The organism is Polaromonas sp. (genome assembly GCF_012927485.1).
In the GTDB taxonomy this organism is placed as follows: domain Bacteria; phylum Pseudomonadota; class Gammaproteobacteria; order Burkholderiales; family Burkholderiaceae_C; genus Polaromonas.
Window position 1 is genome coordinate 1 of record NZ_JABBPC010000003.1, and the last position, 57671, is coordinate 57671.

General features: G+C 55.9%; 50 protein-coding genes, 1 tRNA gene and 1 pseudogene (1 of these 52 running past the window's edge). 17 read left to right on the plus strand and 35 right to left on the minus strand.

What is annotated here, in order from left to right:
- Positions 1-191: 191 nt before the first annotated feature.
- From HHJ16_RS00150 to HHJ16_RS00165, 4 genes are read left to right on the plus strand one after another with little or no spacing between them, the layout of a single operon-like run.
- On the plus strand, positions 192-725 hold the full coding sequence (locus HHJ16_RS00150) for a type II secretion system protein (protein WP_293639690.1): 534 nt from the start codon (positions 192-194) through the stop codon (positions 723-725).
- Positions 726-729: 4 nt separating this feature from the next.
- The gene (locus HHJ16_RS00155) at positions 730-1116 is read left to right on the plus strand and encodes a type II secretion system protein (RefSeq protein ID WP_293639691.1); all 387 of its coding nucleotides are present in this window, start codon (positions 730-732) and stop codon (positions 1114-1116) included.
- A complete protein-coding gene (locus tag HHJ16_RS00160) occupies positions 1094-1672 on the plus strand; it encodes a type II secretion system protein (RefSeq protein ID WP_293639692.1) in 579 nt (192 codons plus the stop codon). The genes HHJ16_RS00155 and HHJ16_RS00160 overlap by 23 nt, the downstream gene beginning before the upstream one ends.
- Before the next feature lie 14 nt (positions 1673-1686).
- Complete coding sequence (locus HHJ16_RS00165) at positions 1687-2442, plus strand: response regulator transcription factor (protein ID WP_293639693.1); 756 nt, start codon at positions 1687-1689, stop codon at positions 2440-2442.
- Here the strand turns inward: HHJ16_RS00165 and HHJ16_RS00170 are convergent.
- The 17 genes from HHJ16_RS00170 to ppsA all read right to left on the minus strand — a co-directional run bounded on the left by HHJ16_RS00170 (position 2432) and on the right by ppsA (position 23361).
- On the minus strand, positions 2432-3631 hold the full coding sequence (locus HHJ16_RS00170; protein ID WP_293639694.1) for a histidine kinase: 1200 nt from the start codon (positions 3629-3631) through the stop codon (positions 2432-2434). The two genes, HHJ16_RS00165 and HHJ16_RS00170, sit on opposite strands and share 11 nt — an antisense overlap.
- Positions 3632-3756: 125 nt before the next feature.
- On the minus strand, positions 3757-4410 hold the full coding sequence (locus HHJ16_RS00175) for an SCO family protein (protein WP_293639695.1): 654 nt from the start codon (positions 4408-4410) through the stop codon (positions 3757-3759).
- A gap of 37 nt (positions 4411-4447) precedes the next feature.
- Positions 4448-5056 (minus strand): lytic transglycosylase domain-containing protein, encoded by a 609-nt coding sequence (locus tag HHJ16_RS00180; protein ID WP_293639696.1) that lies wholly within the window; start codon positions 5054-5056, stop codon positions 4448-4450.
- Positions 5057-5388: 332 nt separating this feature from the next.
- On the minus strand, positions 5389-6030 hold the full coding sequence (locus HHJ16_RS00185; RefSeq protein WP_293639697.1) for a glutathione S-transferase: 642 nt from the start codon (positions 6028-6030) through the stop codon (positions 5389-5391).
- 193 nt (positions 6031-6223) lie between these two features.
- Positions 6224-6580: an NAD(P)H-dependent oxidoreductase gene (locus HHJ16_RS00190; RefSeq protein ID WP_293639698.1), complete on the minus strand. Its 357-nt coding sequence runs from the start codon at positions 6578-6580 to the stop codon at positions 6224-6226.
- Between the two features lie 260 nt (positions 6581-6840).
- On the minus strand, positions 6841-8442 hold the full coding sequence (locus HHJ16_RS00195) for a methyl-accepting chemotaxis protein (RefSeq protein ID WP_293639700.1): 1602 nt from the start codon (positions 8440-8442) through the stop codon (positions 6841-6843).
- An 849-nt stretch (positions 8443-9291) separates the two neighbouring features.
- Positions 9292-10758: a cobyric acid synthase gene (locus HHJ16_RS00200; RefSeq protein ID WP_293639702.1), complete on the minus strand. Its 1467-nt coding sequence runs from the start codon at positions 10756-10758 to the stop codon at positions 9292-9294.
- Entirely contained in the window at positions 10755-11780 is a 1026-nt protein-coding gene (locus HHJ16_RS00205; protein ID WP_293639704.1) for an aminotransferase class I/II-fold pyridoxal phosphate-dependent enzyme, read from the minus strand. The genes HHJ16_RS00200 and HHJ16_RS00205 overlap by 4 nt, the downstream gene beginning before the upstream one ends.
- Positions 11777-12787, minus strand: a complete 1011-nt coding sequence (gene cbiB / locus HHJ16_RS00210) for an adenosylcobinamide-phosphate synthase CbiB (RefSeq protein WP_293639833.1) — start codon at positions 12785-12787, stop codon at positions 11777-11779. The genes HHJ16_RS00205 and cbiB overlap by 4 nt, the downstream gene beginning before the upstream one ends.
- Before the next feature lie 248 nt (positions 12788-13035).
- On the minus strand, positions 13036-14580 hold the full coding sequence (gene ntrC, locus HHJ16_RS00215; protein ID WP_293639706.1) for a nitrogen regulation protein NR(I): 1545 nt from the start codon (positions 14578-14580) through the stop codon (positions 13036-13038).
- 58 nt (positions 14581-14638) lie between these two features.
- The gene (glnL, locus tag HHJ16_RS00220; RefSeq protein ID WP_293639708.1) at positions 14639-15754 is read right to left on the minus strand and encodes a nitrogen regulation protein NR(II); all 1116 of its coding nucleotides are present in this window, start codon (positions 15752-15754) and stop codon (positions 14639-14641) included.
- 48 nt (positions 15755-15802) lie between these two features.
- The gene (locus tag HHJ16_RS00225; RefSeq protein WP_293639709.1) at positions 15803-16315 is read right to left on the minus strand and encodes a hypothetical protein; all 513 of its coding nucleotides are present in this window, start codon (positions 16313-16315) and stop codon (positions 15803-15805) included.
- Positions 16316-16457: 142 nt separating this feature from the next.
- The gene (gene glnA, locus HHJ16_RS00230) at positions 16458-17873 is read right to left on the minus strand and encodes a type I glutamate--ammonia ligase (protein ID WP_293639710.1); all 1416 of its coding nucleotides are present in this window, start codon (positions 17871-17873) and stop codon (positions 16458-16460) included.
- 219 nt (positions 17874-18092) lie between these two features.
- Positions 18093-18893 carry a molybdopterin-binding protein gene (locus HHJ16_RS00235; RefSeq protein WP_293639711.1) on the minus strand — a complete coding sequence of 267 codons (801 nt, stop codon included), beginning with the start codon at positions 18891-18893 and terminating at the stop codon, positions 18093-18095.
- A gap of 18 nt (positions 18894-18911) precedes the next feature.
- Positions 18912-19850, minus strand: a complete 939-nt coding sequence (locus HHJ16_RS00240) for an EI24 domain-containing protein (RefSeq protein ID WP_293639712.1) — start codon at positions 19848-19850, stop codon at positions 18912-18914.
- A 122-nt stretch (positions 19851-19972) separates the two neighbouring features.
- A complete protein-coding gene (locus tag HHJ16_RS00245; protein WP_293639834.1) occupies positions 19973-20698 on the minus strand; it encodes a 16S rRNA pseudouridine(516) synthase in 726 nt (241 codons plus the stop codon).
- Between the two features lie 263 nt (positions 20699-20961).
- Entirely contained in the window at positions 20962-23361 is a 2400-nt protein-coding gene (gene ppsA / locus HHJ16_RS00250; protein WP_293639713.1) for a phosphoenolpyruvate synthase, read from the minus strand.
- 179 nt (positions 23362-23540) lie between these two features.
- Here ppsA and HHJ16_RS00255 point away from each other — a divergent pair, with 179 nt between their 5' ends.
- From HHJ16_RS00255 to HHJ16_RS00265, 3 genes are all read left to right on the plus strand, one after another.
- Positions 23541-24362 carry a pyruvate, water dikinase regulatory protein gene (locus tag HHJ16_RS00255; protein ID WP_293639714.1) on the plus strand — a complete coding sequence of 274 codons (822 nt, stop codon included), beginning with the start codon at positions 23541-23543 and terminating at the stop codon, positions 24360-24362.
- 487 nt (positions 24363-24849) lie between these two features.
- Positions 24850-25224 (plus strand): RNA-binding protein, encoded by a 375-nt coding sequence (locus HHJ16_RS00260; protein ID WP_293639715.1) that lies wholly within the window; start codon positions 24850-24852, stop codon positions 25222-25224.
- Between the two features lie 111 nt (positions 25225-25335).
- Positions 25336-25644 (plus strand): hypothetical protein, encoded by a 309-nt coding sequence (locus HHJ16_RS00265; protein ID WP_293639716.1) that lies wholly within the window; start codon positions 25336-25338, stop codon positions 25642-25644.
- Between the two features lie 211 nt (positions 25645-25855).
- On the opposite strand, the gene istB is transcribed toward HHJ16_RS00265, so the two are convergent.
- Together istB and istA are read right to left on the minus strand one after the other, a co-directional pair.
- Entirely contained in the window at positions 25856-26683 is an 828-nt protein-coding gene (istB, locus tag HHJ16_RS00270) for an IS21-like element helper ATPase IstB (RefSeq protein ID WP_293639718.1), read from the minus strand.
- A complete protein-coding gene (gene istA, locus HHJ16_RS00275; protein ID WP_293639720.1) occupies positions 26680-28173 on the minus strand; it encodes an IS21 family transposase in 1494 nt (497 codons plus the stop codon). The genes istB and istA overlap by 4 nt, the downstream gene beginning before the upstream one ends.
- A 554-nt stretch (positions 28174-28727) precedes the next feature.
- On the opposite strand from istA, the gene HHJ16_RS00280 reads away from it, so the two are divergent.
- Entirely contained in the window at positions 28728-29411 is a 684-nt protein-coding gene (locus tag HHJ16_RS00280; protein ID WP_293639722.1) for a hypothetical protein, read from the plus strand.
- Positions 29412-30197: 786 nt separating this feature from the next.
- The gene (locus HHJ16_RS00285) at positions 30198-31625 is read left to right on the plus strand and encodes a site-specific integrase (protein ID WP_293639723.1); all 1428 of its coding nucleotides are present in this window, start codon (positions 30198-30200) and stop codon (positions 31623-31625) included.
- A 93-nt stretch (positions 31626-31718) separates the two neighbouring features.
- Here HHJ16_RS00285 and HHJ16_RS00290 read toward each other — a convergent pair whose 3' ends face one another.
- From HHJ16_RS00290 to HHJ16_RS00305, 4 genes are read right to left on the minus strand one after another with little or no spacing between them, the layout of a single operon-like run.
- Positions 31719-32339 (minus strand): hypothetical protein, encoded by a 621-nt coding sequence (locus HHJ16_RS00290; protein WP_293639725.1) that lies wholly within the window; start codon positions 32337-32339, stop codon positions 31719-31721.
- Positions 32336-36199 carry a DEAD/DEAH box helicase family protein gene (locus HHJ16_RS00295; protein ID WP_293639727.1) on the minus strand — a complete coding sequence of 1288 codons (3864 nt, stop codon included), beginning with the start codon at positions 36197-36199 and terminating at the stop codon, positions 32336-32338. Before HHJ16_RS00295 ends, HHJ16_RS00290 begins: the two co-directional genes overlap by 4 nt.
- A 14-nt stretch (positions 36200-36213) precedes the next feature.
- Positions 36214-38976 (minus strand): N-6 DNA methylase, encoded by a 2763-nt coding sequence (locus tag HHJ16_RS00300; protein ID WP_293639729.1) that lies wholly within the window; start codon positions 38974-38976, stop codon positions 36214-36216.
- Complete coding sequence (locus HHJ16_RS00305; RefSeq protein WP_293639731.1) at positions 38973-39173, minus strand: hypothetical protein; 201 nt, start codon at positions 39171-39173, stop codon at positions 38973-38975. Before HHJ16_RS00305 ends, HHJ16_RS00300 begins: the two co-directional genes overlap by 4 nt.
- Before the next feature lie 115 nt (positions 39174-39288).
- Between HHJ16_RS00305 and HHJ16_RS00310 the strand changes: the two genes are divergently transcribed.
- The 8 genes from HHJ16_RS00310 (at position 39289) to HHJ16_RS00345 (ending at position 46438) form a co-directional block, all read left to right on the plus strand.
- Positions 39289-40545, plus strand: a complete 1257-nt coding sequence (locus HHJ16_RS00310; RefSeq protein WP_293639733.1) for a hypothetical protein — start codon at positions 39289-39291, stop codon at positions 40543-40545.
- Positions 40542-41330: a hypothetical protein gene (locus tag HHJ16_RS00315; RefSeq protein ID WP_293639735.1), complete on the plus strand. Its 789-nt coding sequence runs from the start codon at positions 40542-40544 to the stop codon at positions 41328-41330. Before HHJ16_RS00310 ends, HHJ16_RS00315 begins: the two co-directional genes overlap by 4 nt.
- Before the next feature lie 199 nt (positions 41331-41529).
- Entirely contained in the window at positions 41530-41787 is a 258-nt protein-coding gene (locus HHJ16_RS00320; protein ID WP_293639737.1) for an AlpA family phage regulatory protein, read from the plus strand.
- 97 nt (positions 41788-41884) lie between these two features.
- Positions 41885-42706 (plus strand): toprim domain-containing protein, encoded by an 822-nt coding sequence (locus HHJ16_RS00325; protein ID WP_293639739.1) that lies wholly within the window; start codon positions 41885-41887, stop codon positions 42704-42706.
- On the plus strand, positions 42703-44331 hold the full coding sequence (locus HHJ16_RS00330; protein ID WP_293639741.1) for a YfjI family protein: 1629 nt from the start codon (positions 42703-42705) through the stop codon (positions 44329-44331). The genes HHJ16_RS00325 and HHJ16_RS00330 overlap by 4 nt, the downstream gene beginning before the upstream one ends.
- Positions 44328-44915 carry a hypothetical protein gene (locus HHJ16_RS00335; RefSeq protein WP_293639743.1) on the plus strand — a complete coding sequence of 196 codons (588 nt, stop codon included), beginning with the start codon at positions 44328-44330 and terminating at the stop codon, positions 44913-44915. The genes HHJ16_RS00330 and HHJ16_RS00335 overlap by 4 nt, the downstream gene beginning before the upstream one ends.
- Entirely contained in the window at positions 44896-45693 is a 798-nt protein-coding gene (locus HHJ16_RS00340) for a hypothetical protein (RefSeq protein ID WP_293639744.1), read from the plus strand. Before HHJ16_RS00335 ends, HHJ16_RS00340 begins: the two co-directional genes overlap by 20 nt.
- Before the next feature lie 139 nt (positions 45694-45832).
- Complete coding sequence (locus HHJ16_RS00345) at positions 45833-46438, plus strand: hypothetical protein (protein ID WP_293639745.1); 606 nt, start codon at positions 45833-45835, stop codon at positions 46436-46438.
- Between the two features lie 267 nt (positions 46439-46705).
- Here HHJ16_RS00345 and HHJ16_RS00350 read toward each other — a convergent pair.
- From HHJ16_RS00350 to HHJ16_RS00410, 12 genes and pseudogenes are all read right to left on the minus strand, one after another.
- A tRNA-Pro gene (locus HHJ16_RS00350) sits at positions 46706-46782 on the minus strand.
- A 36-nt stretch (positions 46783-46818) separates the two neighbouring features.
- Complete coding sequence (locus tag HHJ16_RS00355; RefSeq protein WP_293639747.1) at positions 46819-47298, minus strand: MerR family transcriptional regulator; 480 nt, start codon at positions 47296-47298, stop codon at positions 46819-46821.
- A gap of 165 nt (positions 47299-47463) precedes the next feature.
- Positions 47464-47799, minus strand: a complete 336-nt coding sequence (locus HHJ16_RS00360) for an integration host factor subunit alpha (RefSeq protein WP_293639749.1) — start codon at positions 47797-47799, stop codon at positions 47464-47466.
- A gap of 40 nt (positions 47800-47839) precedes the next feature.
- Entirely contained in the window at positions 47840-50269 is a 2430-nt protein-coding gene (gene pheT, locus HHJ16_RS00365; RefSeq protein WP_293639750.1) for a phenylalanine--tRNA ligase subunit beta, read from the minus strand.
- Between the two features lie 24 nt (positions 50270-50293).
- Positions 50294-51358, minus strand: coding sequence for a phenylalanine--tRNA ligase subunit alpha (gene pheS, locus HHJ16_RS00370; RefSeq protein ID WP_293639751.1), 1065 nt, complete (start codon positions 51356-51358; stop codon positions 50294-50296).
- Positions 51355-51489, minus strand: a complete 135-nt coding sequence (locus HHJ16_RS00375; RefSeq protein WP_293639752.1) for a hypothetical protein — start codon at positions 51487-51489, stop codon at positions 51355-51357. The genes pheS and HHJ16_RS00375 overlap by 4 nt, the downstream gene beginning before the upstream one ends.
- A 37-nt stretch (positions 51490-51526) precedes the next feature.
- Entirely contained in the window at positions 51527-51886 is a 360-nt protein-coding gene (gene rplT / locus HHJ16_RS00380) for a 50S ribosomal protein L20 (RefSeq protein WP_293639753.1), read from the minus strand.
- Between the two features lie 25 nt (positions 51887-51911).
- A complete protein-coding gene (gene rpmI, locus HHJ16_RS00385) occupies positions 51912-52115 on the minus strand; it encodes a 50S ribosomal protein L35 (protein ID WP_293639755.1) in 204 nt (67 codons plus the stop codon).
- A 236-nt stretch (positions 52116-52351) separates the two neighbouring features.
- The gene (gene infC, locus HHJ16_RS00390) at positions 52352-52960 is read right to left on the minus strand and encodes a translation initiation factor IF-3 (RefSeq protein ID WP_293639835.1); all 609 of its coding nucleotides are present in this window, start codon (positions 52958-52960) and stop codon (positions 52352-52354) included.
- Positions 52961-53047: 87 nt separating this feature from the next.
- Positions 53048-54955, minus strand: coding sequence for a threonine--tRNA ligase (thrS, locus tag HHJ16_RS00395; RefSeq protein ID WP_293639757.1), 1908 nt, complete (start codon positions 54953-54955; stop codon positions 53048-53050).
- Between the two features lie 361 nt (positions 54956-55316).
- Positions 55317-56389, minus strand: a pseudogene (locus tag HHJ16_RS00400) (serine hydrolase domain-containing protein).
- Between the two features lie 98 nt (positions 56390-56487).
- Positions 56488-57671, minus strand: partial view of a M48 family metalloprotease gene (locus HHJ16_RS00410; RefSeq protein ID WP_293639763.1) — the 3' portion only. Its footprint extends 10 nt past the window's final position; only the last 1184 of its 1194 coding nucleotides appear in the window; its start codon lies off the right edge, out of view; it ends in the stop codon at positions 56488-56490.

The window sequence follows — 57671 nt, forward strand, 5'->3', positions numbered from 1 at the left end:
CCGACAGGTGCAATCCCCGGTGCCGGGGCTATCGTCAGCCCTGCGATTCCAGTAGCTCCCACGACGCCTCCGGGCGCGAGCGCAGCACCAGACTCCGCCGCATCCGGCAATATCTTCTCGCCGCCTATTGAGACCACGCCGGCAAGCCCGTATCAGCCGCCAATGGGAATGCCGGCTGTAAGGAGCGGCCCGTGACACTGACTGATGCGCTTCAATCCGGTACCCATCAGACCACGAACAACTGTGTACTGCACACTAAACCGAATGGCTTCACGCTGATCGAGTTGCTGGTTACGCTGACGCTCTTAAGCATCATCGCGTTAACGGCAATGCCATTGGCTGAAATCGCAAGCGTTCGAGTGAAGGAATACGAACTGCGCCAAGCCCTGCGTCAAATACGAACGGCATTGGATCAGTACAAAGCGGCCTCCGATGCCGGCTTGATTCCCAAGGCGGTTGGGGAATCGGGTTATCCGCCTTCGCTCGACCTCTTGACAGCGCCGATCACAAGTACCAAGGAAGCCGTGAATTTGCCGCTTATTTTTATGCGCAGCCTGCCCAGGGATCCATTCAATATCGACCCTACACTCGCTGCGGCCAGCACTTGGTCACCGCGCAGTTACGTCAGTCCGGTTGACGACCCCCAACCTGGCAGCGATGTTTTTGACATTCACTCGCAGTCCCCCAAAACGGGACTAAACGGCCTCCGATATGACCACTGGTAACGCTATGCAAAAAAATGGACGGTTGTCAGTTGCGGGTTTTACGCTGATTGAACTTGTTGTGGTCATTAGCATCATTGGCCTGCTGCTGAGCTTGGCGGCACCGCGTTACTTTGCCAGTATTGAACGCGGGAAAGAATCCGTACAGCAGCAAAATATTTACTCCTTGCGCGACGCGATTGACAAATTTTTCGGCGACAACGGGCGCTATCCAGAGACTTTGGAGGAACTAGTTTCAAAGCGTTATTTGCGAGCAATGCCAGTAGATCCATTTACGCAGCAGACCGACTGGATCGCAGTACCACCGCCAGACGAAACAATGACCGGGGTGTACGACATCAAGAGCGCCATGAATAAAGAGGAAGACCGCGATGTGGGCAAAAAGTCGCCGTAACGACGGATTTATCTTCCAATCGCACAAGGAACAAGGGGTAATGCTCTTGGGGTTGCTGATTTTCCTGGCTATTCTTGGGGTGGTTATGACAAAAACTGCCGAAGTTTGGTCAACCAGACTAGCGCGCGAACGAGAACAAGACCTGTTATTTGTTGGAGAGCAATATAGGGCGGCTATTGAACGGTATTACTACGCGACGCCAGGGCCGACTAAAGCGTTGCCACTTACCCTTGAGGATCTCGTAAAAGATGACCGCTTTCCTCAACCTCAGCACCATCTGCGCCAGCTCTATCTGGATCCCGTTCGAGGGGACGACACTTGGGGCGTGCTGCGACAAGGCTCAAGAATTACTGGTGTGTACAGTTTATCGGATCAAGTACCTCTGAAAAAAGCGGGTTTTGCTCCAAAATACGCCGAATTTTCTGCTGCACAGAGTTACAGGGGATGGCTGTTTATATTTCACCCACCGGCCGCCAAGATCGCAGGAAGCGCACTTCGTGCGGCGAATAAGAAACTGCCTAACCAGGCTGGCCCGTCGACTCTCAGGACACCATAGAAGGGTAAAGAATAATGAAACACCGCATCATGATTGTTGAAGATCACAACCTTTTGCGCGCGGGTCTGCGTTCGATGATCTCCGCCGTAGCTGACTTTGAGGTGGTTGCCGAAGCCCGAGATGGCAAGGAGGCCCTGCGCACAGCCATCGCTTTGGTCCCCGACTTGATCATGATGGATCTTTCAATGCCCAGCATGAATGGCATCGAAGCAACGATGCAAATCAAACGGCGCAGCCCTGGAATTCGCATTATTGCGTTAACGGTTTACAAGTCCCAGGAGTATGTTCGGGAAGCGTTGAAAGCTGGCGTCGACGGTTACGTTTTAAAGGACGCGACTTATGACGAACTGATTGTTGCGATACGCAGCGTTTTGAATGGTAAAAAGTTTTTGAGTCCTGACGTTTCGGGACAGGTCGTCAACAGCTACCTGAACGGGGACTCTACCGACAAACCCCAAACACCTTGGAATAAGCTCACCTCCCGGGAACGCTCTATCGTGAAACTGGTGGCGGAAGGACGCACCAATCGCTCCGCCGCTGAGTTTTTAAACGTCAGTCAAAAAACTATTGAGAAACACCGGGCCAGCCTGATGCACAAACTGGGACTGAAAAGCGCCACGGAACTGGTGCTGTTGGCGTTGGAACAAGGCTGGGTGGAGCGTGAACACATGAGCGGCTACGTCGACCTGAATTTCCCGGTAAGTGGCGTTGCTGAAGACGGTTTTGACCATACGCTGCTCGGTTCGAACAACGGTACGCCTACTGCGTAAGGTCCAGGCCCCGCGACTGACTGTGTTTGCGAAATTGATCAAAATTTCCCAGCGACCCCGGGTCTGTCCACTGGAAATCGTCGTTGTCAGATCCCCACGCCGCACTAACGGCGGTTCCTGATCCCTCGTGTGACCGGATACGGAAGACGCCATGCGACGCCTCGACACGTTCGCGCATGCTGTTGATACCGACACCCAAAAGACAGCTAGCGCCCAAGAGTAATCGTTCTGCATCAAAGCCCACTCCGTTATCGACCACGCCCGCCAAGAACCCGCCGTTATGAACCCGCACATAAATGAATACGCTGGTAGCCTGGGCATGCTTGGCGACGTTATTCATCGCCTCTTGAATCAATCGAAACATTGGGGTTTTGAACGAAACCGGAATATTTTCTTCTTTTATCTTTTCGTCCAGCGTGACACTGATGCCAGTGTGCGCTGCCTCGAATTGCCGGCAAAACCACTGCAGCGTTGGGAGTAGTCCGAGGTCATCCAACATGCTGGGCCGTAATTCCGTTGAAATTCGCCTCACCTCACCTACCGCGCCGCGCAGTTGAACGACCACCTCTTTCAAAATACTCTTGGACTCGTCAGTTTTTTCAGCATCAAGGCGGATCAATGCATCTTCTACCTGAAACTTCAGCGCGGTTAGCACTTGGCCCAAACCATCATGCAGGTCGGCGGCAATTTTCTTGCGCTCGGCTTCCTGGGTAAGTAGCAAAAAATTCGAGAGATAGTCCTGAATTGAGCCGGATCGAGCGAAGGCTTGATACAAAGCAGAACGCTGCTTTTCTGGCACCACAATGATCATGGCGCGTGCGGCACCCGACTGATCAAGGTCCAGAGGATGTACCAACATCGAAACCCGCTGTCTTTGGCCTCGGGTGTCAATCAGAAAGTCGTCCAGGGGGCGTGCTCCGAGCGCGCCCGGTTGTACCCTCATACGATCAATCAAGTCCAGTCCCGCCTGCACAAGCACATCAGCCAGCTGCAGGTCCAGAACGTCGGACTGAGTCGCATGCAGCATTCTCAGTCCCTGCTGATTGACGAAGGTGACCTTTCCGTCGCGGTCGCATATCAGGGTAGCGACCTTGAGCAAGTCAGTTAGCGCAGTGAACCGACCGCCAGCAATTTGCGCCTGAGCCTGGATATTTTTGATGGTACAAACAATTAAGTCTAGTTCGGTCATGGTGCAACCCAAATCTGCGTTACTCGCTGAATAATGACTGTGTAACACATCCCCTGAGAAAGGAGGGACGGAGCGCGTATTCGGTTTTCGAGCAGCCGCGATTAGCGATTGGAATCCCGGGTGCCCTACCCACCCGAAACGCTCTGAGTCAGATTTAGATACTCGCTCATTACTTGCTTCGCAGTGGGAAATCCCTCCAGCCGTACCCAAGAGTTGCCGTTACCCTGATTAAGAAAAATAAGTGGAGCGTGGTCCATTTTGTCGCCGCGAAACGCCTGAAAAGCTTTTTGCACGGCCACACTGGCCTGGGAGGTACCGGTGTAATACTGCCAACCTTCCCTGGCGGCAAATTTTTGACGGTATTCGCGCAAACGTGCAGGCGTGTCGTATTCTGGGTCAATAGAAACTGACACGATACGAACTTTGTCAGCATCCTTACCCAACATTTCCTGCGTTTGAGAAAGCACCTGGCTGGTCATGGGGCACACCGTTGTGCAACTGGTGTAAATAAACGCCAGGATCACGGGTTTGCCACCGTCCAGTTCACTGGCCAAATCTACTTGGGCACCATCTTGTCGGGTCAAAGTCACTTGCGGTATCAAGTAATTTCCAACACTACGTTTGACACCCGCATCCGACACGGCGATGTGATGATGAGAGTGCTGATCATGCTCACCTGCTTCAGCAGCCCTCAGCGATCCGGTGGTTCCCCACAAAGAAAGCAATGCGACAACCGCTACAACTGCACCTGCACTGCCGCTCGTCCCTGGATGTTTCATCAGATACTCCTCTCTTTTTTGGTAGTGGTTGCCTGCATTAGCCAAGTCCGGCCGCCTGTCGGTAGCGCTCAAGGACTTTAGGCACATATTTTTGAGTCTCTTCGTAAGGTGGAATCTTGTGCCCGGCTTTGACCACAGCCCCCTCTCCCGCGTTGTAGGCGGCAACCGCTAGCTCCATGTTTTGGTTGAAGTAATCCATCAGCCAGCGCAGATAGCGGCTACCTGCCAAAATATTATCGCGTGGGTCGAGCGAATTGATGCTGCCGAACCGCTTGGCGGTGGCGGGCATGAGCTGCATCAAGCCTTGCGCGCCTTTAATCGACAGCGCACGCGGGTTGTAGTTGGATTCTGTCTTGATGACCGCGTGAATCAACTCTGCAGGCAGCCTGGATGCCGCGCTGGCTTCAAGAATAAAAGACTGAAACGCCTCGGGTGACGCAGCTGCCCGGCGAGTCGGCAGGGTCTGAGTGAGTGATGCGGTGATGACCGGCGCACTGACAATTAGGGTTCGGGCCTCATCGGACACGATGTTTGAGAGAACAACAGCGCCGCTGTTAGATATACCACCAAAAATTTGCGCAACTGCAGGCTGCCCGGGCCCTAGCGTACCCCCCAGGACGATTGCCAATAGCGCAAGCTTTGTCATTTTTACCTCGGTTTTTAACGTCTTCCTTGACCACTGAACCCATAGTAGAGAGGCCGAACAATCAGCCAAATGGGTAGTCGCCCTACCTTCGCGCGGGGATGGGTCCGTCATTCAAGCCAACCGGCCAATCACTCACGCAAAGGCGAGCCAGCGAGTTGATACGCGTGAGGCTGACGCTGCTCTGGGTCGCCTCGGGGGCGTCAGCGCAAGACCGTGGGGGCGGAATCGTCAGGAGCCAGGACCGTGCGCAATAAGCAGCGCAACAGCTTCGAGTTCTAGCCGAATGCTGCTGGGCAGCATCTGCTATTTCTGTAATAGCAGACCCTAAGTGCCTATTTTTTTTGTTGCGCCGCTTTGCGGTCGGCGGCCACTTTTTGGGCCGAAGGACGCTCGCCGATAAATTTGACGTAGGTCTTATAATCCACATCCCCGGCTGTAAGCAGGTCTTCTCCCAGCACCGCCTTAGTGGCCATGGCCACCAGCGGCAAGCTGACGAAAGCAGCGCAGTCGGCTTGGGTAAAGGTGTCGCCCGCGACGAAAGGCGAGAACTTTGCGAGCCGCCTGAAGGCGGCGATGTTCTTTTCGAGCTGCTTGCGAACGCGGGCCTGACTGGACTCACTCACGGTTCCGCCAAAGAAGGCCTGCGGATACAGGTCGCGTGCGACCAGTTCCAGGTGCAGATCAATAAAGGTAATCAACTCGCGTACCTTGGCTGCGGCAAACGCGCCAGCCGGCAGTAGCGGCGGCTGCGGATACGCCGTCTCGATGTATTCCATGATCGCCTGACTCTCGCACAACGCGCCCTCCGGCGTGCGGATATAAGGAATCTTGGCCAACGGCGACGCCGCCAGTACCGCCTCATTTTTACTCATGATGGGGACCAGCTCTTCCGTGAAAGCCACGCCTTTTTCAAGCAGCGCGAGCTTGACTTTGTTGTAATAGTTGGAAATTGGGGAGCCGCAGAGGGTAAGCATGATAAGAGTCTCCTGATGTTGGCCTGCCAGTTTACGCGGCGCGAGCCCGAGGCGGTGCAACGACTGCGACAACGCCGACTAGCGGGCTAAGGCGGCTTGCCCGACAGCCTGCGTTTGAACAACAGCCAAGCCAGCAACGCACTGCGGGGACCGGCTGCCAGCAACCTGAAGACCAGCGCCAGCACGGTGAGGTTTACGCGGTAGGCGCGAGACCGGCTGCTAATGCGCTCGGCCGCATCGCCAGGCGCCGATCTTTTGCTGAAACCTTTCCGCTGACGTGATCCGGCCTTGCTGCAGTTGCCCGCCAGGTGGAATAGACCACTACCAGATGCTCCGCCCAGAGGATCAGGTCGCGCGCTTTGCTGAGATCGTCTTCAAGGGCCTGATCGCCTGGCGATTCTGTACGGACGTGAGGATCGAACTCAAGTGTCGCGAGAGCCAGTTGGCGCACGTCGGCGCCAATTTTTCGAGCCCCTTCCCCAAAGGCCAAAGCGAGCGCACCGGACAAGCTCGCGGTTCTGGGATGCCCGAGAACGATGAGCAGATTCATGATTTTCTGGTTCAGGATGCCGAACGCTTTGGTAGCTTCTGTTTAACGGGGCCAACGCCAGGTTGCAGGCAAGAACTGTCGCTACAGCCGAATGTCAGAGCCCAATCAAAGTCTAGCGAAGCATATTGCCCATGTTCAGGGCTGGCTTTGCGGTGTCGCTATTTTATGGTTTTCATCGCCCGTAGACGCCGCATTGAGCGTTCACTGAACTCGCCCTGAAAAACCAACCGACACCAAGAGCCAGCGGGTTCCCCTAAAGCTCAGGTTCCCAATTCGGGCGTCAAGCGCCTCCGCGCCGGCTGCTTCAAACGCGGGCTGGCGATCGCCCGACCGGGGTCTGCTCCGGCTTGTGCCGGCAGCACAAAGCGGCTTATGAGCGCAGCCAGTTCAAGAGCTTGCCCGCGCAGGCTCTCGGACGCAGAGGCTGACTGTTCCACCAAGACCGAGTTTTGCCGGGTCATGTGGTCAAGCCGCGAGACCGCGGAGTTGATCTGGGCAATGTCGCGGGTTTGGGCCTCGGTGGCGCCTGTCACCTCGCTAATGGTGTGCGCCACCGTCTGGATGGCCTCCACGATGTGGGTCATCGTCTGGCCCGCATGGTCCACCAGATGGGCGCCGGTTTTCACCCCTTGCACCGATGCATGAATCAGCGACTTGATTTCCCGGGCGGCCTTGCCAGACAAGGTGGCCAAACTCCGCACTTCGGCGGCCACCACTGAAAAAGAGCGCCCATGTTCACCCGCGCGAGCTGCCTCCACGGCCGCATTCAGCGCCAGAATATTGGTTTGAAAGGCAATGCCGTCAATCACGTTAATGATGTCCTCAATGCGACGGGAAGACTGGTGGATCTCCTGCATGGTGCTCACTATCTGAGTGACCGCCGTGCCGCCCTGAACCGCCAGAATGGCCGCCGCCGAGGCCATTTCTTCGGCCCGGTGGGCCGCCTCGGCCGAGTTCCGAACGGCCTGCGTGATCTGCTCGAGTGAAGCGGCAGTCTGTTGCAGACTGGCGGCCGCCTCCTCGGTCCGGATCGAGAGGTCAGCGTTGCCACTGGCGATATCGGTCGATGCACTGCTAATGCTTTGGGTCGAGCCGCGCACCTGCCGCACCAACGTGCGGAGCGCGCCCTGCATCACGCCCAGCGAGGTAAGCAATTGGCCGGCTTCGTCGCGCCCGTGTCCTTCGATGTCGTGACGCAAGTCCAGTCTCGCCACGCGATCGGCAGTATCACTCGCCAGGCGGATGGGTTGCGTGATGGTACGTACCAGCCACAGTGAAAGCACCGTGCCTAAAATCAGCGCCGCGACGCTGAACACGATGAGTGCGATGCGCGCTCTGACGCTCCACAGTGCAATCTGGCTGGCAGCGGCATCAATAGCCCGGCGCTGGGACTCGGCTAAGGCCGCGACGCCGGCCAGCAACGCAGTGGATGAAGGCAGGAAACGCTCCGAATACACCTTTCGGATGTGTTCAGTCAATCCGGTGTCGTGCGCTACCACGAGCTCGGATCGGGCGATCGAGAAATCCTTGTCAGCAGCGCTTATTGTCTTTAGCAAGGCTTGTTCCTGGGGGGTCTGCATACGTTTCGCCAGAAGCCTCATAAGTGTGTCGTAGCGCTGCTGCGTGGCCATGATATCGGCCGCAAGGATTTCTCCCACCTCGGGCTCGGCGCTAAGGGCCATTGCCTTGTAAGTCACCGCGTTGATTTGCTGGTACCGGAAGGCATCGGCCACCAGCCTTTCCGTCGTCATGCTTTGTTCCACCATTTGGCTGGTTGCGCCATCCACACGGTACAACGACCAAAGCCCAATGGCTGAGCCGACGAGGGTCAGCAGAAGAATAGTGAAAAAGGTGGCAAGCATGCGCCTGCCAAGTGTGTTGTGAGGCTTGAAGGTTGATTCTTGCATAGGGGTGTCAAGCGCAATGTCGCGGTTCAGAACCCCTGTGCGAAATTCGGTTCATCGGCAATGAAGGGGATCGGCGAGCGACTGCCTGCGGCTTTATTGGACAGGCTTTCTGTGACGACATGATGTCAGCGCGGTCAAAACTAGTAGGCACAAGGCGGTTTGTCACCACGTTACGGGCTCACGCCTTGCCATGTTGACCGCCATTGGGCAAAGGATCCGCTGCGTCTGGAGGTGTCACGTCAACTCTTTGCCTTGGTTTGGACAAGCTCGTTTGCCAAGCGCCCGCAACTGTTCTCATAATCGCCTATGAATTCGAAACAAGCTGTTCCCTGCACCAGAAGCTATTGCCTGCCAACAGGCTTCCTTTTTGCCGCCCTGCTTTCTGTCTTGGGCGCTGCACAGGCGGCCGGGCCTCCTGCTCCTCGCGCCTCCGAAGCACCTGCCCGATCTACTCAGCATCCCCTTGTAGGAAGCTGGACCTGGAGGCTGCCGGGTAAGTCTTGCGCAGAAACCTACCAATTTCGGCCCGACGGTACCCGGACAGGATCCAGCGGCGAAGAAGTGACGCAAGGGAATTATGAGGTCTCGCCGGTACCGAGCCTCCTGGGTTTTTACCGGCTTGTGGAAACCCTCAGTGAAAGCAATGGCAAAAAAGATTGCTCGGGCGATTTGCATGAGGCGTCGGCTGATGGGGCAACCCGCTATATTCAGCTCAGCCCCAAAGGAGACCAGTTCATTATTTGCAAAGCCGAGTCGCTCAAAGCCTGTTTTGGACCTTTGAAACGGGTGCCCGGATAGCGCGGGTCACTCTGCGCGAATGAGCGACTGCAAAAAACCCGGCTGAAAATGAAGGGCGATGTAATCCGCCAACCCGTCAAACACCGAATCCAGTGTGGGCGTGGCGGCGCCAAACAGGGCCTGCAATACGCGAGGGTCTTCAAATAGTCCATGCAAATACAGGCCCAGCACATTACCCGCTGCGTTTTGCCAGGCCAGGCCTTCCGGCATCACCGGGTAGGCAATATCCCCTGCTGCAGCCATGGCGGAATGAGGTGCTGTTTGGCCGTGGTGAATTTCATAGCCTGGCACTTCAACACCTGACAGGCCAGCCCAGCACCCTCTCAGCGCCGTAAACGTGACTCGCCGGTGCTGCACCGTTTTGGCTCCTTCAAACACCGTCACCACAGGCAGCAGCCCCAGGCCGGGGCCATTGCCGTCTATACCGTGGGGGTCAATCAAGGCTTCACCCAGCATTTGCAGTCCGCCGCAAATGCCCAATACCGGCCCTCCCCTGCGGGCGTGGGTCGCGATGGCCTGATCCAAGCCCTGCGCGCGCAGCCAGGACAAGTCGGCGCTGGTGTGTTTGGAACCGGGCAGGATGATCCAGTCCGCGTCCGCCAACTCGGCCGGGCTGCGTACCCACTTCAGACGCACGCCCCGCACGTTTTTTAAAGGCTGGAATTCATCCAGGTTGCTGATGCGCGGATAGGCCACGACGGCGACGAGTTTGGTCACCGCACCCGTTGCAAAGCCAGGGGTGGTGCTGCGATCGTCAAAAACACCGTCTTCTTCAGGCAGACCATGCCGCCACCACATCGGCAGCGTGGCAACGGTGGGCACCCCGGTCAGGTCTTGCAGCATTTGCGGGCCAGGGGCGAGCAAGCTGGCGTCGCCACGGAACTTGTTGAGGACAAAGCCTCTGAGCAGCTTTCGCTCGGATTCGGTCAGCAATGCCCAGGTGCCGTAGAGATGGGCAAACGCGCCGCCTCGGTCAATGTCGGTCACCAGCAGGCAGGCGGCGTTGGCGTGCTGCGCCACCCGCATGTTGACGATGTCGCTCGATGCGAGGTTGATCTCCGCTGGCGAGCCAGCGCCTTCGATGACCACTACGTCGTTCTCTTGCAACAGCGCATCCAGCGCTTGCGCCACCACGGGCCAGACCGCCGCACTGCGGCTGCGCCATTCCATGCGCGAGAGTTCCGCGTTCACCTGCCCCATCAAGACAACCTGGCTTTGCGTATCCTTCTCGGGTTTGAGGAGCAGCGGGTTCATGCGGATGTCCGGTACGGCGCGCGCAGCCAACGCCTGAAAATACTGGGCACTACCGATTTCTCCGCCTGCGACGACACGGGCGTTATTGCTCATGTTCTGCGCCTTGAAGGGCGCGACTTTCAAGCCCTGGCCTGCGTAAAAACGGCACAGTGCGGTGCTGAGCCAGCTTTTTCCCGCGCCACTCGTCGTGCCTAAAACCATGACACTTTTTGCACTCATGGCGTTTTCCTGATGACGTGTTGGCAGGCTTGCGCTAGCGCATCTTGCCCGGCGGGTGCTTGCACGCTGACTCGCACGTAGCCAGGCAAACCGAACGAGGCCGTGTCGCGCAGCTTGATCCCCTGCGAGCGCAGTGCGGCCAAAGCTTGCTGCAACGTCATGGCCGCGGACAGTAGCGGACGAACGCAAAAAAAGTTGGCGTGACTCGGCACGCAAGTCCAGCCCATGGATTCACACAGAGCAATTTGACGTGCCTTCCAGTCGCGCAAGGTGTGCCGGCTGTCTGCCAGCCAAGTTTGCACGTTGCTGCGAGTCCATGCCTGCAGCATCGCCACACCATGGGCGCCGACGGGCCACGAAGGACACAGCTGCTCCAGCGCTTCAACGGCTTCCTCCGCCTCCAAGGGCGCGATTACATAGGCCGCACGCACGCCGGTCAGACCCAGCGCCTTGTTGGGCGTCCAGAGCTGCCAGACGGTGTGCAGTTGCGCGTCGGTAAGCGCCAGTGCGCCGCTAAGCCGCAAGGGCTCGTAGGCGCGGTCAAGCACGACCACGGCATTGGCCTCAATTCCATCAACCAGCTCGCCCAAACCCGGCTGCGCAGCGCCGAGCGGGCTGGAGGGTTCGCACGCCCAGCGCAGTGCTGCTGTCTCAGCACCGGTCACTACCGCCAGACCGTAGGCGCGGGCGGCTTGCGCGTAATCACCATAGCTGTGCGGCGGCAAGCAGATGGTTCGGCCGGCCTGCCGCGCAACCAGCGCTGTGATGCGAAATATAAACTCGCTGGCACTGGCCGCCAGCAGAACGCGCTGAACAGTCACGTCGTGGAATTTAGCGAGCTGCTGCCGCAAAGCGGTGTAAGCCGGATCCGGGTACTGGCTGGCATCGGCTTGCCGAACGGCTAGCAGCGCTGCCGGGCAAGGCCCACAGGCGTTGCTGTTGGTCGAGAAGTCGACGAGCGGAACGCCTTGATGATCGGGCCCACCGTGAGCGCGCAGGTAGATTGGTCTTTCCGCGCTCATAAGGCCACTTCCAGCGCAACTAAAACAATGCTTAATAGCGCCGCTATAACAAGGACTACAAGCGTTTTGAATGCATATTTTTGGGCTAAAAAGGTGTCTGAGGCCTGAGGTCGTCGGCCCGCTGGATTCAGCGTGTACACACCGGGCTTTCCCAGGCGAACGCCTAGCATCAAAGCCATGGTCGCCATTGGCCAGCCGCTGTTAGGTGACGGTGTTTTGCGGGCTTCACTGCACAGGGCTTTAAGAGGCAATTTGTGCTCCCCCGGCACGACCAGCATCAACATCAAGGCGGTCAGTCGCGCTGGCACCCACGACAGCACATCATCAGCCCAAGCGGCCCATTTGCCGGCCCATTCCCAGTACTGCCCCCGGTGCACACCACGGTAGCCCCACATGGCATCCGCCGTGTTGGCAAAACGGTAAACGGCGGCGCCCGGTAGTCCGAACAAAACAAACCAAAAAATGGGTGCAACCACCGAGTCGTTCAGGTTTTCAGCCAGCGATTCAATCGCGCTCTCGCGCACTTCGCTTTCGCTCAGCTGCGAGGTGTCGCGGCTGACCAGCCACGACAGGCGCTCACGTCCCGCTTGTAACGATTGATCAAGCGCTGACTCGACCGCGCCTACCTCGTCGCGCAGCATGCGCCAGGACAGCATGGACTTGAGCAGCCAGCCCATCAGTATGATTAGCGGCACGGCCATCAGCGCATGGGTTAGCCTGCTCTTCGACCCCAACATCGCACTGACGCCCACCATCTGCTGGAAAGCTAAGGACTGCAAGCCCCACGCCATCGCGCCGACCACCACGGTACCCAGCCACCACGCAAAAGCACCCAGCAGAAACGCAAAGGCAGGTGAGCAGCGCACAGTGAGTCCGCCACACCTTTCGAGGTAGCGCCCGATCCAGACCACCGGATGAACCGAATTGGGCGGCTCGCCCCAGCGCCCGTCGATCCACATCGCCAGTAGCAACACAGCGATCAACATCAGCGCCAGGCAACCGGCCATGCCGGCGCGACTCAGGAAGGGGTGAAAGTCGTCCCAGGTCGCCAGCACGTCAGGCATCCGAACGTGCGACGCAGCCATTCATCAGCGACCGGTGCCACTCACAAGACAGTCGCCGGCCGGCACAATCCGGTGCGCATTTCATTGGGGCAAGTTCATTCGCGGGTTTCTGATTTCATGAACACTCTTTAGATAGATTTTAAAGGGGTGTTGCACTTCACTTTTTAGGCTGCCCAGCCCCTCCGCAGGGTCTACTCTAAATTGAGCTCCTGAATCTTGCGCGTAATGGTGTTGCGCCCTATACCCAACTTTTGAGCCGCCTCAATGCGGCGACCGCGTGTGCTGACCAGGGCGGTCTGAATTAACTTCGATTCGAAACGGCGCGTCAAAACCTCCCACACATCGCTGCGCCCGGAGGACAGCAGGGCCATGGCCTCGGCCTCCAATCCGCTTTCCCAGCTTTCATCGTTGTGTCCGTTTTCCACAAGCTCGACCAAAGACCGAGGGTGCGACTCGGGGGCCGCAGGCTCGGGCATATAAGTGGCAGAGACCGCTGCAGGAGGATCGCTTTTCTCCGGTTTGGCGACCGCTATTTTTTCCGCCAGCGCCAAGGCCGGTGCCACCACTGGCAGAGCGCTCAGCACTTCAGGCGGGAGATCTTTGGGTTCAATCACTTGTGCGGGAGCCATGACAGTAAGCCAGTGGCAGATGTTTTCAAGCTGGCGCACATTGCCTGGAAAACCGAAGCTACTCAACTGCTGCAAGGCCGCATCTGAAATGCGCTTGGGATCCACACCCAATTGCTTGGCGCCTTGTTGCAGGAAGTGTCGTGTCAACATGAAGACATCTTCGCGCCGCTCTCGCAAGGCGGGCAAGCGCAGGCGAATCACATTGAGGCGGTGAAACAGGTCTTCCCGAAAACCTCCGTCCTTCACGCGCTGCTCCAGGTCCTGATGCGTGGCTGCAATCACGCGCACATTCGCTTTGACAGCGGTGTGGCCGCCCACGCGATAAAAGTGCCCATCGCTCAGAACGCGCAACAGCCGCGTCTGCAGGTCATAAGGCATGTCGCCAATCTCGTCTAGAAACAGCGTGCCACCGTCGGCTTGCTCAAAACGACCGCGCCGCATTGTCTGAGCGCCGGTGAAGGCCCCGCGCTCATGACCGAACAGCTCGCTTTCCAACAGATCCTTCGGGATGGCTGCGGTGTTGATGGCGATGAACGGCCCATTGGCGCGTGGCGAATGCTTGTGCAGCGCGCGTGCCACCAATTCTTTACCCGAGCCCGATTCCCCCGTGATCATCACGGTCACCATGCTCTGGCTCAAGCGGCCAATGGCTCGAAATACATCCTGCATGGCGGGCGCCTGGCCCAGCATTTCCGGGGCCGCCGCCATCCGCTCTTCTGCAACTTCCTCCCGCTGGCTTTCCTCGACCGCACGGCGAATGAGCTCAACGGCTTTGAGCAGATCGAACGGCTTTGGCAGGTATTCGAACGCACCGCCTTGAAAGGCGGAGACGGCGCTGTCAAGATCCGAGAACGCCGTCATGATGATGACCGGCAAACCAGGAAGTTTTATCTTGATTTTTTCGAGCAAATCCAGGCCAGAGCCTCCGGGCATGCGGATGTCGCTGACGAGAATTTGTGGCCCGTCATCCTCTGTCGCAACTTCCAGGGCCGCCAGAACTTCACGGGGATTGGTAAAACTGCGCGTGGGCAAGCCTTCGCGAAGCAAAGCCTTTTCCAGCACAAACCGGATCGACTGGTCATCGTCAACAATCCAGATCGGTTTCATATTTATTATCCCTTTGGTACTACCCGTTATCAGTGAAATGAAAGACCCCCACGACACATCAAGGCAGCGGTATGAGAAGCTTGAAGTCGGTACGTCCCGGCACGCTGTCGCACTCAATCAAACCGTGGTGTTGCTGAACAAAGGTTTGCGCCAGTGTGAGCCCCAGCCCCGAACCGCCCTCTCGCCCTGATACCAGGGGATAGAAGATCCGGTCTTTGATGGAGTCCGGCACGCCCGGTCCATTGTCAACAACATGCAATTCCAATGCCAGGCGATAGCGCTGCTTGCCAAAAGTCACTTGGCGGGCGATTCGGGTCTTGAAGGTGATCTGCGCATCGCCTGCCGAAATGCGCTCTGCCAGCGCCTGAGCCGCGTTGTGGGCGATGTTCAGCACGGCCTGGATCAGCTGCTCGCGGTCGCCGCGAAAATCGGGGATCGAGGTGTCATAGTCCCGCATCACCCGCAGTCCCTTGGGAAACTCCGCCAGGATAAGAGAACGAACCCGTTCACTTACTTCGTGGATATTCACGTCACCCACCAAGTGCGGGCGGCGATGCGGTGCGAGCAAACGGTCTACCAGAGTTTGCAGCCGGTCGGCCTCGTGGATGATGACCTGTGTGTACTCGGTCAGATCCTTGTCGATTTCCATTTGCAACAGTTGCGCTGCACCACGAATGCCCCCCAATGGGTTTTTAATTTCGTGCGCCAGATTGCGAATCAGTTCTTTATTAGCTTGTGCCTGGTCGAACAGGCGTTCCTCGCGGTCTTGTTTAGCCTGCTGCTCAAGGGGCAGCAACTCCACGATCGCTTCGCCCGCCGTGTCGGTTTGCGCGACCACCACGTGCACGGGCAGCGGCTCGCGATTTAATCGCCTTAGCCACGCGTCATAACGCAGCGCTGCAAACTCATTGCTGCTGGCGCCTTCCAGCGCATTTTGCAGAATCAGCGGTTCGGTAAAACAGTCTGGAAGCTGTGAGCCTTCTATGGTGCGACGGGACAGGCCAAGAGCGTCTTCAAGCGCCGCATTGGCAAACACGACGCATCCGTTGGTACGGACGACCGCTACCAGCGTAGCCAAAAGATCAAACGATTGAAAGCGCGGTGGCCCCGAAACCGTGGCAGAAGATAAAGCGGCGTGAAGGGGTGGGTTGGCAGGCTTGTTCAAGCCATCCATTTTGTCTTAAAAGGCGCGGCAGCTGCGCCAAAGGCCGATTTGCAAGGCCTAATGCGCGGTGGGCAGACGGGAAATCTCTCGTTTGATGCCGGCAATGTCGCTTTGGTTGCGTACGATGCCGTCTTTAAGTTCAGCCACGCGATCCAAGTAGCGCTGGTAGTTACGCCCTTCGATCCCTTGCTTTTCGGGCTCGCCGTTGTTGTATTCCTTTTGCTGCTCCACCAGCTTCGCCTCGGCCTTCTTGAGTTCTTCTTCGAGAATGCCGCGCGTGTCGCTATCGCGGGAACGCTGCTCAGCGCTGCCCTCACTGCGCTGCCCGCTCGAAGCAGTCGCTGCGGCCACGCGCGCGGGGCCTTTTGACAAGGGCATTCCTTGCACCACAGTGACATTGCCGCCGGACACCGGCTTGCAGTTGCGGGTTTGGGCGTCCTTGACATTATTGATGTATTCGGGGGCACCTGCGCCGGGTACAACGCAACGGTAAATCTGCTGCGCCCAAGTGGCACTCGCGGTAACGGCCAGCAGCAAGGACACGGTAGACAAGAACAAGGCGTGTTTCATACGAAATTTCCGGTGCCCAGGAAGGCAAGATCAGCTGTTAAGTATGCGACAAAGTGACAAAAATACAAAGCCGACAAAGCCATAATCTTCAAAGCAATAAAAAAGGACGGCGAATGCCGTCCTTTTAACCACAGACTGAAAATTACAGAGAGTAGTACATCTCAAATTCGATCGGATGGGTTGCTTGACGCAAACGCGTTACTTCACCCATCTTCAGTTCTATGTAAGCGTCCAGCATGCTGTCGGTGAACACGCCACCTTTGGTCAGAAAGCCTCGGCCCGCATCCAGTGCGTCCAGCGCCTGGTCCAGGCTGTGGCACACGGTGGGCACTTTTGCATCTTCCTCGGGCGGCAGATGGTATAGATCTTTGGTGGCGGCTTCGCCAGGATGAATCTTGTTTTCCACGCCGTCCAGGCCTGCCATCATCAAAGCGGCGAAGCCGAGGTAGGGGTTCATCAGAGGATCGGGGAAACGTGCTTCGATGCGGCGACCCTTGGGGTTTGCCACATAAGGAATGCGAATTGAAGCCGAACGATTTTTGGCCGAGTAAGCCAGTTTGACCGGTGCTTCGTAGCCGGGAACCAATCGCTTGTAGCTGTTGGTGCCGGGGTTGGTGATCGCGTTCAGGGCACGAGCGTGCTTGATAATGCCGCCCACATAATACAAGGCGAAATCAGACAGGCCTGCATAGCCGTCGCCGGCAAACAGGTTTTTACCGTCTTTCCAGATGGACTGATGCACGTGCATGCCGGAACCGTTGTCGCCAACGATGGGCTTGGGCATGAATGTAGCCGTTTTTCCGTACGCGTTCGCGACGTTTTGCACGACGTATTTCATCACCTGCGTCCAGTCGGCGCGCTCCACCAGCGTGCTGAACTTGGTACCAATTTCATTCTGGCCCGCACCCGCCACTTCGTGGTGGAACACCTCGACGGGAATCCCCAGCGATTCGAGTATCAGGGACATTTCAGCCCGCATGTCTTGCGTGCTGTCCACAGGCGGCACCGGGAAGTAACCCCCCTTGACGGTGGGACGATGGCCGCGATTGCCGCCTTCGAGTTTTTTACCCGAATTCCAGGGCGCTTCGTATTCTTCAATTTTGAAGAAGGTACCCGACATGTCGGTGTTCCAGCGCACGTCGTCAAAAATGAAAAATTCAGGCTCGGGTCCAAAGAAAGCCGTATCACCCAAACCGGAGGCCTTGAGGTACGCTTCAGCGCGCTTGGCGATCGAGCGTGGATCGCGGTCATAGGCCTTGCCGTCGCTAGGTTCGACCACGTCGCAGCTCATGAACAGCGTCGTTTCTTCAAAGAAAGGATCGATGTTCGCCGTGTTGGCGTCAGGCATGAGTTGCATGTCAGAAGCTTCAATACCCTTCCATCCAGCAACCGATGAGCCGTCAAATGCGTGGCCCGAGGTGAACTTGTCTTCGTCAAAGTGGGACACTGGCACAGTCACGTGCTGCTCTTTACCCCGGGTGTCGGTGAATCGGAAGTCAACGAATTTAACTTCGTTTTCCTTGACCATTTTCATGACGTCTGCGACGGTCTTTGCCATCAAAATCTCCTGTTGCTGAATGGGTGGTTGAAAAAATTGTTTTCGGACCTGCTGAACGCACGTTTTGTGCCAAAGCCAATGGCTATCCAGTATTTTCCTAAACCGTCGATTGTGCCGCCATCTGGGGACGGTTCAGGGCTTCTCTTGATTAAAATCCAAAAGAGGGTCTTTATGCACCACAAAGGTGCTTTCTGTTCATGCACTTTTATGATGCAAAAACTATCGCACCAATTCAGGCCCTAGTTTCAGGTCAAACTTGTGCAGCCCCGCTAGCAAGGCCGGATAGGCCTGGTCGACAGCATCAGGCGGACCTTTCACACCCAGTTCAATATGGCGTCCATGCTCGGGGTGATCCACACTGGGTAAACTGAAAACTTTGATCCCGGTATGCGCGGCTTCAACAGCGAGCATCAGCGGTGTCAGGGTGGCCTCCATAGCCCCCATCACGATGACCGATTTCTCGATCCAGGCAGCGGTCTTGAACAGATGCGGGTAGTGCGTGTCGAGCACCCATTCGATCATGGGCCAAGCCATGACCGGAAACCCCGGCACAAAGTGAATCGTGCCACAACTAAAGCCAGGAATTCCGTTAAACGGGTTGGGAATGATTTGCGCCCCTGCCGGAAAGACGCCCATGTTCAGCCTGTGAATGTTGTCTGCCCGATTCGGCTCGTAAACGATTCCATGCTCCTTGGCCAGATTCTGCATGCGCAGCCGAATCATGGCTTCGGCTTCAGGGTGCAGGGCAAGATCTGCCCCTAAAGCCCTAGCCGCACACTGCCGAGTGTGGTCGTCCGGCGTAGCCCCAATGCCGCCGGTGGAAAACACCACATCACCGGACGCAAAAGCACGCTTTAAGGTAGCGGTAATTCGCTCAGGGGAGTCGCCCACGTAGTGGGCATACTCAAGCTGCAGACCACGCACCTTGAGCAACTCGATGACTTTGGGGAGATGCTTGTCAGCACGTTTACCTGACAGGATTTCATCGCCAATGATGACAAGTCCAAAATGTGTGGTCATGAAAGGAAGGTCTTGAAGTTATGACAGGAGATCGGACTGGACGCCGAGCGGCCTAAAGCTGGGCGAGAGTTCCGTAGGCGCCTCGGGAAGCTGTTTGTTTGCCCCTGATTCAGGCGCTAGAACCGCCTGCGGATCAAGCGCGGAAACCGGCGCGAGTGCATTGTTTTTCTTGCGGAGTTGCTCCAAGGCTGCCAGCGTGTAATGGGTAAACCAGAGCGACGAAAACACAAAAACCAACGTGTAGATCCAGATGGCCAATGGCACCAGAATAGGCGCCATGGCCACAAACATCGCGCCTGAAGCCCAAAGCAAACTTGGCGCAGCACCCAGGTAACCGCTGATCACGCCAATCCCTAACAACGGCGCCCGGTTCTCCCTGAAAATCTGGTGTCGCTCCTCGCTGCTCGCGTGCTCCACCAGCGAGTCATACGACATCACGCGGTAGGTCAGCCAGCCCCAGATCAATGGGGGCAAAATCAAAATCAGCGGCGGAATCAGCCACAGTGGAATCGACACCAGCAACGCAATTATTGCCAGTGCGGTAGATCCGAGTGACCAGAACAGGCTAGCCAGCATCGAGCCGCCTTTTCTGCGCTCCAACTGAGGGAAGCGCCGTTCAGCCACCAAAGCCACCATGGCCGGCGTCATGAACATCGCCACAAACAGCAGCGTGGTAATCACGATCACGGGAATTGCCAAAAACAGCAGCAGCACAGGGGCGAGAACGAGGCGAAGACTGGTCAGCCCCAGTCCGTCCAGCCAATGAACCATCGCGTTGACCAATTCGTAACTCTCAAGGTTGCTCCGCACCGCCGTGAGCGCACTTTCCCAAAAGAAATAACCCAAGCCAAGCGAAAGTATCCCCATGATGACAACCGGCAGCACGGACAGGGCGATGACGCGGGGATGCAGGCAGTACATGGCAGCGCGCCAGAAGGAATCAAGAAGCTTACTCATAAAGGAAGGATACCGCGATTGGCCAGGTGGTGGCTGTGGCTCGGGCTTGAAGTGAAATTGATTGGTCCCGTCGGGATACGCAAGCCGTCTTCGACTTCTATCCGATTGAGGTCCTGCCTGAGTCAGGGCGCGGCGGCAATGCTGGCCAGATCCTGCGTCGTCAGCCAGCGCCAGGCCCCGGGTTTCAAATCATCCGGCAATGGCAAGTTGCCAATACGCGAGCGGTGCAGGCCCTCCACCCGGTTGCCCACTGCGGCAATCATGCGTTTGACCTGGTGGTACTTGCCCTCTGTCAGCGTCAGGCTCAACTGCAAATCGCCCATTTTTTCACAGGTGGCAGCCCGAACTGGCTTGGGGTCGTCGTCCAGGACTACGCCAGCCAGCAATTTCTGAATCTGTTTTTCGTCCACCGCGTGTTTGAGTGTCACCTCATAAACCTTGGGCACATGGTGTCTGGGTGAACTCATGCGGTGAATAAACTTGCCGTCGTCCGACAGCAGCAGCAAGCCGGTCGTGTCCTGGTCCAGCCGCCCTACCGCTTGTACGCCAGCCGCCGCACCACCGCCGCGCTGCCGAACCGCGGCGGGCAACAAGGTGTAGATACTGGGGTAGCTGCTGGGCTTTTGGGAACACTCGTAGCCTGCGGGCTTGTGAAGCATCAAATATGCCTTTTCATGATATTCCCAAGCCACGCCTTGCACAGTAAAGTGCAGGTCTTTTGCTTCGAATTCCATCGCTGAATCCGTACAAGTGGCTCCCGCAACGGCCACAAAACCTTGTTGAATCAGCCCGGCACAAATACGGCGCGTACCAAAGCCCTGAGAGAAAAGAATTTCCTGCAATTGCATGATGACCATGGCGCTATTGTCGCCCAGCGGCCTCGCTGCTCCTCCTGTCCGAGGACGCCAGATCGGACAGCCCTCGAGCGGCTGCAACGAACTGTTGTTGCAGCCCTCAAACGGGGGGACCACTTTTGCAAAGGACGAAAACGGCTCACTACTTCGTACCCCCACCGATTATGCAGACCACCCCTAGGACCGCACGACCGCCAAAACAAGATTCAAGCGAACATCGGAGTTTTGCTCAGTTGGCGGGCAAGCGCCTGACAAACTCAGTTGGCCAGATGCTTCCAGGTATCAATCACCGTATCCGGGTTAAGCGAAATTGAACCAATGCCCTGCTCTTTCAGCCACAGGGCCAAGTCGGGATGGTCGCTCGGGCCTTGGCCGCAGATGCCAATATATTTGCCTTGCCGCTTGCAGGCCGAAATGGCTAGGCTGAGCAGCGCTTTTACAGCGGGATCGCGCTCGTCAAAGTCTTTGGCGAGAATCTCCAAACCCGAATCGCGGTCCAGGCCGAGTGTGAGTTGGGTCAGATCGTTCGAGCCAATGGAAAAACCGTCGAAGTACTCCAGAAACTGATCGGCCAGTAACGCATTACTCGGCACTTCGCACATCATGATGACGCGCAAGCCCTGCTCACCCCGTTTGAGGCCGTGCTGGGCTAGCAGTTCCGTCACGGCCTTGGCCTGGCCGAGTGTTCGCACAAACGGCACCATGACCTCCACGTTGGTCAGACCCATGTCATTGCGCACGCGCTTAAGCGCCTCACACTCCATGGCAAAAGCTTCCCGAAAATCGGTGCTGATGTAGCGCGCCGCGCCGCGAAAGCCCAGCATTGGGTTTTCTTCTTCGGGCTCATAGCGGGAACCCCCAATCAGCTTGCGGTACTCGTTGGACTTGAAGTCCGACAAACGAACAATCACCGACTTAGGCCAGAACGCCGCTCCTATGGTGGCAATGCCTTCGGCAACCTTGTCGACATAAAACGCGCGGGGTGAGGCATGGCCGCGCGCCACACTTTCCACCGCTTTTTTCAAATCGCTGTCGATGTTCGGGTAATCCAGGATCGCCTTGGGATGCACGCCGATATTGTTGTTGATGATGAACTCAAGCCGCGCCAAGCCAACACCCTGGTTGGGCATCTGGCAAAAGTCAAAGGCCAACTGAGGGTTACCCACATTCATCATGATCTTGATGTCGATGGGCGGCATCTGACCGCGCTTCACTTCGGTGACTTCGGTTTCCAGCAAGCCGTCGTAAATGTTGCCGGTATCCCCTTCCGCACAACTCACGGTTACCAGCATGCCGGTTTTAAGCATTTCCGTTGCGTCGCCGCACCCGACCACCGCAGGAATACCGAGCTCACGCGCGATGATTGCCGCGTGGCAAGTGCGGCCACCGCGGTTGGTTACGATGGCGCTCGCACGCTTCATCACCGGCTCCCAGTTCGGGTCGGTCATGTCGGTCACCAGTACGTCGCCCGGCTGAACTTGATCCATCTGGCTGATATCGTGCACGATTCGGACTGGGCCGGTTCCGATCTTTTGGCCGATAGCCCGGCCCACGGCCAGCACGGTGCCAGTACCCTTGAGTTTGTAGCGCTGCTCTGCCTTGCCTTTGGCTTGACTTTTTACGGTTTCAGGGCGTGCCTGCAAAATATAAAGCTCTCCGTCAATGCCGTCCTTACCCCATTCCACGTCCATGGCGCGACCGTAATGGCCTTCGATAATCAGTGCGTAACGGGCGAGTTGTTCCACATCTTCATCGGACAGAGAGTAGCGGTTGCGCAACTCAATCGGCACATCGGTAGTCTTGACGAGCTTGCCGCTGATTTTTTTTTCTTCCGCCGTAGTGAACTCCATCTGCAGCAGCTTGGAGCCGAGATTGCGACGAATCACGGCGCGATTGCCCGCCTTCAACATAGGCTTGTGCACATAAAATTCGTCTGGGTTCACAGCGCCCTGAACGACTGTTTCGCCCAAGCCGTAGCTTGAGGTAATAAAGACCACGTCTTCAAAACCGCTTTCGGTGTCGATAGTGAATATCACCCCCGCCGCACCCAAATCGCTGCGCACCATGCGCTGTACGCCGGCCGACAAGGCCACATCGGCATGGGCAAAGCCCTTGTGCACGCGATAGCTGATGGCGCGGTCGTTGTAAAGCGAGGCGAACACTTCTTTCATCTTGTGCAGCACGTCTTGAATGCCGACCACGTTCAAAAAGGTTTCTTGCTGGCCAGCAAACGAGGCGTCGGGCAGGTCTTCGGCGGTGGCAGACGAGCGGACCGCAAAGCTGGCTTGCGCATTGCCGGCGCTTAGCAAAGCAAAGCTCCTGCTCACGGCCTGTTCGAATTCCGGCGGAAAGGGCTGGGCTTCAACGAGAGCCCGGATCTTGGCTCCCGCTTCAGCAAGTGCTCGCACGTCGTCGGTGTTGAGCGCATCCAGCAGCGCATTGATTTTTTTGTCCAGCCCGTCGTAAGCCAGAAATACGCGAAAGGCGTGTGCTGTAGTGGCAAATCCAGTCGGGACTCGCACGCCCTCAGGCCCGGTCGGCAATTGCGAGATCATCTCACCGAGACTGGCGTTCTTGCCACCCACGGCCTCGACATCGGTCATTCTCAAGTTTTCAAACGGTACGACCAGGGCGGTCGCCTCAAACAAGTTGGACATAGAAATACTCCGGGAGGTTTAAAAACTGGGGTATTGGCCGTGCGCGGCGTGCAACCTGATTGTTGTTTTAGGGGGTTGAAGCGGGGCAAGGCATGACAATCTGGATAATTCCTACGATTGTAGGGGCCAGTTGCCGGATGTGCCCCTACCCCACCTTTCACTTGCCTGGACGGCCCACCATGTCTGATCGCACCGTATATTTCATCTCCGACGGCACCGGAATTACCGCCGAAACCTTTGGCAACGCCATCCTGGCTCAATTCGAGCTAAAACCGCGTCACGTCCGCCTGCCATTCATAGACAGCGTGGATAAAGCGCACCAGGCTATTCGGCAAATCAATCACACAGGAGAACTAGAAGGCAAGCGGCCCATCGTATTTACGACGCTGGTGAATATGGATATTCTGGCGGTTATCAAAACCCACTGCAATGGCATGCTTCTGGACATGTTCGGCATATTTGTGGCGCCGCTGGAAAATGAACTTGGAATCAAATCAAACCACCGCGTGGGCCGCTTTTCGGACGCCTCCAAAAGCAAGGAATATGACGACAGGATTGAGGCGATCAATTTTTCGCTGGCCCATGACGATGGCCAGAGCAACCGGGATCTGCAAGGCTCAGACGTCATTCTGGTCGGCGTCAGCCGCAGCGGCAAAACGCCGACCTCGCTGTATCTGGCCATGCAGTATGGCCTTAAGGCCTCTAACTACCCGCTAATTCCCGAAGACTTTGACCGCCGCCAGTTGCCACCCGCGCTGGTGTCACACCGTAAAAAAATCTTCGGCCTGACGATTTCGCCAGAACGCTTGAGCCAGATCCGCAACGAACGTCGACCAAACTCCGTTTACGCAAGCCTGGACAACTGTCGCACCGAAATTCATGAGGCGGAAGCCATGATGCGTCGGGAAGGCATACGCTGGCTTTCCACCACCACCAAGTCGATCGAAGAGATTGCCACGACCATCCTGCAGGAGATCAGACCAGAGCGGCTGGAATACTGATAGGTGGTGTCGCGTTAGCGCCTGATGAACCTGCTCCGTGCGGGGGCGAAGCCGGCCCCTGGGACTGGACGGACTTGCCTGTTTGCGCCAAACCCGAAATGACCCGTTTGCATGGCACATGCTGCTATTGCACTGACCACGATATTGCCTTGAAGAGTGCTGTCCAATGAAATCTGCAAGAGAATTACGCTGATTCATTTGACGATCGGCGCGACGAGTCGATTTACCATGGCGCCAATAGCAAAAGAAGTCTAAAGCGGGCCAAACTCCATAATTTTGCATAACTTGTTACACCCGGTTTGCTCATTGTCGACAAGAAATGTAATTGCCCCGCGTTTCTTGACGCATAATCCAGGGGGTGCGAGTTTGAAAACACTCGCACAGGTTAGGTGATCGGTCAGTTTCGCGCGCTACGGCGGTACTTCTTGGGTTTGTTGTGCTTTCGGGACTCCATCGCTTTTGTTTTATGTGTTTTTGAGGAGTCCTTATGGGCAATAAACTTTACGTCGGCAACCTACCTTACACGGTACGTGACGAAGATCTGCAACAGTCTTTTGGCGAATTCGGCGCCATCACCAGCGCAAAAGTCATGATGGAACGCGACACGGGTCGCTCCAAAGGTTTTGGATTTGTCGAAATGGGCAGTGATGCCGAGGCGCAAGCCGCAATTGCCGGCATGAACGGCCAGTCTCTCGGCGGCCGTAGTATTACTGTGAACGAAGCTCGTCCTATGGAGGCACGTCCTCCCCGTACCGGCGGCTTTGGCGGCGGAGACCGTTCTGGTGGTGGCGGCTACGGCGGCGGCGGCGATCGTTCCGGCGGTGGTGGCTATGGCGGCGGCGGCGGTCGCGGCGGTTACTAAGCCCTGCAAACCCAGTCAACGGCAGAGATGTCGTTGCAAACCAGCTGTCTCAGTCTTGCGCTGAGCAAAGCAAAAAAAGCTTCGAAACTTCGGTTCTGAGGCTTTTTTAGTTTGAAGGAACAAGATTGCAGTATGAAAATTGGTTTGTGGAAGGCAAAACGCACGCAAGGAGGTGCAGGTCGCGCGCCAGCAGTTTTGCAGCAATACACCACCATTAGCTATCGACACATCAGACGCTGGAAACATGAATTTGCCGTTTCTGGGTCGCTGCTGATCGCAATGGGCCTTAAAGCAGTGAGCTGGCGCGACGCATTGCAGGCCTTGGCGATAGTTCCATTTAATGCGGCAATCCGAACTTGGTTATTGCCAACCAAGACGTTGCAGCCCTCGCTGGCCTGCGGGGGGGGCTGCAGTCATTGAAATCATCGCCACATGGCCAAACATCGGCTTGCAGAGTTCGGTGGCTGGTTTGGAAGAACCAGTTCGGAAATCTTTACTGCCGCTGTCAGCCTGAAGCGGTCTTTGCCCATACTTCACCGCGAAAGCAAGTCGTGTATGGTCGATGTCAACTATCCTGACCGCTCAGCGATAACTATCCTGGCCGGTGGAAGCGGGGAATGAATTTGGTTGCTTACGTTGTTGAACGGGCCTTTCTTGCCGGGGAAACCTGCACCGCCTGCGCTGCGCGGCGGCGGTAGCTCTCCACGTTCATCTCCAGAATGGTTGAGTGATGCACCAGGCGATCTACGGCAGCCAGGGTCATCGCCGGCTCCACGAACACCTCGCCCCACTGTGAGAACGGTGTATTGGCTGTAATCGCCAAACTCTTTCGCTCATAGCGCTCTGATATCAGCTCGAACAGAACGGAAGTCTCCGCCTGGTCACGCCGCACGTAACTGAGGTCATCAAGAATCAGCAAGTCAAACCGGTCCAGTTTGGCCAGTTCCTGCGGCAGGCGTAAATCACGCCGTGCCGCCTGCAGACGTTGCACCAGGTCTGAACAACGGGTGAACAGAACGCGCCGACCGGCATCAATCAAGGCATGTCCCAAGGCGCTGACCAAATGGCTTTTACCAACCCCCGGTGGTCCAAACAACAATACGTTGGCACCTCGGTCAATCCATTCGGTGCCCTGCGTCAGGGCCATGACCTGCGCCTTGGACACGCTGGGCACGGCCGAGAAGTCAAAGCTGGATAGCCGTTTGTCCGGGCTCAAGTTGGACTCATTGCGGTGGCGGTCAGTCCGGCGGGCCTCGCGCTCATTGATTTCATGCTCCAACAAGGCCTCCAGCAACCGGTGTCCAGGCCAGCCCTCGATGTCGGACCGCGCGCACAGCTCGCCAGCCAACCGTTTGATGGTGGGTAGCCTCAAATCCGTGAGCATCATCCCCAGACGGGCCGACGTGGTGGCGGCGGCGGTAGTTGTCGCCGGTGGCTTTGTAATTGACGCCGCGGTCATAGTGCCACCTCAAACAGCTCGTCATAAGAGGCCAACGTGGGCAGCGTCACGAGTACCTGCGGCACATCTGCCTTGGGTGGTGCCAGCAACTGGCTCAAGGCGCTGAGGTCTGGCAATTGGTCCAGCTCAATCAACTGCTCCAGCTCTTGGGCCAGCTGGGCTTCATGTCCATCAGCCGCTAAGACCAGCAGGCCCACCATTGTTTTACAGGCCTCGCGCTCGGGCCTTTGAGCAGACAGTCGCTCCCACGTTTGACGGTATATCGCGCGGGGGAATGCCGCATCGCGCAGCACCCAACGGGCAAATGCACCGGGCTTGCGTTTTAACGCCCCCACCAAATGCCGGTAATCAATGGAGCGCCCAACGCGCTGACCCGGCGCAGGTCTGGCCCTTGGCAGGCTCACCACGCATTGACCACCCAGCCAGCCTTCAACGTGCTGCGCATACAGGCGCACCATCAACCGGTGGCCCATCAGTTGGCTCGGTACGCTGTAGAGCACACCCTTGATGGTGAAGACGGCGTATTTACTGACCCGTGCAGGAATCTCCTCAAACTCAGCGGTACGACGCATCGGCAAGGCCTTGAGCATGGCGCGCTCGGTGACCAGAAACTTGGCCGCACGTGTATTCATGCGCTGCACGATGGTGTCGACAAATGTTTCGTAATCACGGCGCACATCAAAGCTGCGACTGCCGCGCAGACGCAAGGCCTGGTCCAGTGCCGTTTTCAGAGAGTTGTTGCGTGACTCGATAGAGCCGTTCTCGTTCGATTGGCCGGGATTGCAGCGTGTGGCACGCAGCCCGTAGTGACCACACAGGTCTGCGTACCGCTTGGTCAACTCCTCCTGCTCGGTCAAGTTGTTGAAGGCGGCCGACAGACTATCAGTACGGTGTTCCTCGGGAACGCCGCCCAAGGCCCACAGTGCAGCTTGCAAACCGGTGGACAGCGCCATGAAGCTCTCGCCGGAGTCGATGACCGTGACATGGCGCCAACCAGAATAGGCCAGTGCAAATTGGTACAAGCGGTGAGGAAACACCACGCCGGCAATCGCCACGCTCAATTCATCAGCCACGGTGAAGTCCGAGATACCTTGGCGTCCTGGCGGGTGCTCCTGCGCAAAGTAGACCTCCCGCTCAACGCCAAACTTGGCCCGCCACAGGCGCATGCGGCGCTGCAGGGTCCTCAGCACGCTGTTGTCCCACTGGCCGGGATAGCGGCGCTGGAGTTCTTCGAGCAAGGTGACGGCGTTGAGTTGGGCATCGGTTTGCAGCAGAGGAATGACCTCGCTATCCCAGACCGCACTCAGCGGGTCTTCTCGGGTACGCCAGCGCCGCTCAGGACGCTGTGAGGGCAGGCTTTGCGCGTCTTCTATACGTCGGGCGCTTCTCTCACTTATTCCGGTTTTGGCGGCAGACGCTACTTGACTGAGCTTGTTGCGGTGTTGCTTGTACTTGTGCACTTGGTGGTCCGTGATTCTCTTGCCGGGCATACCGTTTACCTTCGATTTATGTTCGAAGGTTCAACGTTAGCCCCGCCTCCCGGACCCGCCCGGCGTAGGCCTCTAACCGGCCAACATAGTTGTCGTTAACCGGCCACGGTAATTGTCGTCAACCACGCAGCGCGCAGTTCCGCAGTTCCGCAGCGCGCAGTTCCGCAGCGCGCAGTTCCGCAGTTCCGCAGTTCCGCAGTTCCGCAGTTCCGCAGTTCCGCAGGGCCAAGCTTAGGTGTTACTCTTGCAGCGATACCTCAACGTTTATAGCCTCAGTGTCATGGGTCTACGAAATTACACCAACTTATTTCGGCAGTTTGCGCATGCGCGCGAGAGAAGTGTAGGGAGTGATATCGAAAAAACCGCATCTCGGTCAGTTTTGCTGTTGAGGGGGAAACTTGCAATGTTCACCAATGTCATTGTTACTTTAGGTTCGATCAAAGCCCTAAGAAATTACTTTCAGCTCTCGATTCCTGTGCGGATTGCTATCGTACTTTGCGTCATCTCGGTCCGGTTCGGAGTCTATTTGCTATGGCCTAGGCGAAAACACATTAATGGAAAAAATGAACAAGAAGGAGCGTCTACGCGAGCTCGGTCTACTCAGGCAAACTAGTTGTTTTGAAGGCTTCAATAATCTCGCCGCCTACCACATGGGGGCCTACGAGTGCGAACATGTGTCACCCTATACGAAAAGCGCAGGGAATGTAAATTCCCTAATAGTTTTTGTGCTTCAAGACTGGGCATCCCATGAATCACTTTCACGCGATATGGATTTGGAAGTTGCCCAACATGGCTACACGCTGTCACAACCAACAAATGTGAACCTAATTGATTTTCTCAGTAGGCACTTTGGACTGATTCTCAGTGAAGTCTACGTGACCAACTTGTTCCCGTTTATAAAAAGTGGGGGTGACTCTGCAAACATTCCGATGCGATATTTAAGGCAGGCAGCTAGGGTGTTTGGCATCGCTCAAATTGAAATCATCCGTCCCGCCATGGTAGTTAGTTTTGGGCTTCAGGTGTTCAATGCCCTAAGGTCAGAATTTGGACATCGGCAAGTAGCCAATCTGAAGACTGGCATAAACAACCCATTCCGGACTGAATTCACAGAATACAGATGTCAGTCACATCCTGGCGCCCTTGGGAAGATCAACCGAAATCACCGTGGCTCAGTCGAAGAAGATTGGGCTGCAATGGCAGGTGCTTTTAGGAACCTTGCGGCATCCGAAGGGCCATAAGGCTCCTTTGCTGCTATCTGTTCGGCATCATTAGGGGGCGTAAAACGAAGCGCGGCGGGGATGTTTCCTCGCTAGAGCAAACCTCCCCAGGAGACAAGTGTTAGCGCATAGGCATCAGGGATAAAAGCCCGTATGTGGCAAGACGGGAACCAGCTTGATGCGAAGCACGCCAGCCCGGCCCGGCTTTTCCGGGGATGTTCCAAAATATTACTGAAATCTATCCAGAACGTTTCAGCAACCAAAAGAAGTAGCAGTAAACAGACATTGCTTTGGAAAGCTTGTTAGCGTCACTGAAATAAAGAGATCAGAAATTCGAAAATTTGGCGGCCTAGCAAGCACCTAACGGTATGAAATTTCGCTGACTATGAGACTTGGTAGCCGCCAATTTTAAAAATTACCAGCTAATGCAACGAATCAAAAAATTCATACCATTTCAAACAAAACTTTTTGTTCAGGATTTGTTCAGGATTTGTTGATCAAAACGGGGGGAAGAAGAAAGGACTTAGCCCCTTTTGAAGCTAAGTCCTTGATTCATATGGTCGGTGTGAAAGGATTCGAACCTTCTACCCCTTGCACCCCATGCAAGTTTTGGTAAATTCAAGAAAACCCAATAAAAGTCCAAAATTCTCTTAACTAATTGAATTTAAACAACTTTTAAGTAATTGCTACAAAAAGCATCATCCAACAACGTCCATTAAGATACACTCAAAGCCTGCGTTGCGGTTGGGACAATGGTTGGGACAACGGCGACGGCGCAGTCTACCGGGGTTTGCTATGGCACTAACAATGTTGGAACTCAAAGCGCTGAATGCTGCGGACCACGGACGCCGGCTAACTGACGGGGGTTCGCTCAAGGGCAAGGTCTATGTGGCCCGCGACGGTGCCGTCTCGGTGCAATTCCGGTTCGCCTACAAATTTGGCGGCAAATCGCGCGAAGTGCTGGTTGGCACCTGGCCCAAAGCCGACATCACCGCCATCCGCAAAGACCGTGACGCATTGCGAGTAAAGATTCAAAACGGCATTGACCCGGTGGCACAAAACCAACTCGCACGCGAACAAGTGCAATCCGACCGCGAAGCCGACCAACTGCGCCTGATGGCCGAGCGTGAGGCCGAACTCCTCAAAATCGAAGCAGACCGGCAAGAAGCCGTGCACCAGCAGCAATTGCGGCTGCAAGCATTGGCCGAAAAGACCGCACGCATGACTGTTCGCAGCCTGTTTGACCAATGGCAGCGACTGGAGCTTGTCCAGCGCGCCGACAAAGGCAGCGAGGCGCTGCGCTCCTTTGAGCGCGATGTCTTCCCGCTCATCGGCAATGTGGCGGCGGCGGACGTGAGCAAAGCGCACATCCAGGAGATTGTGGACACCATCAAATCACGCGCCACCCCGACACAGAACATGGTGCGCACCGCCAAAAAGACGCTGGCCGACATGCGCCAAATGTTTGGCTTCGCACTGGATCGGGACTATGTGGATGCCGACCCTACTGCTCGCGTAAAAAAGGCCCGCATCGGTGCCGACGTGGAGCGCGACCGCGTGTTGAGCGAAGCTGAATTGATCCTGCTGTTTCAGAAACTGCCCAAGGCAGGGCTTGCAGCCACCAGCCAACTGGCCCTGCTGATTCAACTGGCAACTGCCGCCCGCATCGGCGAAGTGCTGGCTGCGCGCTGGGAGCATGTGGACTTTGAGCGACGCAATCTGACCCTGCCCGAGACCAAGAACGGCAAGCGGCATGAAATTTGGCTTAGCGACTTTGCACTGCACCAACTGAAGAGCCTGCATGAAAACACCGGCCTGACGCCTTGGCTGTTCCCGGCTACGCAAGCCAAAAAAGATCAACCTGACTTTGCCGACCATGTATGCGTCAAGACCGTGACCAAGCAAGTGGGCGACAGGCAACGCCCCGGTGATGTTCCCATGAGCGGCCGCTCTAAGGACGTGGACGCACTGGTGCTACCCGGCAGCAAGTGGACACCGCATGACCTGCGCCGCACAGCGGCCACCACCATGGCAGAACTCGGCGCCCTCCCCGATGTGGTTGAAAAATGCCTGAACCACACCGAGGTGGGAAAGGTCAAGCGCATTTACCAACGCGCTCAGTACGAAGGCCCAATGCGCGAAGCATGGAAATTGCTGGGCAGCCGTCTGGCGCTACTGCAAGACATGGCCGATGGTCGGGCAACCAATGTCATTCCTATGCAGCGGGCTCGTTGAGTGGAAGCGACAACAAAATATTTTGACTTGTCGCCAATGTGCAACGATGCACACTGACCAGCTTCACCACACCAGGCCCCCCAAGAAATCACACTACGTAGAACTTCCGTCAACATACAAATTGCAGGCAACGTGACTGATTCGTATATTGTCGCCACAGGAATGCAAATGACTGGAATCGAAGGCCCACCTTATTGCATGCGACGTGGTCAGACCCTGTTGATCGGCCGGTTTTTCGTCATCCATGGTGTCCCGGACTTTTTTCATAAGAACCGAGCCGCTCGCCTTGCGCATGTAGACCACCATCAAGCCGCGTAGCTCTCGCCCAGTCATGTAACCAAGCAATTGCTTAACCCCGTCAATGTGGTACTTCGGCCCATCATGAATCTTGGCCTCGCCGAGAATTCGACGCGCCATACCTAGCCGATATGATTCAACCGTGAGATCAGCATGGCCATTGGAATATTGCTCCAAACTCACCGACAGTCCTGGAGTCAGCATGGCCAGCCGAAGCACACCAGACAAAGTCGGCTCATCCAACGACTGCAGGCCTTTCTTGATTTCCTCAAGCCCCGACAAAGCTTTGTTTAAGAGAGCGTCAAAGGCCAACTGAAATTGATCGTCAGACAGCGAAGCGAACAGGTCAAGATGCTCAGGTGACTGCTGACGCAACTGATCGGTCAAATCAAATAGAGTGCCGCCTTCGAGACTCATTTGGCTACTCCTTGCGCAACCACGGGTGACCATGACACCGCATATTGCGATGCCCATGCTTTCCATTCGGCATCCGTCATGGTTTTTCGCTTCCACCATGCCGCCAGCTTTTGCGACACCTCCTCTGCCGGAACTTCAGTGCCGTCTGGTGAACGCAATTCCATACGCAAAAGTGCAGCCTTGGGAGTGCCGAGCAAACCCAGCACCGCCAATAGTTCCGTTTGCTGCCAGCCTCCAGCTTTTGCAATGGGGCTCAAATCCGCAAGACAAAGCGCTCCACGTTCACTTTTCCCAATAACGGACCAAAAGGAGTCATTGATTTGGCTCCACTTCAAATCGGTCCCAAGCTGTTGGCGAAGAAATTCAGCCGATCTTTGCCGGCCGAATTTACGCCCGTCGAGCACGTCCGAGGTGTTGTCGTCGGCGACCTCGCGTTCAACAAGCTGGTCGCCCATCGCAATTGAAGTCCCACCCGAAACAATCCACTCTTCATAGTCTGCCATGACCAATTCGGCACGCTTCATCAAGGGCAGTAGCAGCGCCTTGCGGTCAGGGTGCGTGAAGATTTTGAGACTGTTTGCCCCGGTATCCAACAACTCTTTGAACTTGGAATACCGATCTTCCCAAGGGTAGTCAACTCCCTCGTTTGCCATAGCCAAAATCATCTTGCGGTGGATGTCTTTGTTTCGCCTTATGCCTTCGGCGTCAATGACCTGGAACAACAGGATCAGAAACGCTTTTAACTTCTCAATGAGTAAAAGCTTTTGTTGCTCTGTCAATTGCAACGCCGCAAGCAACTCAATGGCATCTAGCGACGCCATCAATCCACTGATAGCATGAGGAAGTCCATGCTCTGCTTTGGGCTTCTTCTTCTCCTGCACTTCGGGCAACTCATCCAACCCCCAGCCAATAGCGTCTTCCACCAAATCAATGTCAAATACCGCGCCAATTCTGTCGTCTTCGTCGCGCAGCTTGGATGCCAAGTGCTTCACTACCTGTTCGGCAAATGCAGCACGCTTTTCATCTGCGTGCTTTTTCAGTTCCGGCTTCGTGAAATCAAGGATTCCCCACAACCGTTCCCGACTGCCAAGCCATGCCGACGCCGCCTTTCTCAGATTGACTGCACGCGGCTTGTCGTCTTTCACCAAAGTATCGAGAAAATCGGAAAGCCCAGTCGCACCCTCCTTGTCTTTGCCGCCTGTCTGGGTCGCGTTCCAGCTTCGCCAATGAGCATAGATGTCCTTGTCATCAAAAAACACCTTGAAGGACGCATCCATCTTTTCCTTCAAAGCCATTGCGTCCAGGTCTGACACCGTGATGCCACCGTACTTGGCAAAGACCTTTGGCAGATTTTTAGAGACGACTCCCCCGTGCGAAAAGTCCACCAACAAACAGTCATTTTTCCAGGTGCGCCAGCGGTTCACCCGGCAAGCCGCTTGAAACAAGAGTACGTCGTCCATGCCCCGGTCAATGAACAAGGTATGTAACGTCGGCTCGTCAAACCCCGTAAGTAGCTTGTCGACCACCACTATGAGCGCGTTGTTGACCTTCAAGCCTTGTTTGGCTCCTTCGCCCTTTCGGCGAAACTCGTCAATAACAGCGTCTTGGTTCCGCCCACCATTGAGCGTGGCGCAATTGGGTTCGCCCTGCTTGTCGGTATAGAGCACCAGCACCGGGCAGGCCTTGATCGCCTCGGCATGCTCCGAAAAGCGGGCGTCGACTGCCAGCTTGTTCAATTCGTCGCGCAATAGCTTTTGATAGGAAATAGCCGCCTTGATCGAGTAGGCAGCAAACATGGCCTTACCCTCGCCCAATGTTCGCCCAGGGGGGCGCACTGCCATCATCGTTTTGGCTACAAACACCAAAGCGGCTTGTTGTGCGACGAGTTCCTGCCGTGTTGTTTTGTGGTAAATCTCATCAGAGCTCGGCCCACGCAGCTCCTCGCCGTCCTTGAGCTTCTGCACGGTCTCGACCACTCTATATTGCAAGTGATCTTCAAAACGAATGACATTTTGAATCGGGTTCAAAATTACTTTGTCACGAATGGCTTGCGTCATCGTGTACGCGAAATACGGTGCCCACCGAATGTCATCACCTGCCGCCGCTGGCGAACGCCACTCTCCAAAGCGAGCAAGAATCTCGTCCCTCGGTGTCGCTGTCAGACCAATGATGAGATTGCGCTTAGCGCCTTCTGGGCGAATCGTCCCCCACTCGTCAAAAATCTCAATGGTTGCGTCATGTAAAAGCCCGTTCTGGGTCCTATGCACTTCGTCAATGACAAAGGCCACGCGCTTGTTGGTCAAAAGCTTTGATAGTGCTGGTTCGGTCTCAGCCAGCTTCCTGATAGACGGGAACTTTTGAATGTTCACCACGACCACGCGCGCGCCGTTTTTCAGGCCGTCGCGCAGGTCCTTGAAGGTCTCCGCCTCAATGACAATGTTCTGAGTTGCCCGCAAGCGCGCAGCCTCCTCAGCCACGTTCTGGCGCAGCTCTGTGCGATCAGTCAACAAAATACATAAATCAAACAAGGGCGCTGCCGAGAGACTACGAACGTCTGCCATATCTGCCAATGCCTGCGCCAGCCAGACAATGACATTGGTCTTACCCAAGCCCGCTGCGCCTTGCAACAGGATGGAATGTGATTCCTGACCATTGCGATGCAACAGGGTTTTGCGAACAATTTCATCCGCTTTCCTTGCATCTAACGCGGGCAGCGACAAAGCCAACGCAGCGCGAATATCCGTCTCATTAATCTTGGACTGGCTTTCGTTTGCATACAGCTCACGCACCCGACTCATAGCTTGGTACAGCATGGCGCGCTGCGCAGGGCGCGGTCGCAAGATGTCTGTGCCTGTCGTCGTGCGGCTAGGTCGGTTTTGATTAAAGAAATGAATTTCTCGATCCACGCCGTCCGCTGGATCAAAAAATGACGCCAAGTGCTCCGACAAAGCAACCGAAGGCGACTTTTCACGCATCTCCGCCGTCCGCATAAAGGCGTCCGCAACTTTGGCAGGTAGCGTCTCCACTAACGCCCTGGTGTCATCCTTCTGAATGGCATCGTCAATGTCTTGCAATAGCCATTTGATATCAGGCAATACCATCATGGCACCCATGTCGATACCAGTGATATGGGTCGCCTTTTCAAAGAGACAAATCGACTGGCGAATTTCCCAACGCACTCTTTCGCTCAAGTCGCGATGTTGAAAACCCGGCCACCTTCCACCCTCGGCTGCATAGCGTTCGCGCGCCTCATGCAGCGCCGCGATACCAGCCTCAACGCAATCGTGGGCAATTTTTTTGCGACCGTGCCCAGAAGCCGTTTGCCCGGTCTGTGCAGTCTTCAACTCCGAATATGCAAGATACAGTCCGTTGACAAAAAACACCAGATCGGGGCGACGGCGAATACGCTTCTTGCTATAGGTGAAGTACCGGTCAAACGTGGCTTCTGGTATTACTCGCAAATAGTTCTTTTTGAATAGCTCCGTCGCCTTGGAATCAGCGCCTGCTCGTGGTGCTTCATTCCACAATACAAAAGACTGCCCCGCAAAAGTCAGGCTTTCACGCAAAACGAAAGCAGCGTTTGCCTTTGCCTCAATCTTGGGCAGCAATGTCTCTGTCAAAAAGGCCTGCAGAAAAGCCGCGTCGGATTCATAGCCTTTTGAAACCCTGGCGTATGCCGCAACGTTGAGCGGGCAACCCTGGCGCAAGAACTGAAGCAAATCCCCAGGGACTATCCAACGCGAAGCGTCGATATCGGTAGGCTTGCCAAGTATCCAATCCAGCCCACCTGGCGGCGCCTCAGTCAGGTATGGAATGAAGACGCCATTTTGAAAGTCACTTTCCTTGAATCCGTGGGCCATGGGAATCTTTCTAGTTAAGCCATTGGGGCATTTGCTGGTGGCTCGACGCTTGAAAGATCAATCTTGCCGGTCACTGCTTCGTAAATTATTGACTTACGCTGCTCTTTGAGAAGCGCCGAGAACCGATTGATTAATTCGAGTTGTGCATCAATTTTCGATAACTCGCGATCAAGGAAAGCAGTAATCGCAATTTGCTCTTCCTTTGGTGGAACGGAAATAGGGTGGGCCAAAAATCGCTCCCGCTGAAGCTCAGTTTGTTTTGTTGAGCCTTTGGCGTAACGCGAGTTGATCAGCTCATAATTTACGCTCAGAAGATAATTCAAAAACGAAGCAGTCTGCTGGTGCTTAAGGCGAAGAATGGAAACGTGGCTATCCGCATACCCTTCGTGATCCACCAATACACACTTTCCAAGAACGCCTTCACCAGTGGAAGCAATGAGAATATCTCGTCTAAGGTAACGTCCCTTTTTCCCCGTCAACGGCTCGCATTCTTTCCGTTTTTCAGGTCTGAATGAATAGGTAGACAAGCATGCCTGATTGGCGATGAAGTGGCCTGTTTCATCGGCGTATTGCGGCTGCGCCCCACGCTGCATATCCAACGCATGATCCTTGATTCGCTCAATGGACCAATGGGACGGGCTAGCGCCAATCCACTCAAACTCACTAATCGCAATAGGCCTTGCTGCAGCACCATGGACATCACTAAGATTTGCAGCGATTTCGGCTTCCAGCTGCACCATTTCTTCTTCAACTGCCGCTATTTCCTTGAGGATGTCCTTGATCATCCTTATCTCACTAACCTTTGGAAACAGCGGGTTAAAACCAATTTCACAACCGGTCTTGGTCCCCAACATGCACCATGGCTCGGGCACCCAACGAGCCAAAAAACTTGCAATCAATTGATTGTTGATAGTTTCGTCTTCTGAATACGCCACGATCTCGCTGTCTTTTTCCACAAGACGGTCTAGCACAATATCAACTTTGACTAGTTCCAGTCCCTTTGACTTGGCGATTTTTGCCTTGGCTGTCAACACGCCCAGTCCTTTTTCTAAAGAGTCAATGACAATAGCGCCGGTTTCGTTGTTTCGTCGATAGACCGGACCACCCTTCACATCGACAGCGGTTTGCTCGGCACTGCGCGCAGCTTCATTGAACTGAGCGACTATTTCTTTGATTGTTATTTCGCCGAATGGAGCGAGGTCAAGTAGCCCATCACCCACCGAAAAGACATCACCGTCAAAGTGCACAGCGATCTTTTCACCTTCAATTTTTTTGGACTTGCCAATTGCCCGGCCCAATTCATCGTGCCGCCAAAGCTCCAGTTCAACCTTGTTGTAGAGCAGTGCATCAATCCGGAGTTTGCGGGTGATGGGCCCGTCGGCAAAGTTGCAGAAAGCTTCAACGATTCGCGCCCGATTAGTCTCGTCAATTGCACATGTCTTTTGATTCAATGATGGTTTAATCTTGGTAAAGCAGTTTTCGGCATTGATTAACAGTACGAAGCCCTTGCGGTTCGTCGGCTTCGCACGATTGAGAACCCATAAGTATGTATGAATGCCGGTATTGAAAAACTCGTTCCGCGGCAACTGGATAATCGCCTCGACGATATCCTGCTCTTGAATCAGAAAGCGCCGGGTTTCGGATTCACCCCCTCCAGCGTCACCAGAAAACAAAGTGGACCCAGAATGCACGATGGTAGCTACACCAGTTTCAGACAGGTGAAACGCTGCATGTTGCAGAAACAAAAGTTGTCCATCGGGCGTTGGCGGCATCCGGTTCTTATCAAAACGCCCAGAGGCATCCAATTCCAATGTCTTTTTGATGTCTTTCCAATCCACCCCGTATGGCGGATTGGCGACTATGGCATCGAACTTGTCGTGCAGAAACAGATCGTTGGTTAGGGTGTTCCCCCACTCGATTCGTGCATCTTCACGAAAGCGCGCCTCGATCGCGGCAAGGGCATAGAGCGCGTCGTTTAACTCCTGCCCGCGTGTGCGCACGGACAATTCAGGGAAGGCTTCTCGCAAGGCATCTTCGGTCGCGAATAGAAAGTTTCCGCCACCGCTGGCCATGTCATACACATCTGCAATACCAGTGCCGCCACTCCCCTCTCGCCTAAGTTCGACAATGATCGCTGTTGCCAGATCAATGACATCAGATGGTGTGTACTGCTCGCCAGCCGTTTCCGCAGAAATGTCCGCCCACTTCCGCTTGATGTGTTCCTCGATGGTTGTGATTTCTGAGTTATCAAAAGGCGTAAGGTCAATGGATGCCCATTTCTGCGCAAACGGGAAAAGCGGGCAATTGTCACGACTAAAAAGGTCGGATGCCTTACCCTGCATATCCAAGAACTTCGCGTGGCCCTGTGCATAGCCAATTCCCAACAGACGCTTGGTGTCAGGATCATATTGTTCGAGGTGCGTCAGCAGGCGAGTAAGGAAGTTACCCCCAGGCACTAGGCAGGTTTCGCGAAGGCCTTTGCCATGCAATAGCAAATCCCGGTTGTTTCCTTTGTTCGCAGCCTTTGCTGCGTACTCTAACCACTCCATATGCGACGGATCTTCTATCCTGAAATTCGATGCGACCTCAGTCCTGAATTCTTCGATGCGTGCTTGACGAAAACGCCGCAAGCGCGATTCAAGCATCATCAGCGCAAAGAACGGCATCATATAAGCGGGCCATTCACTGGCCTTTATGCCTGCACCGCGCAGAGTGTCAGCGGTCTCCCAGATTTTGTCCGCGCAAGAGAGCAATCCAGCTCCAATTTTCTTGGTCATTTAGCTTTTCTTTTTAAGTTGTTTGCGGGAAATCCCGGTTCCTGAATCGACACTCCGACCCGCCCGCAATAGTCCCGAATCATGATTTCAATCATGTTGGCAATGCTCCGGTGTTCCAGCTCAGCGGCCGCGCGCACGGCATCTTTCAGCCCCGGCTCAATACGAAAAGTCAATGTGGTGGTTTTGGTGGTGGCCATGGTGTTACCCCATACAGCGTTTGTACTGTGGATATACTGCACTGTACAACAAAGCTCAGAGGCGTCCGATGGCGTGGGGTCCCACGCTGATTTCACCGTCCAGCAGGGAGACAACATGGCCCGTAATTACTCGACCAAAGACTTTTTTCGGCACATGCCCAACGTGCTGCTGGCCCGCTACTTTGCGGGGCGCGCGGTGTTTGGCGAGTTCGACTTTGCCGCCATGTCCGAGACCCGGCACGACGGGTTGTTTGCTGCCTGGCTGGCCTTGCCCGAAGCCCAACGCAACACGATGGATGCCGAGTTTCACGACATCTTTGAGATGAGTTGCGAGAAGGGCTGCCACGCTATTCTGGACGAAGCCAAATGGCACCTAGGCCAAGACGCAGACCCCAACGCTGCCAATGGCTTCGCTGAAATGCTGGCCGCGCTGACCAGCCACTACGCGCGCGCCATGGTCACGTATCTGGACCACAACACGTTTTGGCGTGGTGCCCGGCACTTTTATCATGCAGACACCGTGTCGCACTGGCGCAAGCGCAAGAACCTGCCACACAACGCGGCATCAGTGGTCACCTCCAGCATCCTGGCGCTGGCCAACCGCATCCGCACCCACTTTCACCAAACCGAGGGCCGGGGCAACAACTGCGTGGTGGAGCCTTTTCGCCGGGGCGACCTCGATTACTTCTTTGCCTACCCGGAAGACTATTCACAACAAAGCCACGAGTGGGTCAACGGACAGTTTGACATTCGCCCGCACAACCCGGCGTTTGAGGTGATCTTTGTCTACTCGCAGTCTGAAGGCTCGCTGGACCTGAACTATCGGGGCTCCTACAAAGCCATAGAGCCGCTGCAAGCCATGTTTGCCGAAACCATTCTGCAATTGCCCGAACTGCCGCCCGACCCCAAAGACTCGCGGGTGTATGACCTGGGGCCACTGCGGCAGCGTAATTTTGAATTCACCTACGACCTGGGCAGCGGCATTGAGAGCGTTGTCGTCAAAAAGCTGCGCCTGTCGTCACGCGCAACCCGAGGCGAACGTATCTCGCTGGAAGCCGACACCAGCCAAGACCCGCAGGCTGTGTACGCCTTGCTGGATCGCATCCAAACCGCCATGCCCATGGCCCAGTACAGCGTCACCCAAGTGGACCTGGCCGTGTCCATGATCGTCGAGGCCGACCGGCCACCCAAGACGGTCAACATCCACATCACCTACCCCAACTCCTGCTCGCTCAAGTACGACGAGCTGGGCTTGAAACTGCGCGACATGCTCAGTGCCTCGGGCATTGAACCGCGCGAACCGACCGAATTGGCTACACCTGCCGCCGCTACGGCCCATACCCCCACACCTGCACTTGCACTGGTGGAATGACACCCCAAGCCGCCTTGATCGAGTTGCTGGCCCGCGTCGGCGTGCGCAACGGTGCGGCAGTCACGGTCAACACGGAGGAGTTGAACCAGTGGCCCACAGCGGCAGTATCCGCGTTGAAGTCACAAGGTCTGCTCCTGAAAGCGCGCCCTGTCAAAAGCGTTGTGTGCCCTGGCTGCGAACAGGAATGCAGCATGCCCGTACACACCCCGCCAAGCGCCAACGCACCCGCCGCATCCTTCGTGGTGTGTGACAAGCGCAGCGACACCAATCGCGTGCCGATCCCCGCTGCACGGTTGGCCCTATGGCGCTGTGATGCCCAAGCGGTGTGCGAATTTGTTGCCGCCAATCTCGGCCTGCAACGAACCACTGTGCAGCCGTCCGAAGACCGTTTGCTGCCCATTGGCATGGCGCGAGGGAACAAGCGCACCCAGATGCTCTGCCTGCGCGTACAGGACGACTTGGCGCTGGTAGTTGGCACGGATGGCATGCCGCTGGCGGATGTCGTCGGCTTCGAGGATGCCAGCTTCACGCTGGATCAGGCAGTGATTCGCCAAATGGTGGACGCAGCCACCACCACCGACCCGCGCCACACACCCAGCACCGCCAAGCGCGAGGCGCGCAAGATAGACACGCAAGCCATGTACGCGAGTTGGCAAAAGGCATACCGCGCTCTGCTCAAGAAGAGTCCGGGTAAATCGGACGTTTGGTATTCGCAGCAGATCGCCAAGACTGCCGTTGCGCAAGGTCGCGACGCCAGCACCATCAAAAAGAACATGATTTCTTGAAATAGTTGGGCGGAAAGTTTTCGCCCAACTTTTACGCCTGATAACGCGCCCTTTCGCGCTGTTCTGTTCCAGGCCGCGCATCCCTCTTTCCCTCTGAAACGCCACTCACAGCACGCCGCCGCGTGGGCCTTTTATCGCCCAAAACGCCCAAACAAACTTGCGTCTGAGTTCATTCCATACCCGTCAAAGAGGACCCAACATGACGACCACCATCCTGCGTATCCCAGCCGCCAAAACCCAATCCGGCTACTCCCGCTCCACCATTTACCTGCGCATTGCGCAAGGTTTGTGGACCAAACCCGTCAGCCTGGGGCCGCGCGCCGTCGGCTGGCCCTCCAACGAAATTGAAGCGCTGAATGCTGCGCGCATTTCCGGCAAGACCGATACCCAAATCCGCGAATTGGTCGAGACGCTGCACACCAAGCGCAAAGACCTGATGGCAGCTTGGGGGCTGTAGCCATGAAAACCACTCTTCACGCCATCACCTATTGGTTGATCCAGTCCGCGCCTTATGCCGTTGCCATCCTTTTGGGTGTTGGGTTGAAAGGCTGCGTATGAACGACCTGACCGACCAATTCAGGCTGGCCATTGCGGCGGCGGGACTGACACCGCCGACTGAAATCAATGACGACGGCGTCATCCACCGTTTCAGCACCAGCGGCAAACCCACCCACAAAAACGGCTGGTACATGCTGCACACCGACGGCATCGCCGCAGGGGCGTTTGGCGACTGGCGCGAGGGCTTTACGCAAAACTGGTGCAGCAAGGCGGACACGTCCATGACCGAAGTGGAACGGGTTGCCCACCGTGAGCGCGTCAAGGCCATGCAGCGCCAGCGTGAAGACGACCTGGCACAGCGCCAGCAATTGGCAGCGACGGACGCACTCAAGCGCTGGACGGCAGCAACACCTTGCGCCCAGCACGACTACCTGACCCGCAAAGGCATTCAGCCCCATGGCGCAAAGATCGAGGGTGACAAGCTGTTGATCCCGATGCGTGACACGGCGGGCACGGTCCACAGCTTGCAAACAATAGCGCCAGACGGCACCAAGATGTTTATGTCGGGCGGCAGGGTCAAAGGCTGTTACTTCGGTATCGGCAAACCCAAGGGCGCCCTGATCGTGTGCGAAGGCTTCGCCACCGGCGCAAGTATTCACGAATGCGCGGGCCATGCCGTCGCGGTCGCCTTCAATGCGGGCAATCTTGAGGCGGTCGCTGTGGCACTGCGCGGCAAGTACCCGGCTCTCAAAATCATCATTGCCGCTGACGACGATCACCAGACCCCCGGCAACCCCGGCATGGCCAAAGCCACTGCAGCGGCGCAAGCAACGGGTGCCACGCTGGCCGTGCCGGTGTTTAAGGCGACAACATCATGAACGACATGACCGACTTCAATGACCTGCACCTATTGGCGGGGCCAGACGCGGTAAAGGAATGCATTGATATCGCTATTAATTCAGTAGCTGCTTGCGCAAGTGATACGGGGGCTACAGGCCAATTAGGCATATGGCCGGAGCCGAAGGAGATTAAAACCGATCTTCCTCTTGCGCCAGCCTTTGACGCCAAAACATTGCTGCCCCCAACGCTGGCCGACTTTGTGTTGGACGAAGCCGACCGCATGCCGTGTTCGCCGGACTACATCGCGGCGGCGCTGATCGTCTGCCTGGGCTCGGTCATTGGTGCGCGCTGCGGCATCAAGCCCAAACGCCGGGACGACTGGATCGTCACCCCGAATTTGTTTGGCGGCATCGTGGGCGACCCATCTTCCAAGAAGTCACCCGCCCTGGGCACGGTGACGCGCTTTCTGGACCGCCTAGAGGCCAAAGAAGCTGAAAAGCTGGAGGATGCCAAGAAGATATTCGCCGCCGAAACCGCAGCCTTTGAGGCGCACCAGTCCGCCGTGAAGGCCAGCATGAAGAAGGCCGCAGTCGGCAAAGGCGATCACCTCAAAATGAACGCCGCCATTGCGGACTTGCAAGACCTGCAAGCCCCGGAAGAACCCAAAGAGCGGCGTTTCAAATCCAACGACTCGACGGTGGAAAAGCTGGGCGACCTGCTGGTGCACAACCCACAGGGCATGCTGGTCTATCGGGACGAGTTGATCGGCCTGCTGGCCTCTTGGGAGAAAGAGGGCAAAGAAGGCGACAAGGCTTTTTATCTGGAGGGCTGGAACGGCACCGCCAGCTTCAACATTGACCGCATTGGGCGCGGCAGCTTGCACATCAAAAACCTGTGCATCTCGGTGTTCGGCGGCATCCAGCCTGAACTGCTGGAACGCTACCTCGCCGGTATCACCACCTCACTGGACAACGATGGCCGCATCCAGCGGTTTCAGGTGATGGTGTACCCCAACGCAGTGCCCTGGGAATGGCGCGACCGCTATCCGGTCAAGGGCGCACGCGAGGCGGTGCGTGATCTGTTCGACCGGCTGGCCGTGTTTGACCCCGTGCAGGACGGCGCAGCACCGAATGACGACTTTGTGAAGCTGCCCCACTTCTGCTTTGACGATGCGGCACAGGACATCTTTGTGGAGTGGTGCACCGAGCTGCATACGGTGCATATCGCCAATGAGCAAAACCCACTAATGCAGCAGCACTTTGGAAAGTTTGAAAAACTGTTCTGCTCCATCGCGCTGATCCTGCACTTGGCAGAGGGCTCTATTAGCCCGGTAACGGCCAACAGCGCATTGCGCGCAGCCGCCTGGTGCGACTACCTGAGCGGCCATGCACGGCGCATCTATGGCCTGGTGGAGGCCGCCAAAGTGACCACCGCCCGCATGGTCAGTCGCCGACTGGCCGAGGGCAAGTTAGACGACGGCTTCACCGTGCGTGACATGATGCGCAAGCAGTGGTCTGGTGTCACCACCACCATGCAGGCAGAAACCGCCTTGGCCATCCTGGAAGGAAACGGCCATGTGCAGAGTCAGGACGGTATCAACCCCCTGGGTCGCCCGACTGTCCGCTATTACATCAACCCGCAAATCAAGAAGGTGGCGAAATGATCACCTGGGCGGAACGGGCAAAAGCCGCAATTGCACAAACGGGCCTGAGCGGTACTGCCAAAACTGACGAAACCGTGGCTATGAGACTTTTGGCAGTTTCGGCAGTACCTACCGAGGCCGTTTCTGCAACGCATGAGCGGCTTTCGTCAGTTTTGGCAGTGCCCTCCCCCGCCGTATTGGAAAAACACGATTCATCCATTGCGGTGACCAAAGACCCCGACCGCTGGTGCTGGCCGCAATCGTCGGCCATGAATGGGGCGGAGATTGACACCTTCACGGCGCGCCTGCACCAGTTCACCGACAAGGGCTTGGCCCGTAACGACGGTGAATCACTGGCCGACAAGCTGGTGCTGCGGGATCGTGAATCAGACGACCGGCGCGTTTGCCTGGAGTGCCAGCACTTTGCCGGGCATGGGCCTGGGTCATGGCGCTGTTGCAACTGGCAGACCGCTGGTGTTGCTCTTCGCTCGCGTGATGCGCAACTGCCTGCCGTTCTGGTGGTGCAACTCCAGCGCTGTGACGGATTCACTGCGCACCCAACATCCACACTGCAAGGAACCGAAGATGAACACGACCGCCACTGACAAAACTGACGAAATAGCCGCCCAGAACACCCAGCCCTACGAAGTGGTGCGCTTCAACGCCCTCAAGCACGGCATCCTCAGCCGTTACACCGTGCTCAGCCACGAAAGCCATGCCGACTATGAAAGCCTGGTTAATTCGCTAATGGACGAGCACTTGCCAGCGGGTGCGACCGAGCAGCATTTGATTGAAGAGCTGGCCAGCGTGATCTGGCGCAAGCGCCGTGTGCTGCAAGCCGAGGGTGCCACCATCAATAAGGGATTGAAGGAATCCGCGCGCAGTGCCAAGACCGTCATCCCGGCAGCAGCACCGTTTGAAATGGGGTTGTCGGGCGAAGGCACCGACATCCGCGACCTGATGGATTTGAAACCCGAAGACGTGACCGAAAGCCAGCGCGCTGCCCGCCATGACCTCGACGCCACCAACAAGGCCAGCGCCATACTGCGCAAAGGCGGCGACCGCGCTTATGACAAGGCCCTGCGTGCCCTGTTACCCGATTCACGGGACTGGTGGGAGAGCTACGTCGAGGAAGAGGAATACACCGCCGATGTTGAGGGCTTGACCAGCTTCATCACAGAGCACCTGTCTCCCGTGTGCCACCAACAGGAAAAAGAATCCCGCCACCACGATGCCATCGTAAATCAAACCATTGGCGAAGGGCTGCAAGCCTACAAGCTGGAGAAGCTTTCCCGCTACGAAACCCACCTGGACCGCAAGTTTGAGCGCACTTTGGCCATGCTGATCAAGCTCAAAGACCTCAGAAGCAGCCGCACAGGGTAAAAACATGCGTACCTTTCGGCAACACGCAAAACACCCAGAACCCAGCAGACATGCGGGTTGCCGCCCGATTTATGGGTTTTCAGGCCACAACGCTCGCTCAACTTGCCAATTGATTTCGGCAAAAAACCGGAGAATAGAAATGGGCGGACGGGGAAGTGGACGGCAATGCAGCTACGGCGGCAAACCAGAGACCAGCGACTCCATGCCGCTGGACATCCGCAAGATCACCCGCAAGGGCTTGCTGGTGACGGGCAATCGCTTTAGCTGGCAATGGCTGGTGAATGACCGTCAGGTGGCAGGCATCAGCGTCCGGGTGGATTTGCAAAGCATGGTGCTGTCCTACTGTATGAAGAGTACCGGCGAAGTCGTCGAGCAACAGGTGCAGACGCAAACCTCCCCCTGCCACTTGGGCGGGCAGCGCTACTGGTTTACCTGCCCACGGTGCAGAAAGCGGGTGGCGGTGCTCTACGCGCCGGGCCGGTACTTCGCCTGCCGCCAGTGTGGCGGGCTGGGCTACGCCACACAGAAAGAAGGCGCAGGCGACCGGGCATCGACTAAAGCCGACAAGCTGCGCAAACGCTTGGGCTGGCAGGCAGGCATTTTGAATGGCGGCGGCGGTAAACCCAAAGGCATGCATTTGAAGACCTACCAGCGACTCAAAAGCAATCACGATGCGCTGGTGCAAGTCAGCTTGCATGACATTGGCCGCAAGCTGGGTTTCCTGCACAAGTTGCTGGAGGAGTAAATCTGTTTCGCAAAATGGTCGCTGTCTGCGGCCATCCCGATGACTGACCAAGCCCCTGCGCAGCACAGCCATATGCCAAATAGGCCGTTAGCTCTCGTAGAGCGTGCGCAAGCGGCTATGAAGCAAATGGATACGGTGTGCGTTTAATACGACTGCGCCATCCCCAGCTTTGCCCGCAGTTGGGACAACGGTTGGGACAATGGATGATTCTGGAGCCACAAAGAAGAAAGGACTTAGCCCCTTTCGAAGCTAAGTCCTTGATTCATATGGTCGGTGTGAAAGGATTCGAACCTTCGACCCCTTGCACCCCATGCAAGTGCGCTACCAGGCTGCGCCACACACCGAAAACACCGGAATTATAACTCGGAGGAAAGCGCGTCTTAGTATGCGGGGCTAAGCAAGTCGCGAATTTCGAATAATTCGCGACGCACTAGTTGAAGCCGCTGGTGCGCGACACTTCCCATAGACAAATCAGGTCTGTCGGACTCACTGTCTTCAGAGTCCACGGAATCCTCAAAATCATCGGGCACCAAATCACCAGCCTCAAACACATCCACACCATCAAGTATGACGGCACTGTTGCGCCGCTTATCACGGTCGGTCTGAACAATCTCCTGCAATCTGTTGCGGGCACCGCTGATTGTGAAGCCCTGGTCGTACAGCAGATCACGGATGCTGCGAATCATCAACACTTCATGGTGTTGATAATAGCGGCGATTGCCGCGTCTCTTCATCGGGCGAAGCTGGGTAAACTCTTGCTCCCAATAACGGAGCACGTGAGGCTTAACGCCGCACAAATCGCTGACCTCACCAATGGTGAAGTAGCGTTTTGCGGGGATGAGAGGAAGAGGATTCTCCAATTAAATCAATACGCTGATAAGAAAAATCTTAAATTTACCCCAAGTCGAACCTTCGTGCAAAGGGTTGCAATGGTTTTTTGGAAAACGTTGCTTCGTCACACAACAGACGTCTGCAGCAGACGGCGTCTCTCATAACCCGATTGCCTATAACCAACCCAAAGACGCCTACTCAGTGTACACAGCAGAGTTTTCACCTTGTATGTGGTCTTTTAGTTTATGACTGGCATGAAAAGTTACCACCCTGCGCGCCTCGATCGGGATGGATTCCCCCGTTCGCGGGTTGCGGCCGGGTCGCGGCGCCTTGGTACGAATCTGGAAGTTGCCAAAACCGGAAATTTTTACATCCTTACCATCTACCAAACGGTCTGAGATAAGGTCAAAAAACGCGTCAATCATATCTTTCGATTCGCGTTTATTAAGTCCTATCTGCTCAAATAGCAGCTCTGCCAAATGTGCTTTGGTAAGCGCCGGGGTTTCCAGGCTTTCAACAGAAAATTCCACTGGGACGTTCCTCCTGCCGACTATTGTTTTTGTTGAGACCTCAGGCACGTAGCCGCGCTCGCAGTTGACTTTGCAGATTTGCAAGCACCGCCCGGACGGTCGTCTCAATATCTTCGTCGGTCAGTGTAGCGGTGTCGCTCGAAAGAACCAAACGAACGGCAAGACTTTTTTCTCCCGGTTGCAGGCCCCCTGCGTCTTGCTGCGGACGGTAGACGTCGAACAGTGTTGCGCCCTTTAATAGGCCTTTGGTTTTGGCGCCGTAAATTGCTGCCTTGAGCGCTGCATGCGTGACGTCCTCGGGCACAATCACAGCAATATCCCGCTCCACGGGCTGTAGCTTGCTAACTATATTGAATACCGGCACATGCCGCTGCAACACGGCATCGAGCTCCAGCTCAAACAGCAGAGGCGCTTGCGCCAAGTCGTAGCTTTGCCGCCATTGCGGATGCAGTTCACCGACGAATCCAATCTGATTGCCCCCAACCGATACGCTGGCGCAACGGCCAGGATGCATGGCCGGGTGCTCTGCGGGCGCAAAAACAGCCTGCAACGGGGCCAGCAAAGCTTCGACGTCGCCTTTGATGTCAAAAAAGTCCACTCCCTTGTCCGGTCGGCTCCATTGCAACGCCTCACGCGGACCGTAGGCGAGACCCGCCACGCGCATCGGCTGATTGAACCCCGCCACTGATGTGTCGGTGTTCTGGCTTTGTGCATCGCGCAGGTATACGCGACCCAGTTCAAACACATCCACGCGCGGTGCCTTGCGGTCCAGGTTGAACTTGAGCACCTGAAGCAGGGAACCAAGCAGAGAGGAACGCATCACGCTCATTTGGCTCGAAATGGGGTTCAGAAGCTTGATCGGATTCAGGTTGCCCGCCAACTCGGCTTCCCATCGTTCCTCGACAAAGCTGAAGTTGATGGTTTCCTGATAACCCAACGAGGCCAGCGCGCGACGCACTGCAAAAGGGCTTCTCTCTGATTCGGAGGGTATTCTCGCTGTGATTGGCGCAAGGGGTGGCGTTTCGGGTAGGCAGTTGTAGCCCACCATACGCACCACCTCTTCGATGAGGTCCTCTTCGATTTGCAGATCGAAGCGATAGCTGGGCGGTGTCACCGTTAACGTACCCTCTCCTTCTGCCACCTGTAATCCCAGACGATTGAGCGCGTCAAGGCACTGCGCCTTCGTGAGCGACATGCCAATCACCTTGGACGCACGCGCTACCCGCAAAGTCACCGGCGTCGCCTTAGGCAGGTTGACCTTCACATCATCGATAGGGCCACACACCGTCTCTGTCGTTCCACAGATATCGATGATCAGTTGGGTAATGTGTTCGATGTGCTCGACAGTTTGACCCGGGTCCACACCGCGCTCAAAGCGGTGCCCTGCTTCGGTTGAAAAATTGTAGCGCCGTGAACGGCCGGCAATGGCCTTGGGCCACCAGAATGCCGCTTCAACATAGACGTTTTTCGTGTCATCCGATACCGCCGTAGCATCGCCACCCATAATGCCCGCTAGCGATTCGACTTCGACCTCATCAGCAATCACGCCGACCTTCTCATCAACCGTCACGGTGCTGCCATTGAGAAGCTTCAGCGTCTCACCCGGCTTTCCCCATCGAACGTCTAGCCCGCCGTGGATTTTGTCAAGATCAAAGATATGCGAAGGACGACCCAGCTCGAACATGACGTAGTTGGAAATATCCACCAGCGCCGTCACGCTGCGCTGTCCGCAACGCGCAAGGCGGTCTACCATCCAGGGCGGCGTGGCGGCTTTGGTGTTGACGTTGCGCACAATGCGACCAGAGAAACGGCCGCACAGATCGGGCGCGCTGATCTTGACCGGCAACTTGTTAGGGTCGCTCACCGTGACAGCAGGAAAAATGGGCGTTTTTAAAGGTGCTCCAGTCAGGGCAGCGACTTCACGGGCGACGCCATAAACGCTGAGGCAATGCGCCAGATTAGGGGTGAGCTTAAGGGTAAACAGCGTGTCGTCCAGTTGAAGGTGCTCGCGAATATTCTGGCCCAGCGGCGCATTTGCCGTCAGTTCCAGCAAACCGCCATGATCCTGCGACAGCTTAAGCTCGCGCGCCGAGCAGAGCATGCCCTGGCTTTCCACGCCACGCAACTTGCCCATCTTGATCAGGAAAGGTTTTCCATCTTCCCCGGCAGGCAACTCCGCACCCACCAAGGCGCAGGGCACCTTGATCCCCACACGGGCATTGGGCGCACCGCATACGATAGTGAGCAAGCCACCCGCTTGACCGACATCCACCTGGCACACGCGCAGCCGATCGGCGTTGGGATGTTGCACCGCCTCTTTTATTTCCCCCACAACAACGTTTGTGAAAGGCGGTGCCACGGATTTGAGTTCATCCACTTCAAGGCCGGCCATGGTGAGGGTCTCGGCGAGCTGCTTGGTAGAGGCCGGAGGATTGCAAAATTCTCGCAACCAAGATTCTGGAAATTGCATAGCGTGGCCTTGTTCTTTTTCTTGTTATGACTGGAATTGGGACAGAAATCGAATATCACCGTCAAAGAACAGGCGCAGGTCGTTCACGCCGTAGCGCAGCATGGTCATCCGGTCTGGCCCCATGCCAAAGGCGAACCCGATGTATTTTTCGGGATCAAGTCCCATGTTGCGCACCACGTTGGGATGCACTTGGCCCGAGCCAGCCACTTCGAGCCAGCGTCCCGCCAGCGGCCCGGTAGGGAACTGAATATCAATCTCAGCACTTGGCTCAGTGAACGGGAAGAAGCTGGGACGAAAGCGCAGCACCAGATCCTCACTTTCAAAAAAGGTACGGCAAAAATCGGTGAACACGAACTTCAAATCCTTGAAGCTCACGTTCTCGCCAATCCACAAGCCTTCACACTGGTGGAACATCGGAGAATGGGTTGCATCGCTGTCCACGCGGTAGGTGCGACCCGGGGCGATGACGCGAATCTCAGGCATCCTGCCGCCTGAATCAATGACCGCACGATGCTTCTTGACATGCTGAACCGCATATCGGATCTGCATCGGGCTGGTGTGGGTGCGCAGCAAATTAGGCGCGGCCGCGCTACCCCCTTCAACATAAAACGTGTCGTGCATGGAACGAGCCGGATGGTCTTCAGGCGTGTTGAGCGCTGTAAAGTTGAACCAGTCGGTTTCTATCTCGGGTCCCTGCGCCACGTCAAAACCCATGGAACCGAAAATGGCTTCAATTCGCTCCAGCGTGAGTGACACTGGATGCAGCCCCCCCTGCGTGCGCTGACGCCCCGGAAGAGTGACGTCAAGTGCTTCGGCTTTGAGTTGTTTTTCAAGGTCCGCATGGGCCAACGCTTGGCGGCGCTCATTCAGCGCAGCTTCGATGGCCTGCTTAGCAAGGTTGATAGCCGCGCCACGGGATTTTTTCTCCGCCACTGAAAGTATTGACATCCCTTTCATCAACTCGGTAACGCGCCCTGATTTTCCCAGAAACTGCGCTTTGGCATTTTCCAGATCAGCGGGCGTCGTGGCCTGCGCAAAACTGGCTTTAGCCGAACTCACCAGTTCGTCTAGGGCATCGAGTTCGTTCATAAATTCTCTCGTACAGGATCCGGAAACAGCGAAGATGTTTTCAACCGCGCGGCCATCATGCCTGTGCCACGGAAAAAAGTCGAAAAAAAAGCCAGAGCTTCTTCAAGCTCCAGCCCTTTATTTTCAAGCACAAGATACTATTATTTAAATAGCAACTTGTTCTGAAAATCAGGTTGCCAGCTTGGCTTTCACCTGATCAACGATGGCGCCGAAAGCAGCGCTGTCATGAATAGCCATATCGGACAAAACCTTGCGGTCAATCTCGATGCCTGATTTCTTTAAGCCATTGGCGAATTGGCTATAGGTCAGGCCAAATGAACGGCTTGCAGCATTGATACGGGCAATCCACAAGCGGCGGAAGACACGTTTCTTGGTCCGACGGTCACGGTAGGCATATTGCCCAGCCTTCATCACCGCTTCTTTGGCAATACGGAAGACGTTACCGCGGCGACCGCGGAAGCCTTTTGCAAGGGCTAAAACTTTTTTGTGGCGGGCGCGAGCCGTTACACCACGTTTGACGCGAGGCATGTATGTACTCCTTGTTCGTCGTTAATTAAATGCCACGGCCTGGCAACATCTGTGCCATGTGACCCATATTGGTCTCATGAACGGATACCGAGCCACGCAAGTGGCGTTTATTTTTGGTGGTCTTCTTAGTCAGAATGTGACGTTTGAAGGCTTGACCGCGCTTAACGGTGCCACCCGGACGAACGCGAAAACGCTTTTTAGCGCCGCTCTTGGTCTTCATTTTGGGCATGTAATGCTCCTTTTCATTTGTGCTCGTGAGGCGCTGCGAAACTTCCGCAGACTTGATAGCCCCGAGCCACTTGTCAGCGGCGAGCTTTGCGGCTCACCACCTTGTCGCAACGAGTTTTATCCCGCTACTTTTGGGAAGTCGGCACATCGACCGACTTCACAGGAATGCTGCTAAGCACCCCTTTTTATTACTTGCTAGCGATTAAACCAGCAAGCCTATATTTTAAACTGCCGCCTTCACGCCGCAGCGGCTGGTGCCAATACGGTTTCCGCGGCTGACTTGGAGCCGACTTTCTTACGGCCCGGAGCAATCATCATGACCATCTGCCTCCCTTCAAGCTTGGGAAACTGTTCGACCAATATCAAATCCGCCAACTCATCACGAATACGTGCCAGCAAGGCCAAGCCCAGTTCTTGATGAGTGATTTCGCGACCACGGAAGCGCAGGGTGATCTTGCACTTGTCGCCGTCTTCCAAAAATCGCTTGATATTGCGCAATTTGATGTTGTAGTCCCCGTCGTCGGTACCAGGTCGGAACTTGATTTCCTTGACCTCGATTACCTTCTGCTTGGACTTCGCTTCCGCCGCTTTCTTCTGCTCAGCGTACTTGAACTTGCCGTAGTCCATAAGTCGGCACACCGGCGGAACCGCCGTTGGCGAGATTTCTACAAGGTCCACATCCGCTTCGCCAGCCAGACGTAGCGCCTCCATGATGCTGACAACGCCCAAAGGCTCGTTGTCGGGCCCTGATAGTCGTACTTCAGGGGCCATGATTTCACGGTTCAAGCGGTGCTTGCGTTCTTCGCGGTGACGGCGGTCACGAAATTCAGTAGCGATGGTGCTAATCCTTTAATATTTGCTATACAAGCTATAGCGACTTGTGCCCGAATCGCATCGAAAAAAAGCAAAATTCATGAATGAATTTATCAAAAATCAGGCTTTTTTTGCAATGTCAGACGCTATTTGCTGGGCAAATGCTTCTAGTGACATCACTCCAAGGTCTTTGTTACCCCGGGCACGCACCGAAACTGCGCCAGCAGCCTTCTCCTTGTCGCCAACGACAAGGATGTAAGGTGGCTTTTGCAGCGAGTGCTCACGTATTTTATACGTAATTTTCTCATTGCGCAGATCCAACTTGACCCTAAGCCCTTGATTCTGCAGCGTTTTAGCAACTTCGCGAGCGTAATCTGCCTGGGAATCAGTGATATTGAGCACTGAAACTTGCTCAGGAGCGAGCCAAGTCGGCAATGCGCCCGCGTGTTCCTCGATCAAAATACCGATAAATCGCTCCAAGCTGCCCACAATCGCGCGGTGCAGCATCACGGGCCGATGGCGGGCGCCATCTTCGCCTACATATTCGGCGTCTAGGCGCTCGGGCATGTTGCTATCAATCTGTATGGTGCCGCACTGCCATTGGCGACCAAGTGCATCTTTAAGCGAGTATTCGATCTTGGGCGCGTAGAAAGCGCCTTCACCAGCGGCTATCTCGAACTCGCAGCCAGAACGACGCAAGCTTTCCATCAGCGCCTGCTCCGTCTTGTCCCAGTACTCATCGCTGCCGATGCGCTGCGCGGGCCGCGTGGCAACCTTGTAGATGATTTGAGTAAAACCGAAGTCTTTGTAAACTTTTTGCAGCAAAGTCGTGAAGGCGGCACATTCTTCGAGAATCTGATCTTCAGTACAAAAAATGTGCCCATCGTCCTGAGTGAAACCACGCACCCGCATGATGCCGTGCAAGCCACCTGACGGTTCGTTGCGATGACAGTTGCCGAATTCGCCGTATCGCAGTGGCAAGTCACGATAGCTCTTGATGCCTTGATTGAAGATCAGAATATGGCCGGGGCAGTTCATCGGCTTGAGCGCGTACTCGCGTTTTTCACTTTCGGTCGTGAACATGTTCTCGCGGTATTTATCCCAATGTCCCGTTTTTTCCCAAAGCGTCTTGTCGAGGATCTGCGGTGCTTTCACCTCCTGGTAGCCGTTGTCCTGGTACACCTTGCGCATATATTGCTCAACGCCCTGCCAGAGCGTCCAGCCTTTGGGATGCCAGAATACGAGGCCAGGCGCATGGTCGTCAATGTGGAACAGGTCCAGTTCCTTACCGAGCTTGCGGTGGTCGCGCTTTTCCGCCTCCTCCAGCATCGTCAGGTAGTGCTGCAACTCATCTTTTGTGGCCCACGCAGTCCCGTAGATGCGCTGAAGCATCTCGTTGCGATGGTCGCCGCGCCAGTAAGCGCCGGCCACCTTCATAAGCTTGAAGAATTTCAATTTGCCGGTGCTAGGCACGTGGGGGCCGCGGCACAAATCTTCAAAGGCACCCTCACGATACAGGGAGACCTCTTCATTAGCGGGAATACTGGCAATGATCTCAGCCTTGTAATGCTCGCCAATCCCTTTGAAATAGGCCACCGCCTCGTCGCGCGGCAACACCCGGCGCGTTACCGGCTCGTCCTTGGCGGCAAGTTCGGTCATCCGTTTTTCAATCGCGGCCACGTCTTCCGGGGTGAACGGTCGCGTGTAAGCAAAATCGTAAAAAAAGCCATTTTCAATCACTGGGCCGATAGTGACCTGCGCTTCGGGAAACAACTCCTTGACGGCATATGCCAGCAAGTGGGCCGTTGAATGGCGAATCACGTCCAGACCATCGGCATCTTTGGCCGTGATGATCGACAAAGGGCTGTCCGCCTCGATCAAATAGCTTGTGTCGACCACCTTGCCGTCAATCTTGCCCGCCAGGGCCGCCTTGGCCAGCCCCGCACCAATCGACGCGGCTACCTCGGCCACCGTCACAGGGTCGGCGAAATCGCGTTTGGAGCCGTCGGGAAGCGTAACTTGAATCATGATGAAAACCAGAATGATGGGGAGCAAAACAAAAAGCGCGGAACCATCCGCGCTTTACTATTAATTTGGTAGCTTACTGCGCACAAGACACACGGACTACGACCTCCTTCACCTCAAAAAAGCGCCAGTCCAATTCGCGGTGTTATAGCCAGATTGCCTTTCTCGCTCTGGTGTGCAGCCGATGCAGGAATTTTAACCGCAGTCCGGCCGGGGGTAGAAACCTCGTCTACCAGTAGGCTGCTGAAATGCCTCCGAGAACCTCCGACAAAGACTACTTGACTGTCTTCATTGCGGCCGACCGTTTGAGTTCAGCGGCTGCCGTGGGCAGTCCGCCGGAACGAAAGGTTAGCCCGCATCGCCATCATCGCGGGGACTCCAAGAATGTGCGGTCAACGCGATTCAGGAACCCGCTGGAACTGAACTCGGTGCTGTTCGCCAGCACTACTGTTGCAACGCCTCTTGTTGGATAGATACGCATCTCGCAATGAAAGCCGCCACCGCCTCCTTCCTTGAAGAAATAGGCTACGCCATGTGTTTCGCCAACGTGCCACCCTGGCGTCATGGGAATGGGTCGGCCCGCGCCATCCGTCTGCCGAGTCTCCAACAGGCGTTTGGTCTCCGGCCCGAACAGCACCGACTCGGTTCGCAACTGGTCTTGCAGGAATCGGCTGAAGCCACGTGCCGTACCAATCAGCCCGCCAAAAGCTGGGCCATTGAGGTAATGGCTGTTCAGCCGCAGCCAGTGACCTTCGTAGCCGCCCAGGAATTTGCGGTCGATAACGAGCCCTTTCACCAAATTCATCAACGAATATTTCTTAAGATAGCCGTTGGCATGACGGGACTCGTCGGGGATGACAAAGTCCATCTCTTGCGCCGAGAGCCGCAACGGCTGGAGGATATTTTCTCGGATATAGACTGGATACGATTGGCCCGTTACTTGCTCGACTACCTTGCCAAGAAGCCAGTAACCGATATTGGAATAGGCAAACTTGCGGCCCGGTTCAAACGCAAGTTCAGGATTCTCGCGAAGCACCGTAGCAAGGGCTTCAGCCTCATTAAAACCCGAATCCTCTGCTGCCAAATGCACCCACCGAAGAGGCATCGGATTTGGAACGCCTGACGTGTGATTGAGCAGCTGACGTAGCGTGATGCCGTGACCGTGGTAAGCGGCATTCGGGAGATAGCGATCAATCACGTCGCTAGGCTCAGCTTCCTCTGCTCTGCCAATTGTAGAATCGCGACAGCGGTAAAGGTCTTGGTCATCGAGTACGCCATCAGCGTAGTGTCGAATGTCATCGCTTTCGTACCTTGGATGTCAGCCCAGCCACCGGCATACTCGAAGAGTACCCGGTCAGCAGTTACGGCGATGTATTGCAGACCGGGAACCTCCGACCGAACGTACTGATTCAGGTCGCTAGGCACGTTGTTGGTCATCGGCAGGCCCTCTAACGTAAAATTGAGTGTCGGCGTAGCCGGTCTCTCTTTAATAGAAGGTTAGACCCAACTGCGGATAAGTCGAAGTGACTCCCGTTTTAATTTCCGGTACTGTGACATGACGGCGGAAGCTGCGTTGGTTTTATTCCTTCACCGTTCGCACAGCCCCATACGATGCGGCCTTCAGCGTCTGCTGAGGGTGTGAAGATGAGTTCGCCTAGCTTGGTTTTGACGATAAGTACCATCTTATTGGGTTCGAGCGACAATTCGCTACCGTCAACCAGTTGCGAACGGATGCCAAGACTTTCTAGCGATTCAGGAATCTTCTGGTTAGTCCGGTAGTAATTGCCTAGTGCCTCGCGTACGTTCTGCGAGCCAATAATGGCGGCGTCGATCTTTGCCTTAACCGTGTAGGCTTGGTATGCTGGAATGCCTACGGCTGCCAAGATGGCGATTATATAAACCAGCATCAGAAAGCCGAAGCCCGCTCCCAAACGCCCAGCGTATGGAATGAACACCGCCAACAGATAGGCGAAGCCATTGCGCTTGGGCATTGGTGCTTCGATGCTCATTACGCGAGCTGCGCGCTTGGTTAGCCAAGGATAGCCAGCAGTCAGTTCGTGGAATGACATCCAGAAGCCAGAGGCGTAAATGGTCTGGCTGACGTAGGCTGCTACGTTAAGTTGTTTCCAGCGTTGGGCACCCGCAGACAATGCGGCCAGCGCTTGCGCGGCACCTTCGGGCGACCCACTACAAGCGAGCCCGTGTCGGTCGCAGGTACTTTCACGGGCACGGGAATAAGCTGCACCAAGTAGCGGTAACCACAGTACCGGCCAACGCAGCAGGTGTCCGCTCAGATGCTTCATGCGCAAGTGTCCAAGCTCGTGGCCGATGTAGAAACGAACGCCGTCGACATGCTCGTCCATTGCATCGACCACGTTCGACATCAATACGACATATTGCGTACCGAGAAACTTGGTGGCGAATGCATTGAGGCCGCCATTACCATTCAGGATATAGGCCTGCGGACGCTTCTTCATCTGCAACTGATCGCAGCAAGCGGTGAACTGCGCATACAGGTCGGGGAACTGTGCTTCTGACAACTCGACACCATTGCCTTTGATGTGCGCGATCAGTGTGGATTGAGCGAACAAATAAAGCAGAAAGCCAAGAGCCAGCCCGATTATTGCGCCACCGAAGGTGCCGACGATTAAGCCGAACCAGACCAGAAGGCCGAGCACTAAGGTGACAGTGCCGAGTGTGCGCTCACGGGGACAAATGA

What these genes read in the sequence shown, in the direction of transcription:
- rplT (WP_293639753.1), bottom strand. Translation starts at nt 51,886, where the DNA reads ATGCCTCGCGTCAAACGTGGTGTAACGGCTCGCGCCCGCCACAAAAAA.
- thrS (WP_293639757.1), bottom strand. Translation starts at nt 54,955, where the DNA reads ATGATTCAAGTTACGCTTCCCGACGGCTCCAAACGCGATTTCGCCGAC.
- HHJ16_RS00335 (WP_293639743.1), top strand. Translation starts at nt 44,328, where the DNA reads ATGATCACCTGGGCGGAACGGGCAAAAGCCGCAATTGCACAAACGGGC.
- HHJ16_RS00255 (WP_293639714.1), top strand. Translation starts at nt 23,541, where the DNA reads ATGTCTGATCGCACCGTATATTTCATCTCCGACGGCACCGGAATTACC.
- HHJ16_RS00180 (WP_293639696.1), bottom strand. Translation starts at nt 5,056, where the DNA reads ATGACAAAGCTTGCGCTATTGGCAATCGTCCTGGGGGGTACGCTAGGG.
- HHJ16_RS00345 (WP_293639745.1), top strand. Translation starts at nt 45,833, where the DNA reads ATGGGCGGACGGGGAAGTGGACGGCAATGCAGCTACGGCGGCAAACCA.
- istB (WP_293639718.1), bottom strand. Translation starts at nt 26,683, where the DNA reads ATGACCGCGGCGTCAATTACAAAGCCACCGGCGACAACTACCGCCGCC.
- HHJ16_RS00290 (WP_293639725.1), bottom strand. Translation starts at nt 32,339, where the DNA reads ATGAGTCTCGAAGGCGGCACTCTATTTGATTTGACCGATCAGTTGCGT.
- HHJ16_RS00160 (WP_293639692.1), top strand. Translation starts at nt 1,094, where the DNA reads ATGTGGGCAAAAAGTCGCCGTAACGACGGATTTATCTTCCAATCGCAC.
- HHJ16_RS00225 (WP_293639709.1), bottom strand. Translation starts at nt 16,315, where the DNA reads ATGAAACACGCCTTGTTCTTGTCTACCGTGTCCTTGCTGCTGGCCGTT.
- glnL (WP_293639708.1), bottom strand. Translation starts at nt 15,754, where the DNA reads ATGGATGGCTTGAACAAGCCTGCCAACCCACCCCTTCACGCCGCTTTA.
- HHJ16_RS00170 (WP_293639694.1), bottom strand. Translation starts at nt 3,631, where the DNA reads ATGACCGAACTAGACTTAATTGTTTGTACCATCAAAAATATCCAGGCT.
- HHJ16_RS00320 (WP_293639737.1), top strand. Translation starts at nt 41,530, where the DNA reads ATGACGACCACCATCCTGCGTATCCCAGCCGCCAAAACCCAATCCGGC.
- HHJ16_RS00340 (WP_293639744.1), top strand. Translation starts at nt 44,896, where the DNA reads ATGAACACGACCGCCACTGACAAAACTGACGAAATAGCCGCCCAGAAC.
- HHJ16_RS00175 (WP_293639695.1), bottom strand. Translation starts at nt 4,410, where the DNA reads ATGAAACATCCAGGGACGAGCGGCAGTGCAGGTGCAGTTGTAGCGGTT.
- cbiB (WP_293639833.1), bottom strand. Translation starts at nt 12,787, where the DNA reads ATGGCCGGTTGCCTGGCGCTGATGTTGATCGCTGTGTTGCTACTGGCG.
- HHJ16_RS00300 (WP_293639729.1), bottom strand. Translation starts at nt 38,976, where the DNA reads ATGACCAAGAAAATTGGAGCTGGATTGCTCTCTTGCGCGGACAAAATC.
- HHJ16_RS00205 (WP_293639704.1), bottom strand. Translation starts at nt 11,780, where the DNA reads ATGAGCGCGGAAAGACCAATCTACCTGCGCGCTCACGGTGGGCCCGAT.
- HHJ16_RS00280 (WP_293639722.1), top strand. Translation starts at nt 28,728, where the DNA reads ATGGAAAAAATGAACAAGAAGGAGCGTCTACGCGAGCTCGGTCTACTC.
- glnA (WP_293639710.1), bottom strand. Translation starts at nt 17,873, where the DNA reads ATGGCAAAGACCGTCGCAGACGTCATGAAAATGGTCAAGGAAAACGAA.
- HHJ16_RS00315 (WP_293639735.1), top strand. Translation starts at nt 40,542, where the DNA reads ATGACACCCCAAGCCGCCTTGATCGAGTTGCTGGCCCGCGTCGGCGTG.
- HHJ16_RS00295 (WP_293639727.1), bottom strand. Translation starts at nt 36,199, where the DNA reads ATGGCCCACGGATTCAAGGAAAGTGACTTTCAAAATGGCGTCTTCATT.
- HHJ16_RS00195 (WP_293639700.1), bottom strand. Translation starts at nt 8,442, where the DNA reads ATGCTTGCCACCTTTTTCACTATTCTTCTGCTGACCCTCGTCGGCTCA.
- HHJ16_RS00200 (WP_293639702.1), bottom strand. Translation starts at nt 10,758, where the DNA reads ATGAGTGCAAAAAGTGTCATGGTTTTAGGCACGACGAGTGGCGCGGGA.
- rpmI (WP_293639755.1), bottom strand. Translation starts at nt 52,115, where the DNA reads ATGCCCAAAATGAAGACCAAGAGCGGCGCTAAAAAGCGTTTTCGCGTT.
- HHJ16_RS00165 (WP_293639693.1), top strand. Translation starts at nt 1,687, where the DNA reads ATGAAACACCGCATCATGATTGTTGAAGATCACAACCTTTTGCGCGCG.
- istA (WP_293639720.1), bottom strand. Translation starts at nt 28,173, where the DNA reads ATGCCCGGCAAGAGAATCACGGACCACCAAGTGCACAAGTACAAGCAA.
- HHJ16_RS00325 (WP_293639739.1), top strand. Translation starts at nt 41,885, where the DNA reads ATGAACGACCTGACCGACCAATTCAGGCTGGCCATTGCGGCGGCGGGA.
- HHJ16_RS00305 (WP_293639731.1), bottom strand. Translation starts at nt 39,173, where the DNA reads ATGGCCACCACCAAAACCACCACATTGACTTTTCGTATTGAGCCGGGG.
- HHJ16_RS00285 (WP_293639723.1), top strand. Translation starts at nt 30,198, where the DNA reads ATGTTGGAACTCAAAGCGCTGAATGCTGCGGACCACGGACGCCGGCTA.
- ppsA (WP_293639713.1), bottom strand. Translation starts at nt 23,361, where the DNA reads ATGTCCAACTTGTTTGAGGCGACCGCCCTGGTCGTACCGTTTGAAAAC.
- HHJ16_RS00235 (WP_293639711.1), bottom strand. Translation starts at nt 18,893, where the DNA reads ATGACCACACATTTTGGACTTGTCATCATTGGCGATGAAATCCTGTCA.
- HHJ16_RS00245 (WP_293639834.1), bottom strand. Translation starts at nt 20,698, where the DNA reads ATGCAATTGCAGGAAATTCTTTTCTCTCAGGGCTTTGGTACGCGCCGT.
- HHJ16_RS00260 (WP_293639715.1), top strand. Translation starts at nt 24,850, where the DNA reads ATGGGCAATAAACTTTACGTCGGCAACCTACCTTACACGGTACGTGAC.
- HHJ16_RS00240 (WP_293639712.1), bottom strand. Translation starts at nt 19,850, where the DNA reads ATGAGTAAGCTTCTTGATTCCTTCTGGCGCGCTGCCATGTACTGCCTG.
- HHJ16_RS00310 (WP_293639733.1), top strand. Translation starts at nt 39,289, where the DNA reads ATGGCCCGTAATTACTCGACCAAAGACTTTTTTCGGCACATGCCCAAC.
- pheT (WP_293639750.1), bottom strand. Translation starts at nt 50,269, where the DNA reads ATGCAATTTCCAGAATCTTGGTTGCGAGAATTTTGCAATCCTCCGGCC.
- HHJ16_RS00155 (WP_293639691.1), top strand. Translation starts at nt 730, where the DNA reads ATGCAAAAAAATGGACGGTTGTCAGTTGCGGGTTTTACGCTGATTGAA.
- HHJ16_RS00330 (WP_293639741.1), top strand. Translation starts at nt 42,703, where the DNA reads ATGAACGACATGACCGACTTCAATGACCTGCACCTATTGGCGGGGCCA.
- HHJ16_RS00185 (WP_293639697.1), bottom strand. Translation starts at nt 6,030, where the DNA reads ATGCTTACCCTCTGCGGCTCCCCAATTTCCAACTATTACAACAAAGTC.
- HHJ16_RS00190 (WP_293639698.1), bottom strand. Translation starts at nt 6,580, where the DNA reads ATGAATCTGCTCATCGTTCTCGGGCATCCCAGAACCGCGAGCTTGTCC.
- ntrC (WP_293639706.1), bottom strand. Translation starts at nt 14,580, where the DNA reads ATGAAACCGATCTGGATTGTTGACGATGACCAGTCGATCCGGTTTGTG.
- pheS (WP_293639751.1), bottom strand. Translation starts at nt 51,358, where the DNA reads ATGAACGAACTCGATGCCCTAGACGAACTGGTGAGTTCGGCTAAAGCC.